A 57,187-nucleotide genomic window follows, 5' to 3' on the forward strand; every position below is an offset into this window, starting at 1 on the left:
GTTAATAATTTGTAATGAGCATGTCAATACTACCTGAATGTTTGCGTCCATGAAAGGCATTCGTAATTAGGCTATAATGCGGCAATTGATAGAGCCTGAAAATACCATGCAGAAAACTTCATTTAGAAAACATCGCGTTGAGCGATTCAGCACACAACAAGTCACCAGACAACGTAAAGAACGCCAGCCAAAAACTGTGATCTTGTTCAATAAACCCTATGATGTGTTGCCGCAATTTACCGACGAAGCCGGACGCAGCACGCTGAAAGATTTTATTCCCGTGGCGGGCGTTTATGCCGCCGGTCGGCTTGACCGCGACAGCGAAGGCCTGCTGGTGCTGACCAACGACGGCGCGCTGCAGGCGAAGCTGACCCAGCCGGGTAAACGCACCGGCAAGATTTACTACGTCCAGGTGGAGGGGGAACCCACGCCCGAGGCGCTGGCCGCGCTACGCGATGGCGTCACCCTCAACGATGGCCCCACCCTGCCCGCCGGCGTCGAACTTGTCGACGAGCCCGGGTGGTTGTGGCCGCGCAACCCGCCTATTCGCGAGCGCAAATCGATCCCCACCCGCTGGCTGAAAATCACCCTCTATGAGGGACGTAACCGCCAGGTGCGGCGGATGACCGCCCACGTCGGCTTTCCCACCCTGCGCCTGATCCGCTACGCCATGGGCGGCTATACGCTGGACGGGCTGGTCAACGGCGAATGGCGCAAAGCCGAATAACTAACAAGGAAAAGCGATGTTTAAACCTCATGTCACCGTTGCCTGCGTGGTTCACGCCGAGGATAAATTTCTCATTGTCGAAGAGACCATTAACGGCAAGGCGCTGTGGAACCAGCCGGCGGGCCATCTGGAAGCCAATGAGACGCTGCTGCAGGCCGCCGAACGCGAACTGTGGGAAGAGACCGGCATTCGCGCCACGCCGCAGCACTTCATCCGCATGCACCAGTGGCTCGCTCCCGATAACACCCCGTTTCTGCGCTTCCTGTTCGCCATCGAACTTAGCGATCTGTGCGCCACCGAACCGCACGACAGCGATATCGATCGCTGCCTGTGGCTCAGTGCTGAGGAAATTCTTAACGCGCCGAACCTGCGCTCGCCGCTGGTTGCCGAAAGCATTCGCTGCTATCTGCAGGACCCGCGCCAGCCGCTGTCGCTGATTGGCGCATTTAACTGGCCGTTCACAGGGGGTGAATGAACGGTGAGCGCGTGCTAGAATACGCCGCCTCGAAGTTCAATGTAGCGAGTATTTCCATGTCAGAAAGCCAGAAAAAAGTGATCGTCGGCATGTCCGGCGGCGTCGACTCCTCGGTCTCCGCGTACCTGTTGCTGCAGCAAGGGTATAAGGTGGAAGGCCTGTTCATGAAGAACTGGGAGGAAGACGACGGCGAGGAATACTGCACCGCCGCCGCCGACCTTGCCGATGCGCAAGCGGTCTGCGATAAGCTGGGCATTGAACTGCACACCGTTAACTTTGCCGCCGAATATTGGGATAACGTCTTTGAGCTCTTCCTGGAAGAGTACAAAGCTGGCCGCACGCCGAACCCGGATATTCTGTGCAATAAAGAGATCAAGTTTAAAGCCTTCCTCGAGTTTGCCGCCGAAGACCTCGGCGCCGACTACATCGCCACCGGGCACTATGTGCGCCGCGCCGATGTCGACGGCAAAAGCCAGCTGCTGCGCGGCCTCGACGGTAACAAAGATCAGAGCTACTTCCTCTATACCCTTAGCCACGAGCAGATTGCCCAGAGCCTGTTCCCGGTGGGTGAGCTGGAAAAACCGCAGGTACGTAAGATCGCCGAAGAGCTGGATCTGATCACCGCGAAGAAAAAAGATTCCACCGGCATCTGCTTTATCGGCGAACGTAAATTCCGCGATTTCCTTGGCCGCTATCTGCCGGCGCAGCCGGGCAAAATTCTCACCGTCGACGGCGAGGAGATCGGTACCCATCAGGGGCTGATGTACCATACGCTGGGCCAGCGTAAAGGGCTGGGCATCGGCGGCACCAAAGAGGGTAGCGAAGATCCGTGGTACGTGGTCGATAAAGACGTTGAGAATAATATTCTTATCGTCGCCCAGGGCCATGACCACCCGCGCCTGATGTCCGTCGGCCTGATTGCCCAACAGCTGCACTGGGTTGACCGTGAACCGCTGCAGGGCACCCTGCGCTGCACGGTGAAAACCCGCTATCGCCAGACCGATATCCCCTGCACCGTCACCGCGCTGGATGAAGACCGTATCGAAGTTCGCTTTGATGAGCCGGTCGCGGCGGTCACCCCGGGCCAGTCCGCAGTGTTCTATCTGGGTGAAGTGTGCCTCGGCGGCGGAATTATTGAACAACGACTGCCTCTGCAGTCCTGAACGCGCGTTATTTCCGTCGGGACGAACCGCCCCGACGGCTGACAAGGAGTATGTGTGGCGAAGAATTACTATGACATCACGCTGGCGCTGGCTGGCGTTTGCCAAGCGGCACGACTGGTTCAGCAACTGGCGCATCAGGGACATTGCGACAGCGATGCCCTGCATGTGTCGCTGAACAGCATCATCGACCTCGATCCCGAGTCGACGCTGGCGGTGTTCGGTGGCAGTGAAGCCAATCTTCGCCTCGGCCTTGAAACGCTGCTCGGGGTGCTCAATACCAGCAGCCGTCAGGGCCTCAATGCAGAACTGACGCGCTATACCCTGAGCCTGATGGTGCTGGAGCGCAAGCTCGCTGCCAGTAAAGGGGCGATGGACACGCTCGGCAACCGCATCGCCGGCCTGCACCGTCAACTGGAACACTTTGACCTGCAGTCCGAAACGCTGCTCAGCGCCATGGCAGGCATCTATGTTGACGTGATAAGCCCGCTGGGGCCGCGTATTCAGGTGACCGGCTCGCCGGCCGTGCTGCAAAGCCCGCAGGTGCAGGCGAAAGTTCGCTCAGCGCTGCTGGCGGGTATTCGCGCCGCGGTGCTCTGGCATCAGGTGGGCGGCGGACGTCTGCAGCTTATGTTTTCCCGTAATCGTCTGGTTAACCAGGCAAAGCAAATTCTTGCTCATTTAACCCCGGAGTTGTGATCTATGGAATTATCCTCACTGACCGCCGTTTCCCCTGTAGACGGCCGCTACGGCGATAAAGTCAGCGCGCTGCGCGGTATCTTCAGCGAATTCGGTTTGCTGAAATTCCGCGTTCAGGTGGAAGTACGTTGGCTGCAAAAACTGGCCGCCCACGCAGCGATCAAGGAAGTTCCTGCTTTTGCTGCCGACGCAAACGGTTTCCTTGACAAAATCGTCGCCGATTTCAGCGTCGAAGACGCGGAGCGTATCAAAACCATCGAGCGCACCACCAACCACGACGTGAAAGCGGTCGAGTATTTCCTGAAAGAGAAAGTCGCTGACGTCGCCGAGCTGCACGCGGTATCAGAGTTTATTCACTTCGCCTGTACGTCTGAAGACATCAATAACCTCTCCCACGCGCTGATGCTGAAAACCGCCCGCGACGAAGTGGTTCTGCCTTACTGGCGCAAGCTGATTGACGCGGTAAAAGATCTGGCGACCCAGTACCGCGATGTGCCGCTACTCTCCCGTACCCACGGTCAGCCGGCAACGCCATCCACCATGGGTAAAGAGATGGCGAACGTCGCCTACCGTATGGAGCGCCAGTACCGTCAGCTGAACCAGGTGGAAATCCTCGGTAAAATCAACGGCGCGGTGGGTAACTACAACGCCCACATCGCGGCCTACCCGGAAGTCGACTGGCATCAGTTCAGCGAAGAGTTCGTCACCTCCCTGGGCATTCAGTGGAACCCGTACACCACCCAGATTGAACCGCACGACTACATCGCCGAACTGTTTGACTGCATCGCGCGCTTCAACACCATTCTGATCGACTTCGATCGCGATGTGTGGGGCTACATTGCGCTCAACCACTTCAAACAGAAGACCATCGCCGGAGAGATCGGCTCCTCCACCATGCCGCACAAGGTGAACCCGATTGACTTCGAAAACTCCGAAGGCAACCTCGGCCTGGCCAATGCGGTCATGCAGCACCTGGCCAGCAAACTGCCGGTTTCCCGCTGGCAGCGCGACCTGACCGACTCCACCGTCCTGCGTAACCTCGGCGTGGGCATCGGCTATGCGCTGATCGCCTATCAGTCCACCCTCAAAGGGATCAGCAAGCTGGAGCTGAACCAGGATCGCCTGCTGGACGAACTGGATCACAACTGGGAAGTACTGGCCGAGCCGATCCAGACCGTGATGCGCCGTTACGGTATCGAAAAACCGTACGAGAAGCTGAAAGAGCTGACCCGCGGCAAACGCGTTGACGCGGAAGGGATGAAGCAGTTTATTGACAGCCTCGCCCTGCCGGAAGACGAAAAAGTGCGCCTCAAAGCGATGACCCCGGCCAACTATATTGGTCGCGCAACCACCATGGTTGACGAACTGAAGTAATCGCCCTGCCCCTCTTTCCGCCGGAAAGAGGGGCGTTGTGTCGCCGGAAAGCCATCAGATCCAGACGTCGTTCACCGCCGTCCGCTCGCCGCCTTCGTGGCCGGTATTCAGCACGCCGCGCGGCTCAATCAGCATGAGCTTCGCTTCCGTCTCCGCCGAAGTCTTATGTTCCACACCTCGCGGCACGACGATCATCTCCCCGGCCTTCACCAGCACATGTCCGTCGCGGAAGTCCACGCGTAATACCCCCTCCACCACCATCAATGTCTCATCGGTTTCCGGGTGGCTGTGCCAGATAAAATCGCCGGCGATGCGCGCGATCTTGAACTGATAGTCGTTCATCTCAGCCACCACTTTGGGCTGCCATTGTTCGCTGAACAGGGAAAATTTGTGAGCAAGATTAACGCGTTGATACATGGGCTGTCTCCTTGTGATAAAGGCAGTCAGCATAGTTCGCCTCGCCGCGCTAACGCTTGAACGATTGTGCAACCTGCGCCGCGCTAACCGTGGATCGCCCGCAGCCAGCGGCCCGGAGAGAGACCAAAGCGGCTGATAAACTGGCGCGTCATGTGGCTCTGATCGGCAAAGCCCGCGTCGGCGGCAATATCCACCAGACGCTCCCCGGCGCGCATCCGCTGGCGGCAATAATCGAGCCGGCGCATCATGACGTAACGCCACGGGCTGGTGCCGTACAGCGTTCTGAAATCCCGGCTCAGGCTCCAGCGGTCCCGGCCGCTGACCTGCGATAAGGTGTCGAGGGTCATATCCTGCATAAAACAGGCATGGATATACTCCCGGGCCTTCTCCGCCGCCCGATAGTCAAACGCCTGGCGGCGGGAACGCTGCCCGCCGACCACAGCCAGGGTCTGCGCCAGGTCATACAGGGCATCCTCTTCCTCCAGCGGCTCGAAGGTGTCAGTGACCGCTTTTAATAACGGCAGCGCGGCGCACCGCAGGCGCGGATCCGCCGACAGGCCGCCGGGGATAAACGGCAGTGGCCTGCCGCCGAGTATCTTCTGGATCAGCGCCGGTTCGATATAGACCATGCGGTAGTGAAACCCCGCCTCGGTGCCCGCCTCGCCGTCGTGTATTTCGTCCGGATGAAGCACCATCGTTCCACCGGGCAGGCTGTGCTGGAGTCCACCGCGATAGTGAAAGCTCTGCACGCCGGCGATCGTCTGGCCGATGGCGTAGGTGTCATGCCGGTGCGGCTCGTAGCCGTGGCCGCCGAAGAAGGCTTCGATGCGCTCCGTCCGGCTGGGCGATTGCGCCAGCCTGACCCAGTCCGCGCTCTGCTGCTGAGACATAATGAAAAACCTGCGGCGTTCCAGAGGGATGATTCCAGCACTATTACACAAAAAATTAACATCACCAACCCGCTCACTGCCGCGCCCTGCCGCTGGGCGTTTGCTGAAATTACGCATAGAATGAAGGAGTTCCATGCAACATGCGCAAAGGGCATCGCCGAAGGCTGGCCTGCCTGGCGGTGCTATGCGCCGTTTTTATAAAAAGCTTTATTTAACAGCCGTTTATATTTTGCGTATATAATGAGCGTCAGATTACTATCAACACAGGAAGGGAGAACAGTCATGCGCGTACTCGTGGTTGAGGATAACGCCCTGCTGCGTCACCACCTCAAAGTTCAGCTGCAGGAGCTGGGCCATCAGGTCGATGCGGCGGAAGATGCCAGGGAAGCGGACTACTATCTGGGCGAGCATCTCCCGGACATCGCCATCGTCGATCTCGGCCTGCCGGATGAGGATGGATTATCGCTGATCCGTCGCTGGCGCAGTCACGATGTGTCGCTGCCGGTGCTGGTGCTAACCGCCCGCGAGGGGTGGCAGGATAAAGTGGAAGTGCTGAGCGCCGGGGCGGATGATTACGTCACCAAGCCTTTTCACATTGAAGAAGTTGCCGCCCGTATGCAGGCGCTGCTGCGCCGCAACAGCGGCCTGGCCTCGCAGGTGATCTCCCTGCCGCCGTTCCAGGTCGACCTCTCCCGGCGCGAGCTGTCGGTGAACGACCAGCCGATCAAGCTGACCGCCTTTGAGTACACCATTATGGAAACCCTGATCCGCAACCGCGGCAAAGTGGTCAGCAAAGATTCTCTGATGCTGCAGCTTTATCCGGATGCCGAACTGCGCGAAAGCCATACCATCGACGTGCTGATGGGTCGGCTGCGCAAAAAAATTCAGGCTGAATACCCGCAGGACGTCATCACCACGGTGCGCGGCCAGGGCTACCTGTTCGAACTGCGCTGATGAAGGGATTGTTGCGGCATATCTTCCCGCTGTCATTACGGGTTCGCTTCCTGCTGGCGACCGCCGGGGTGGTGCTGGTGCTGTCTCTGGCCTATGGCATGGTGGCGCTGGTGGGCTACAGCGTCAGCTTCGATAAAACCACCTTTCGCCTGCTGCGCGGCGAGAGCAATCTCTTTTATATGCTGGCGAGATGGGAAAACGGCGCCATTGACGTCGACATCCCGGAAAATCTGAATATGGAAAGCCCAACGGTCACCCTTATCTACGATGAGAAGGGCAAACTGCTGTGGGCGCAGCGCGATGTGCCCTGGCTGGCGAAACGCATTCAACCGGAATGGCTGAAACGCAATGGTTTCCACGAGATAGAAGCCGATGTCGACAGCAGCAGTATGCTGCTGCGCAATAACCATGAGGTTCAGGAGCAGCTGGACGCTATCCGCGAACAGGGCGACGACTCGGAGATGACCCACTCGGTGGCCATCAATCTCTACCCGGCTACCAGTAAAATGCCCGAGCTCAGCATTGTGGTGGTCGATACCATTCCGGTGGAGCTTAAGCGCAGCTATATGGTGTGGAGCTGGTTTATCTACGTGCTGGCCGCCAACCTGCTGCTGGTGATCCCCCTGCTGTGGGTCGCCGCCTGGTGGAGCCTGCGGCCTATCGAGTCGCTGGCAAAAGAGGTGCGCGAACTGGAAGAGCATCACCGCGAAAAACTCAACCCCAACACCACCCGCGAGCTGACCCGGCTGGTCAGCAACCTTAACCGCCTGGTTCGCAGCGAGCGCGAACGCTATGACAAATACCGCACCACCCTCACCGATCTCACCCATAGCCTGAAAACGCCGCTGGCGGTGATGCAAAGCACCCTGCGCTCGCTGCGCGGTGAAAAGATCAGCGTCGACGAGGCGGAACCGGTGATGCTGGAGCAGATAAGCCGAATCTCGCAGCAGATTGGCTACTATTTGCATCGCGCCAGCATGCGCAGCGGCGGTACCCTGTTGAGCCGGGAGCTGCACCCAATTGCTCCCCTGCTCGACAGCCTGACCTCCGCCCTGAATAAGGTGTACCAGCGCAAAGGGGTCAATATTTCGCTCGATATTTCGCCGGAGATCAGCTTTGTCGGCGAGCAGAACGATTTTATGGAAGTGATGGGTAACGTTCTCGATAACGCCTGTAAGTACTGTCTGGAGTTCGTGGAAGTTTCCGTGCGCCAGACCACCGACAGCCATCTGCACATTCTGGTGGAAGACGATGGCCCGGGTATCCCGCAGAGCCAGCGTCGGGCCGTTTTCGACCGCGGCCAGCGGGCAGATACGCTGCGTCCCGGCCAGGGGGTGGGGCTCTCCGTCGCCCGCGAAATCGTCGAACAGTACGATGGGGAGATTATCGCCGGCGAAAGCCTGCTCGGCGGCGCCTGCATGGAGGTGGTGTTTGGCCGCCAGCAGCTGGAAGATAAGCGGGTTGATCATTGAGTTTTTTAACGGCGCCTGCATCGCCGGGGCGCCGCATCCGTTATAATCCCTGTCAGACACCTGCAGTGGAATATCAATATGGATTATCAATTAACGCTTAACTGGCCCGACTTTATCGAACGCTACTGGCAGAAACGGCCGGTGGTACTGAAGCGCGGCTTCGCCAATTTTATCGACCCCCTAAGCCCGGACGAACTGGCTGGACTGGCCATGGAGAGCGAGGTCGATAGCCGCCTTGTCAGCCATCAGGATGGAAAATGGCAGGTCAGTCACGGTCCTTTCGAAAGCTACGATCACCTGAGTGAAAACAACTGGTCCCTGCTGGTGCAGGCGGTTAACCACTGGCATGAGCCATCGGCGGCGCTGATGCATCCGTTCCGCGCCCTGCCGGACTGGCGTATTGACGATCTGATGATCTCCTTCTCAGTACCCGGGGGCGGCGTCGGTCCACATCTGGATCAGTATGATGTGTTTATCATTCAGGGCACTGGCCGTCGGCGCTGGCGCGTTGGGGAAAAGGTGCCGATGAAACAGCACTGCCCGCATCCGGATCTGCTGCAGGTTGACCCCTTCGAGGCGATCATCGATGAAGAGATGGAGCCGGGCGATATTCTCTATATTCCGCCAGGATTCCCGCATGAGGGATATTCGCTGGAAAACTCGCTTAACTATTCGGTCGGCTATCGTGCGCCGAATGCCCGCGAGCTGTTCAGCGGCTTTGCCGACTATGTCCTTCAGCGCGAACTGGGCAGCCAGCGCTACGCCGATCCGGATGTGCCGTCCCGCGACCATCCGGCCGATATTTTACCGGTCGAACTCGACCGCCTGCGCGAGATGATGCTGGGGCTGATTAACCAACCGGAGCACTTTAAGCAGTGGTTCGGCGAGTTTATCACCCAGTCGCGTCACGAGCTCGACGTCGCGCCGCCGGAGCCGCCGTATCAGCCAGATGAAATTTACGATGCCCTGCAGCAGGGCGACACGCTGGAACGGCTGGGCGGCCTGCGCGTGCTGCGCATTGACGGTGAGGTGTTCGTCAACGGTGAGAAGATCAACTCCCCGCACCGCCCGGCGCTGGACGCCTTAGCCACCCATCTGACGCTGCGCGCCGACCATTTTGGCGATGCACTGGAAGATCCGTCGTTCCTCGCCATGCTGGCGGCGCTGGTCAACAGCGGCTACTGGTTCTTTGGCGACTGAGCCAGCATCCTGCCCGGCGGCGCTGCGCTTGCCGGGCCTACGGGTTTTGTGGTCACCGGCTGGACCGTAGGCCGGATAAGGCGAAGCCGCCATCCGGCACTTTGTGGTTTCGATGGCGGTAATGTCTTACCCGAGCATTATCGCCTCTCGCCTGCATCAAATTCGCTTACCTCACCCGCCCAATTCGGCGGATACCATCCCCGGCGCACATCGCGATGAAAGGTCGAATATGGCCAATCCTGCACCCGACGGACATGACCGTGCTTAACGGGATTGATATAAACGTAATCCATATGCCGCCGGTAATCTTCTTCATTACGGATGGCATGTTCCCAGAATCGCGGCTGCCAGATATGGCGCTGCGCCAGCGCTCAGGTAAACGTTTTTTTTATGTCCCGCCAGCGACCGGAATAATCGGTATCCCCCTCAGGCAGGGTCCAGATGCAGTGCATATGCTCGGGTAAAAACCACCCAGGCGTTAATCAGAAAAGGTTTTTTGCTTTTAACAGACGCTGTAGCGGCACGCAGATGAACAATATGCCGCGTCAGGAGATCGCTGCGCCGATTTTGCAGGTTAACGGTGAAGAACCAGCAGCCGCCAGGGATATAACTGCGACGATAATCAGACATGTGAGGTTCCCTCCTCAGTATTAGCCTTATCGCTTTTGCCCGGCGGCGCTGCGCTTGCCGGGCCTACGGGTCTCACGGTCATCTGTTGGACCCCAGGCCGGATAAGGCGAAGCCGTCATCCGGCATAAAGACAGGCACCCGCTCTGCTGTTCACCGCCCGGCGGCGCTGCGCTTGCCGGGCCTACGGGGTCCGCGCTCACCGGCTGGACCGTAGGCCGGATAAGGCGAAGCCGCCATCCGGCATAAAGACAGGCACCCGCTCTGCTGTTCACCGCCCGGCGGCGCTGCGCTTGCCGGGCCTACGGGTCTCACGATCATCGGCTGGACCCCAGGCCGGATAGGGCGAAGCCGCCATCCGGCATCTTGTCCGACACGGTCCGTTTGAGGAGGCTATTTCCCTTTTCTGGTTGCCGTCAGCTCGGCGATACGCACGATCACCTGCACCGCCTTCTCCATCCCTTCCAGAGTGACAAATTCATGCTTGCCGTGATAGTTATAGCCGCCGGTAAACAGATTCGGGCACGGTAATCCCATAAACGAGAGCTGCGCGCCGTCGGTGCCGCCGCGGATTGGCTTCATCTGCGGTTCGATATCGCAGTCCACCATCGCCTGGCGGGCAATATCGACCACGTGCGGATGGGCGATCACCTGCTCATGCATGTTGTAATAACTGTCCTCAATCACCAGCTCGATATAGCAGTCCGGGTGCAGCCCCTTGCCGACCTTTTTGGCGATCTCCATCATCTTGCGTTTACGCGCTTCAAAGTGCTTACGGTCAAAATCGCGGATGATGTAATGCATCTCGGCTCGATCGACGCTGCCTTTCATGCTGGTGAGGTGATAAAACCCTTCGTAGCCTTCGGTAGTCTCCGGCGCCTCGTCGGCCGGTACCTCGGCGTGGATGCGCGCGGCCAGCGACAGCGCGTTGACCATCACCCCTTTGGCGGTGCCGGGATGCACGTTATTGCCGACAATCTTAATGGTCACCGAGGCGGCGTTGAAGTTTTCAAACTCCAGCTCACCCACGCCGCCGCCGTCAACGGTATAGGCCCAGCGGGCATCAAAGGCCTCAACGTCGAAGTGCTTCGCCCCTTTCCCCACCTCTTCGTCAGGAGTGAAGGCCACGCGGATATCGCCATGGGGAATATTTTTCGCCTGCAGGGTCGCCAGCGCGGTCATGATTTCGGCGATGCCCGCCTTGTCGTCCGCCCCGAGCAGCGTTTTCCCGTCGGTGGTGATCAACGTCTGGCCCAAAAGCTGATGCAGCACCGGGAACATCACCGGGGAGAGCACCTCATCGCCGATACCGAGGGCAATGTCCCCCCCGCGATAATTTTCAACAATCTGCGGGTTAACATTTTTGCCACTAAAATCCGGGGAGGTGTCGACGTGAGAGATAAAGCCGATGGCCGGGATATTGCCCTCAACGTTAGCGGGCAAGGTTCCCATCACCGTTCCCTTTTCACTCAGCGTTACCTTGACCAGTCCCATTTCTTCCAGCTGCGCCTGCAACAGGCGTAACAGCTTCCACTGCCCTTCCGTGCTGGGGACCTGACGAACGCCAGGCTTCGACTGCGTGTCCAAAGAAACGTACTGCAAAAAACGCTCAAGCAATTTATCCATGTAGCCACCCTCTTCTTTTGTGACAACATTATTCATAAGCCCGAAAAGACAAATATTGCGTCAGGTCATTCTTAGCCCGTAAAGCGAAATTTAATAACAGAACCGACGTTATGGTGTAAAGGTAGACCATCCGGGCGTATCAAGGATTGGCGATTACCCTCGTTTGCCGTAGAATGCTGGCCCTTATTAAAAACGTGCAACCCCAAAGGTGGTTAATCACAAACCCCGCAGCGGTCAGCGATTTTCCGTTGCGTCTACATGGGACAGAGTCAAAAATTGAATATACAACCGCGTTCGCGTTCGCCGCTGGTGCAACTGGCGGGAATTCGCAAGAGCTTTGATGGTAAAACGGTCATCGATAACCTTAACCTGACCATCAACAACGGTGAGTTTCTCACCCTGCTTGGCCCCTCTGGCTGCGGTAAAACCACCGTTCTGCGCCTTATCGCCGGCCTGGAAAACGTCGACAGCGGCCGGATCCATCTCGAAGATCACGATATCACCCATGTCCCGGCGGAGAACCGCCACGTTAATACCGTCTTTCAAAGCTACGCCCTGTTTCCGCATATGACGGTGTTTGAGAACGTTGCCTTCGGTCTGCGGATGCAAAAAACCCCGTCAGCGGAAATCACTCCACGGGTGATGGATGCCTTAAAGATGGTGCAGCTGGAGACATTTGCCCAGCGCAAACCGCACCAGCTCTCCGGCGGCCAGCAGCAGCGCGTGGCCATCGCCCGCGCGGTGGTCAACAAACCGCGCCTGCTGCTGCTCGATGAGTCCCTTTCGGCGCTGGATTACAAACTGCGCAAGCAGATGCAGAACGAACTGAAAGCGCTGCAGCGTAAGCTCGGGATCACCTTCGTCTTCGTCACCCACGATCAGGAAGAGGCGCTGACCATGTCCGATCGCATCGTGGTGATGCGTGATGGCAAAATCGAGCAGGACGGCACTCCGCGTGAGATTTACGAAGAGCCGAAAAACCTGTTCGTCGCCAGCTTTATCGGCGAGATCAATATCTTCGACGCTACCGTGATTGAACGCCTCGACGATCAGCGCGTGCGCGCCAGTGTCGAAGGACGGGAGTGCAACATCACCGTCAACTTTGCGGTGGAGGCCGGCCAGCGTCTGCATGTCCTGCTGCGCCCGGAAGATCTGCGCGTCGATGAGATCCACCACAACAGCGATGCCGACGGCCTGATCGGCTATGTCCGCGAGCGCAACTATAAGGGCATGACCCTGGAGTCGGTGGTGGAGCTGGAAAACGGCAAAATGGTGATGGTCAGCGAATTCTTTAACGAAGACGATCCGGATTTCGACCACTCCCTCGACCAGAAAATGTCTATCAATTGGGTGGAGAGCTGGGAGGTGGTGCTGGCCGATGAAGAACACCAGTAAATTCCAGAATGTGGTGATTGCCACCATCGTCGGTTGGCTGGTGCTGTTTGTCTTTCTGCCCAACCTGATGATCATCGCCACCAGCTTCCTGACCCGCGACGACGCTAACTTCGTCAAGCTGGTCTTCACGCTGGACAACTACTCGCGGCTGTTGGATCCGCTCTACTACGATGTGCTGCTGCATTCGCTGAACATGGCGCTGCTGGCGACCCTTGCCTGCCTGGCGCTGGGCTACCCGTTTGCATGGTTCCTCGCCCGGCTGCCGCAGAAGGTACGGCCCCTGCTGCTGTTCCTGCTGATCGTTCCCTTCTGGACCAACTCGCTTATTCGCATCTACGGTCTGAAGATTTTCCTCAGCACCAAAGGCTATCTGAACGAGTTTCTGCTGTGGCTGGGGGTGATCGACACGCCAATACGCATAATGTTCACCCCCTCGGCGGTGATCATCGGCCTGGTGTATATCCTGCTGCCGTTTATGGTGATGCCGCTCTACTCCAGCATTGAGAAACTGGATCGCCCGCTGCTGGAAGCGGCGAAAGATCTCGGCGCCAGCAAGCTGCAGACCTTTATCCGCATTATCATTCCGCTGACCATGCCGGGGATCATCGCCGGTTGTCTGCTGGTGATGCTGCCGGCTATGGGGTTGTTTTACGTTTCCGACCTGATGGGCGGTGCCAAGAACCTGCTGATCGGCAACGTGATCAAAAGCCAGTTCCTGAATATCCGCGACTGGCCGTTCGGCGCGGCAACCAGCATTACCTTAACCCTGGTGATGGGGCTGATGCTGTTGATCTACTGGCGCGCGGCGCGCCTGCTGAATAAAAAGGTGGAACTGGAATGATCGGTCGACTGCTGCGCGGCGGCTTTATGACCGCCATCTACGCGTATCTCTACATCCCTATTATTATTCTGATCGTTAACTCGTTTAACCGGTCGCGCTTCGGTATCAACTGGCAGGGGTTCACCACCGACTGGTATAGCCTGTTGATGAACAACGATAGCCTGCTGCAGGCCGCCCAGCACTCGCTGACCATGGCGGTGCTGTCAGCGACTTTCGCCACCCTTATCGGCTCACTCACCGCCGTGGCGCTGTATCGCTATCGCTTTCGCGGCAAACCGTTCGTTAGCGGCATGCTGTTTGTGGTGATGATGTCGCCGGATATCGTGATGGCTATCTCCCTGCTGGTACTGTTTATGCTGATCGGCGTCCAGCTTGGTTTCTGGTCGCTGCTGTTTTCGCATATCACCTTCTGCCTGCCCTTCGTGGTGGTGACCGTCTACTCCCGGCTGAAAGGCTTCGATGTGCGGATGCTGGAGGCGGCGAAAGATCTGGGCGCCAGCGAGATGACTATCCTGCGCAAAATCATCCTGCCGCTGGCTCTGCCGGCGGTGGCGGCCGGGTGGCTGCTGAGCTTCACCCTGTCGATGGATGACGTGGTGGTCTCCTCGTTCGTGACCGGTCCGGGGTATGAAATCCTGCCGCTGAAGATCTATTCAATGGTCAAGGTCGGCGTTTCGCCAGAGGTGAACGCCCTGGCCACGATTCTGTTGGTTCTGTCGCTGGTGATGGTCATCGCCAGTCAGTTAATTGCACGTGATAAAACTCAGGGGACGTTAAGATGAAAAAATGGTCACGCCACCTGCTCGCGGCGGGCACTCTGGCAATCGGCATGGGCGCTGCGCACGCGGACGACAGCAAAACGCTCTATTTCTATAACTGGACCGAATACGTACCGCCGGGCCTGCTGGAGCAGTTCACCAAAGAGACCGGCATCAAGGTTATCTATTCGACCTACGAGTCGAACGAAACCATGTACGCCAAGCTCAAGACCTATAAAGACGGCGCGTACGATCTGGTTGTCCCGTCGACCTACTTTGTCGACAAGATGCGCAAAGAAGGCATGCTGCAGAAGATCGATAAGAGCAAGCTGACTAACTTCAGCAACCTCGATCCGCAGATGCTGAACAAACCCTTCGATCCGAATAACGACTATTCCATTCCCTATATCTGGGGTGCGACGGCTATCGGCGTCAACAGTGACGCTATCGACCCGAAAACCATCACCAGCTGGGCCGATCTGTGGAAGCCGGAATACAAAAGCAGCCTGCTGCTGACCGACGACGCGCGCGAAGTGTTCCAGATGGCGCTGCGTAAGCTGGGCTATTCCGGCAACACCACCGACCCGAAAGAGATTGAAGCCGCCTATAACGAGCTGAAAAAGCTGATGCCCAACGTCGCGGCGTTTAACTCTGACAACCCGGCTAATCCGTATATGGAAGGCGAAGTGAACCTTGGCATGGTGTGGAACGGCTCGGCTTACGTCGCTCGCCAGGCCGGTACGCCGCTGGAAGTGATCTGGCCGAAAGAAGGCGGCATTTTCTGGATGGACAGTCTGTCGATTCCGGCGAACGCTAAAAACGTCGACGGCGCGCTGAAGCTGATTAACTTCCTGCTGCGCCCGGATGTCGCCAAACAGGTCGCGGAAACTATCGGTTATCCGACGCCGAACCTGGCGGCGCGCAAAATGCTCAGCCCGGCAGTGGCCAACGATAAATCGCTCTATCCGGATGCTGCGACCATTGAGAAAGGCGAATGGCAAAATGACGTGGGCAGCGCCAGCGCCATTTATGAAGAGTATTACCAGAAGCTGAAAGCGGGCCGCTAATCCCGCAGGGCGGAGCCGCGGTTCCGCCCTTTTTTTGCCCTCACCCTAGCCCCGCAGCGCGCGCCACAGGATCGCCGGCAATTTGCGCCAGCGCGGTCGATGGTAAAAATCCACCAGCCGCTGCGCCACCGCGTCCTGCTCCCGGTGGGTGATGAACCAGGGCGGCAGCGGCATCAGCGTCGGTTCGCCATGCCACAGACTACGTGGAAACGGCCGAAACGGCGCCTCAATCACCGTGCGCTCGGTTTTCTCCAGCATAAAGCTGTTATGCACCTTGCCCCGCCCGCTCTGAATATCGTCGAGCGTGTGGCCGGGAAATGCCCCCCACGGGCAGGGGGCTAACAGGAAGGCCACCCCGCTCCAGCAGTTGATCGCCACTGTGCCGTAGCGCAGCTCGGCGATCAGCGCGTTAAAACGCTTACGCCCGATCGCTTTGCGGGTGCGCGGGTGGATCACAATATTGGCCCCCAGCGAGCCCTGCAGCCGCTGATTGGCATAGCCGATCGCCTGGCGCAGGAAACTTTCCGCGCTGTCGGCCTCAAGACGGGTGACCGACAGCCCCGGGCCAAAGACCTCCTGCTGACAGAACGCCGGGTCATCCTCGGTGTTCGTCACAATTAACGGCAGCGCGTCGCCGCGCGCTATCTCCAGCGGCTGGCGGGCGCGCAGGCGAAAGTCGGTCAGCCGTTTTTCAGCGCCGGGGTAGTAGTCCGGGCGGGTATTCGCGGCGATCAGCCGGTACAGCTGGTTAAGCAAGGGCGTCGCTGGCTCCCAGCCCTGCTGCAGGATCAGCACCAGGCTGGCCACGCAGTTAAACCCGCCGTTGTTCATCTTCTGCGTCGCCAGCTGCTGCGCCTGAAATGCGATATCCGCCTCGCTCCACGGCCCGGGGACGATAATGGTGGGGCTGACGCCGCCCAGCTCCGAGGTCACCCGGCGCGGGTTCAGCGGCGTCCCGGCGGCCCGACGTTGACGAGCCGCCTCACCGTCGCCCCAGACGATGGCGTCATGGGTCTCACGGGAGCCGGTGATATGGATCTCATCGACAGCGGGATGGGTGGTCAGCCATGCTCCCGCCTGGGCGTCGCCGGTGACAATGCGGAGCGCATCCATGGCGATCAGCGGCGCCAGGGCCTGGGCCAGCAGATCGTGCAGATAATCATTCAGCGGATTGAGCTTCAGCAGGCAGACCTGATTTTCAATAAACAGCTTGTGTAGCACATCCAGTGGCGCAATCGAGGCCACATTGCCGGCGCCAAGCACCAGCGCCAGCTTGCCCTGCCGCGCGGCCGGCGGGATGTCGTATGCCCGCGCCGCATAACGGTCGAGATGGGCCCGGGTGACGCCTGGCTGCATCCATATCTCAGCGCGAACACCAGACAGCAACAGTCGATCCCATAGCGTGCCGGGCACCACCCGCAGCGCCAGGCGGCCGTCCGCCAGCGTCCGCAGCGGGATCCGCCGCAGAAAGGTCTTCTCCTCCAGCTGCTCCAGGGTGGCGATAAGCCCGTTGCAGCCGACCATTAGCGCGCAGGGGCCCGCCAGCCACTCCTCCCCCGCCAGCGGATCGCCCGCCGGCAGCCCTTTGGCCGCCGCCGCGGCGGCCACCCACGCCGGAGCAATACCGGCCAGGGCATCCTTGATCTGGCGCAACAGCGCCAGACGACGATTCACTGAGGTTTCCGCCCAGCGCTGGCGCGCCGCCGACAAGGCGTACAGGGCAGCATCATACTGAGAGCAGGTCGTCAGACCGGGCCGCGCATGGCTCATTTTCCCTCACTCATTAAAATCTCTCCGTAGGCCTGGCGCAGTTGATTTTTGAGCACCTTACCCGTGGCGCTGACCGGCAGCGCGTCGACAAATATCACCCGGTCCGGGATCTGCCACTTTGGCACCCGCTTCGCAAACCAGCTCAGCAGATCGGTCTCTTCCACTTCGCCCCCTTCCGCGCGAACGCACAGCAGCACCGGCCGCTCGTCCCAGCGCGGGTGGCGGGCGGCGATGGCCGCCGCGCTGCGCACCGCCGGATGCGCGATGGCGATATTCTCCAGCTCAACGGTGGAGATCCATTCCCCACCGGACTTGATAATATCCTTTGCCCGATCGCTGATCACCAGATAACCATTGGCGTCGAGCGTACCGATATCACCGGTATCAAACCAGCCTGCCGCGGTCAGGGCGCTCGCGTCCTGACCATAATACTGCTCCACCACCCAGTGCCCTCTGACCTGCAGATATCCCTGGCTTTGCCCATCCCGGGGCAACGGTTCGCCATCCACGCCCACCACCTGCAGTTCGATGCCGAAAATGGGCCGCCCCTGACCGGCGCGCTGTTTTTGCTGCTCCTGTGCCGGGAGCCCGTCATGTTTGCTCAACGGCGTGTTGATGGTGCCGATAGGCGATGTTTCGGTCATTCCCCAGGCGTGGGTCAGCGCAATGCCGTAATCACGCTGAAAGGCCTCGGCCATCGACGGCGGCAGCGCGGAGCCGCCGACCAGCGCCCGTTTAAATTCAGGCACTCTGACGTCTGTCTGGCGCATCGCCGCCAGCAAGCCGGCCCTGATCACCGGCACACCAAACCCCACCGTCACCTTCTCGGCGGCCAGCAGCTGCAGCAGGCTGTCGCCATCGAGGTGCGGCCCCGGCAGCACCAGCCGCGCGCCGACCATCGCGGCGATAAACGGCGTTCCCCACGCATTGACATGGAACATCGGCACCACCGGCAACAGGCTGTCCTTCGCCGATATGCCGGCGGCGTCAGGCTGGTTGCCGCTCAGGGCGTGCAGGACCAGCGAACGATGGGTATTCAACACCCCTTTCGGCCGGCCGGTGGTTCCCGAGGTGTAGCAGAGCGAAGCCGGGGTCAGTTCATTGAGCGGCGGCCAGCGATAGTCTATGGTCCCCTGCTGCAACAGATCGTCATAAAACAGCAGCGAGGGCAGCTGGCTGAGCGCGGCTTCGCTGCGGGGTTCCATCAGCACGATGTGTTTTACCGTCGGCAGGTGCGGCAGCAGCTGCGCAACCAGTGGCAGAAAGGTCTGGTCAAAAAACAGCACTTCGTCGGCAGCGTCGTTGAGGATATACCGCAGATGGTCCACCGACAGCCGTGGGTTAACGGTGTGCGTCACCCAGCAGCCGGAGGCGACGGCAAAATAGATTTCCAGGTGGCGGCGGTTGTTCCATGCCAGGGTAGCGCAGCGGGCGCCCGGCGGCAGCCCCAGCGACGCCAGCGCCGATGCCAGCCGCTGAGCATGGCGGGCCACCTCCCCCCAGCTGCTGCGCTCCTTCTCGCCGCCGGCACCCACCGAGACAATCTCGGTCTCGCTGTGATACTGCGCCGCATGGCCGAGCAGCGCGGCAGTGGTGAGATCCTGATAAATCATCGGTGACGGCATGGCGGGTCTCCTTTACAGACGTCCGGCGGAATAGAGGGGCGCGGCGCGATCGCGCGGGCGCCTATTGAATCTGGTCTACATTTGCCGGTCTGCACAAAAAAACGTACAGAAATCAGCGGTCACGCACAAAATAGAGTGGGAAATGATTCAGGAAGGAGAAGACGAACTCATGACCGGAAGATCATTACTCAGAGAGCGTATCGCCCGACACCGGGCCGGGCGATAGCGGTGGCGATTTACAGCAGCGCTTTCGCTTTAGCGACCACGTTGTCGACGGTGAAGCCGAACTCCTCGAACAGCTGCTCAGCCGGCGCAGACTCACCGAAGGTGGTCATGCCAACGATGGCGCCATTCAGGCCAACGTATTTGAACCAGTAGTCCGCAATACCGGCTTCCACAGCAACGCGCGCAGAAACGGCTTTCGGCAGTACGGATTCACGGTAGGCCGCATCCTGCTTGTCGAATGCGTCGGTAGACGGCATGGAAACCACGCGCGCCTTCACGCCTTCGGCAGTCAGTTTGTCCCACGCGGCCACTGCCAGCTCAACTTCAGAACCGGTGGCGATGAAGATCAGTTCCGGCTGCGAGCCGGCGCAATCTTTCAGCACATACCCGCCGCGGGCCACGTTTGCCAGCTGCTCTGCGGTACGCTCCTGCTGCGCCAGGTTCTGACGGGAGAGGATCAGCGCGGTCGGGCCGTCCTGACGCTCCACGCCATATTTCCACGCAATCGCGGATTCCACCTGGTCACACGGACGCCAGGTGGACATGTTCGGGGTCACACGCAGGGAAGCCACCTGCTCTACCGGCTGGTGAGTCGGGCCGTCTTCGCCCAGACCGATGGAGTCGTGGGTGTAGACCATCACCTGACGCTGTTTCATCAGCGCCGCCATACGTACCGCGTTACGCGCATATTCCACAAACATCAGGAAGGTGGAGGTGTACGGCAGGAAACCACCGTGCAGCGCAATACCGTTGGCAATCGCGGTCATACCGAATTCACGCACGCCGTAATGGATGTAGTTCCCGGCGGTGTCTTCGTTGATCGGCTTAGAACCGGACCACAGGGTCAGGTTGGACGGCGCCAGGTCGGCAGAACCGCCGAGGAATTCCGGCAGCAGCGGGCCAAACGCTTCGATGGCGTTCTGCGAGGCTTTACGGCTGGCGATTTTCGCCGGGTTGGCCTGCAGCTTCGCGATGAACTCGCTGGCTTTCGCGTCGAAGTCAGACGGCATCTCACCTTTCATACGACGGGTGAATTCGGCCGCTTCCTGCGGGAAGGCTTTGGCGTAAGCCGCAAACTTCTCGTTCCATGCGGCTTCTTTCGCCTGGCCTGCCTCTTTCGCATCCCACTGGGCATAGATCTCAGACGGGATTTCAAACGGCGCGTATTTCCAGCCCAGCGCTTCGCGGGTCAGCGCGATTTCCGCGTCGCCCAGCGGCGCGCCGTGGGAATCATGGGTGCCTGCCTTGTTCGGCGAACCGAAGCCGATGATGGTTTTGCACATCAGCAGGGACGGTTTGTCGGTGACCGCACGCGCTTCTTCTACCGCGCGTTTGATGGCGTCAGCGTCGTGACCGTCCACGCCGCGCACCACGTGCCAGCCGTAGGCTTCAAAGCGTTTCGCGGTATCGTCTGTGAACCAGCCTTCAACGTGGCCGTCGATAGAGATGCCGTTGTCATCATAGAAGGCCACCAGTTTGCCCAGTTTCAGGGTCCCGGCCAGGGAGCACACTTCGTGAGAAATGCCTTCCATCATGCAGCCGTCGCCCATAAAGGCGTAGGTGTAGTGGTCAACGATGTCGTGGCCCGGACGGTTAAACTGCGCCGCCAGGGTTTTCTCGGCGATAGCCATCCCGACCGCGTTAGCGATACCCTGACCCAGCGGACCGGTGGTGGTTTCCACGCCCGCGGTGTAGCCGACTTCCGGGTGACCCGGGGTTTTGGCGTGCAGCTGGCGGAAGTTTTTCAGCTCGGATATCGGCAGATCGTAGCCAGTGAGGTGCAGCAGGCTGTAAATCAGCATCGAACCATGGCCATTGGACAGGACAAAACGGTCACGGTCAGCCCACGCCGGATTGTTCGGGTTATGGTTCAGGAAATCACGCCACAGCACTTCGGCAATGTCAGCCATACCCATCGGGGCACCCGGGTGGCCGGATTTGGCTTTCTGTACAGCGTCCATGCTCAGGGCGCGCAGCGCATTGGCGCACTGGCGGCGAGTGGTATTTGTCGTCTTCATCGGTCTGTTTCCCCTGCGGCCTACAGCATCTGCTGAATCTGTTGTTCCAGTTTCACCTGATCGACAGCAAACAGGCGGATCCCTTCCGCCAGTTTTTCCACTGCCATAGGATCCTGATGATGCTGCCAGAGAAACTCCGCCTGTGTCATCGGGCTGGGACGGGTTTCCGTCACGCAGCCGGGAGCCAGCTGACGGGTCAGCGCGCCTTCGCTGGCCGCCAGCTCGTCCAGCAGCGCCGGAGAGATGGTCAGGCGATCGCAGCCCGCCAGCGCCTGGATCTGCTCAATACGACGGAAGCTGGCGCCCATTACCACCGTGTCATAGCCATGGGATTTGTAATACTGATAAATCTGGCGCACGGAGACCACGCCCGGGTCGCTGTCCACCTGATAGGCTGACTGCGGCTGGTGCTTCTGATACCAGTCGTAGATGCGCCCCACAAAGGGCGAGATGAGAAAGACGCCCGCTTCGGCGCACGCCCGGGCCTGAGCGAAAGAAAACAGCAGCGTCAGGTTGCAGTTTATACCGCTCTGCTCCAGCTCTTCGGCAGCGCGAATGCCCTCCCAGGTGGCGGCGAGCTTAATTAAAATCCGCTCGGGACCAATGCCATTTTTTTCATATAACTGGATAAGCTTGCGCGCCTTCGCGACGCACATTCCGCGATCCCAGGCAAAGCGGGCATCCACTTCGGTGGAGATACGCCCGGGCACATGGCGCAGCACCTCGCTGCCGATATCCACTGCCACCTGATCGCAGGCGTTAATCAACTGCGTTTCTGCGCTGCCCCCCTGGCGGCGTGCCTTGCCAATCGCATCGGCAATCAGCGGCTGATACTGCGGCAACTGCGCGGCCTTCAGCACCAGCGAAGGGTTGGTGGTCGCATCCTGTGGAGCAAACTTTTTAATCGATTCAATATCGCCGGTATCAGCAACAACCGTGGTGTATTTTTTCAGTTCGTCTAACTGGCTCATCATCTGTTCCTTATCTTACGACTGCGGAGGTTAATCTCTGGCATGCTGGTGTTCGTAATAATCAATACGTTCCACTTTGGGCGCGGAGCCGCCGCCTTCATATTCGGACTCAAGCCATGCCTGAATAATTTTTTTGCCCAGCTCAGTGCCAATCACCCGCGCGCCGAGGGTAATAATCTGCGCGTTGTTACTTTTACGCGCTCGCTCAGCAGAGAAGGTATCGTGACACTGGGCGGCGCGGACCCCGGGGACTTTATTGGCCACAATACTCATCCCAATGCCGGTACCGCAGATCAGGATGCCGCGATCGTGTTCGCCCTGTTTAATCGACATCGCCACCGCATGGGCAACATCCGGATAAACGGTACTCCCCTGGCGTTTATCGCTGCTGTAATCCGCGACGTTAATTCCCAGCCCATTCAAATAAGCGACGATAGTATCGCGAAAAGCATAGGCGGCATCATCCGCACCAATAGCGATTGTTTTCATGGTTATTTCCTTAATTTAACAGTACGTCTTAATGACAATTCGGGTAAAACGAAATTTGATCGCCAGGCTGAATAATTTGTGGTGGTTCGCCGTAAAGGTGTACCGTCCCGGGTAATTCAGCGATATCTGCGCCATCAAAATTTAGCGTGATATGGCCAAGCTGTCGTAAATTTGCCGTTGCCACACTGCCTACCGCGGTCACCCGATAATTTTTATCATTTAATTTCATTCGCTGACCGGGCGATAACTCGGCGGTCAGTTCGCTGGCCTGGTGTACGGCGCAATAACTCGCAATATCGTCGGGAACGGCATCGGAGAATAAAATAAGCCGCTGCTCCCGCAGAGAGCACTCAACATATTCCCCGACGGCGGTAATTCGTAATGAATACAACGGCACGCTCATACTATTTGTGTCCTTTGGCGGCAGGGGAAGATAATGTCACGCTCTCTTCACTTTTCGCGTCTTGCAAAGGTTCAGCGGCTGGCGCCCGCTTTTTCAGCCGTTTATCAAACCAGGCGACCAGTATCGGCGCGGTGATCATGGTGATAATGCTCGCCGTCGCCAGCTGCGCGGTGGCAGCATCCACGTACATCGCCAGCGAAGGATCCGCCTGGGCAACCATCGCCGGCGTCAGCGCTGAGCTGGCGGCGGTGGTTCCCAGCGCGGCGCCCAGCGCGCTTTTCTTCTTCAAAAACAGGTTGTAGATAAAGTAGAACACAATCCCGGTGAGCGCGGAGATAATCCCCAACAGGATCCCGGACAGGCCGGCGGTAAACACTGTATTGATGCTGGAGTTGGCGCCGATGGCGAACGACATAATAATGATCACCAGCGGCTGCGCCGCGGCGCATAACTGTTTAAAACGTTCGTCCAGATTGCCCCACAGCATGCCAATCAGCAGCGGGATAAGCATCGACAGCAGCGCGGCGAAGGGAATATTGGCCAGGCCGCTGACGCCCAGCACCATCATGGTGACAAACGGACCATCCTTGATGCAGAACACGGAGATCGCCCCGGCATCACTGGCATCGCCATAGTTGCTGCACAATGCGATATAGAGGGAGCTGTTCGAGCTGGTCAGGCAGGCAATCAGCGCCAGGGTCGATATCCCGAGAAATCCGCTCGGGCCAAACAACGTTCCCGCGGCCCATACCGCCAGGGCCCCGGCCAGACATTTGAGAAACAGCAGCACCGCGCCTTTATAGAGCGGCAACCCGGCCTGACGGATATTGATCGAGGTTCCGCAAATGAGTAAAAATATGCCCATCATGGCGCTGGAACCGACTTTAAATAAAGCGGTGGTCGGGCCGCCAATACTGAGCACCTGGGGAGCAAAGGTATTAATCAATATTGCCACCAGCAGTGGAATAATGATTAGCCCACCGGGCACCTTATTCATTTTCTCAAGTATATTAATATTCATAGGGTGACTCTTAAATTAAGATTTAACAGAGATAACGACGCAATACTACCCTGACGACCATTACGTCGTTTATTAGTTATTAGATGACTGGGTTATTGCTGTGCTTCTTGATAAATTCGATCAACAATGGTGCTAATAATATCCTCCGGTCCGGTTAACCCTCCTTTTCCGACACAAATTAAGCCGGCATAATCGCCACCAATAATTCGCACCATATCGGTTTGTGGGATGACATAATCAATCATTTCTATTCCGGTGGCACCCAGCTCTTTTAGTACATTAACCATAGTGTCGCCGCCGGTCATATACAGTCCTTTAATTTCACCGGAGGCGCAGTTAAGCACCTCGCGCACAATACTGCCCAGCCCCTGGTTAATATTTTGCGCAGCCTCACCGTGGGCCAGAGCAAATCTCTGTTCCTCCTCCTGAAGGTTCAGCAACCGCCCGGTCAACGCGGACTCAAAAACAAAGAGCGCGTTGTGCTGCGCCGGAACGCACTGCCGGGCATGCTGTACCACGCGATTGACTTCAATTTCAGCGGCGTTTTTCCGGTCAACCAACAGCTCGGCATCCACCGGGATATGGCAGACCCGGGCATCCCTGGCGATTAAATACTGGAGCTGCTTTTTGGTTACGGGCGTAGCGCTGCCAGCGACGATCAGAATCGAGCCGCGCTGGCTGTCCGCTGTCAGGCTCGCGGGCGCACTGCTCCGCGCTTCGCGCATCAGACCGCGACGAACCGCCAGCCGTTCGGTAAAGGGCCCCGGATCGACGGCCAGTACGTTCCAGTTCAGGGCCACGACCGCCCCGGCGATGGCATCAACATCGTCGACGGTAATCGCATCGACCACTATCACCCGCACGCCGCGCTGCTGCTGTTCCTGTAAATCCTGCTGGATTTGCCCTTCGCCTTTCATCACCGACGTCAGCGCGATATGCCCGACCTGATGATGGGTCTGCGCCGCCAACAGTCCCGGCACCCACGACTCGGTGACAGGGGTACGTACATCACGAGCCACATCGGTCCGCGACAGGGCTACCGAATCAATCACCGAATAACCGCCGACGAGAATACGCCGTGACTGCGGCATCGCCGGCACCACAACCGCCACCGTCTCCTGCGGCAGTTGTTCCAGCATGGCATCGATTTCAAATCCGATGCCGCCGCGCAGCGTGGTATCAATCCGCTTGGTGAAGTAGTGCGCGCCGCGAGCCTGCAGCTGTTTCACCGCAGCGCTCACTTTGTGCTGGGCCTCCGCTTTCGGCAATGGGCGGCTGTCGCTGCTGACCACCATCGCCGGATACTCTACCTCATTGCGGGCGAAGGATTCGGTATCGAAAAACGCGGCGGTTTTTAAACCGCTGCGCGCCAGCAGCACCCCGACGGTGGTCGCCCCGGTCAGATCGTCAGCCACGATCCCAAGCTTTCCACCCTCCCCTTGCGGCCAGACCATTTCAATACAGGCAGGCGTTACCCCGGAGACGTAGATCCCTTCGTGTATAAATTCCGCCAGCGGGCCGCTTTTACCGGTGGGGTGCAGGTTAATGGTGGGAATTCTCCGCTTCGGATAGAGTCCGCAGCGCAACGTGCCGCCGCAGTCGATGACCATTAAACCAATCTCTTCCGCCGGCGGTTCGCCATTTTTGAATACATCAATGGAGGGCCAGCCGGTCAGTTCGCTCAGGCGGTCAACGACCGGAGGGCGGATGCCCCCGGTGATGTACGCAATCTTTTTCCCCTGACCCAGCGTGATAGTCAGTGGCCCGCCCCAGCCCTTACAGCCCTTGCTAATCAACAGATGTTTTTCCATTTCTCTGTCCTCGTGATTCGCATGAACCTCAGCGATTATTGATGCTTCATTTTCCAGTAACGGGCCGCCACCAGCGTCGACTCCAGCATACTGACGGTACCTGCCTTACCGGTACCGGCAATATCAAACGCCGTTCCATGGTCAACGGAGCTGCGCATAAACGGCAGACCGAAGGTAATGGTGATCGACCGTTCAAAGTCGAGGGTTTTGCAGGCGATATGCCCCTGATCGTGATACAGCGAGAGAATGGCGTCGTAGCGCCCCTGTTTGCCGAGATGGAACACGGAATCGGCCGGAACCGGCCCGATAGCGTTGATCCCCATCTCCTGAGCGGCTTTCACTGCCGGGATCAGATTGTCAGCCTCTTCGTGACCAAACAGACCGTTGTCGGAACCATGCGGGTTCAGCGCGGCCACGGCAATGCGCGGATTGTTGATGTTCAGGGCGGTAAATTCATGGTGGATCTGCTGAACGCAGGCCAGCACCCGCGCTTTGTTGGCATAGTCACAGGCTGCTTTTAGCGCCATATGACGACTCACGAAGAAGACGCGCAGGTTGTGGACGTGGAACATGGTCAGACCGTAATCAGATTGGGTTTCCACCTGATAGATTTCGGTATGGCCCGGGAGCTTACATCCTGCCAGCTTGATGGCTTCCTTATGAATTGGTGCAGTCGAGACCACGTCGATCAGTCCCGCTTTGCCCAGCTCGATCGACTTCATCACATAGTCCAGCGACATTTGCCCCGCCAGCTTCTGCACCTTGCCCCATTCGATGCTGTCGCAATCGTAGTCGCCGGTTTCCAGAACATCCAGCGTCCCCCAGCTGAAACGGGCCTCCTGCGGATGGGCAATTTTATGGATAGCAAAATCGCAGCCCATGATTTTCATTGCCCGGGAGATAATCGGTACCGAGCCGATCAGGAACGGTTTGCACTCGTCATACACGCTTTTGTCCATCATGGTGGCCACGGTGATCTCGGGGCCGATCCCTGCCGGATCGCCGATGGTAATCGCCACAACGGGTTTTTTCTCTGCTGACATCATGCGCCTCTCATTGTCTCAGTTGATTGATCATATGTTCATTGCTAAATCATATGCACAAAACATTACCTGATTAATAACGCTTCATTGGTGATGGAGATCACATAAAAAAATTCATAGATTTTTTTTATCGAAAAATGTGATCTAACATATGTTCACTACGTGATAAAAAGTTCAACCTCAATACAGGGTATGGCACCCACATTTGGCAAGCGTTTGATTTTATTAACAGGAGAAGCAACGATGACCCCGATATGGTTAGGAACCAGCTGGAAAATGAATAAGCCGCTGTCGCAGGCCATGGCCTGGTGCGAAACGCTGGCAGCGCGGATGCCTGAGGGCTGTCACCCCGCTATTCAGCCCTTCGTCATTCCCCCCTTCACCGCGATCCAACCCGTCAGCCATTTTCTGCAAACGCATCAGTTACCGCTTCTGACCGGCGCGCAGAATATGCATGAAGCGGATCAGGGCGCCTGGACCGGGGAAATCTCGGCGGCCATGTTGGCAGAAACCGGCGCCACGCTTGTTGAGCTGGGACATTCAGAACGACGCGCCGCCTTTAATGAAAGCGATGCCGCGATTAATCGAAAAGTGCATAGCGCCTTAGGTCATGGCCTGCGCCCGCTGATCTGTATTGGCGATAGCGCCGAGGAGAAACGCTGGCAGGTGTCGCGTGAAAGCGTGGTGCGGCAGATGAAGATCGCCCTGTATGGCCTGAGCCACCAGCAGGCGCTGCGGACCCTGATTGCGTATGAACCGGTGTGGGCCATTGGCGAACATGGTACGCCCGCCTCACCGCAGGAGGCGGGTGTCATTCATCAGGCGCTACGTCAGGCGCTTTGCGAGCTGTTTGGTCACGACACGGGAACCCGTATCCCGCTGCTCTATGGCGGCAGCGTTACGCTGCAAAATGCGGTGGAACTGCTGCGCCAGCAGGAGATCAATGGGTTGTTTATCGGCCGCGCGGCCTGGGACGCGCAAGGATATTGCGACATTGTTCAACGCGTTACACAGGAATTTATTTCACAGGCGCAGTAATATAAAAGGGACATCAGAGATGGAAATGCCAGGCCATGATTGAACAAGACTCAGATTACGCCCTGCTCACTGAAATTGCGGTGGCTTATTACGACCAGGAACAAACGCAGGAAGAGATTGCCAGGCGATTTGGCATTTCACGTATCAAAGTCGGGCGCCTGCTGAAAAAAGCGCGTCAGGAAGGGATTGTTGAGATCAGCGTCAAATACCATCCGGTCTTCAGCTCCCAGATTGAGCAGCAGTTTATTTCGCACTTTGGCATTAAGCGCGCGCTGATTGCCCTGGATCACCATGATGAAGATGAGCAGCGCCAGCAGGTGGCGGCCCTGGTCAGTAACTATCTGGCTGGCGTGTTAAAAAACGATATGACCGTCACCGTTGGTCAGGGGCGCAATGTGGCCGCGGTGGCGAATCACGTCGGCGTATTTCCGGAGCGCCACTGCCGCTTTATCTGCGGCATCGGCGGAACCAAGCGCGACAATCAGCTGATTGACGCCGACCACATCAGCCGGAACCTGGCGCGCAAATTTAACGGCTTCAGCGAAACGCTTTACGCCCCGGCCTATGTGGAAACCCCGGAGCTGCGCGCCGCCTTTATGCAAAACCGCCTGATTAAGGCCACGCTCGAACAGGCCAGCAAAGCTGACGTGGCGATCATTGGCCTCGGCGATATGAATGAAAACAGCTTTATGGTCCAGCTCGGCTGGTTTACGCCGCAGGAAATTGCCACCGCGCGTCAGGAGCAGGGGGTGGTGGGCGATCTGGCGGGATACAGCTTTTTCAATATTCAGGGCAAACCCGTCGATACGGTGATGAATGACCGGGTCATTGGCTTAAGTCTCGAACAGCTGCGGGCCATTCCCTGCGTGATCGCTATCGCCTCGGAAAGCACGAAAGCGACGGCGATCCTGGGAGCATTACGCACCGGGGTTATCGATGTGCTGGCTACCAGCGCCTCGAACGCCCGTTCGGTCATTAATATGCAAAAGGCGCTATAGATAAGCCACGGCGCAGGCGGCGGCTCAGCGTCGACCGCCGTCGCGCTGGCCTTTGCCCTTCCCTTTTTCGGCTCGCCGCTGCATAAAATCTTCAATGATGCCGACGATCCCGTTGAGAGGTTTCCACAGTACCACCAGCAGCAGCATGGGGCCGTATATCCGCACACCCCCTGTCGCGACCTGACCGATGCACAGCAGGGCTAAGATATCCAGCAGCAGGCACAATGCGCTGCCAGTGCCGACGAACAGACACAGCAGGAAGAGGATCGGCCGGCTATCGGCGTGTAACGGTAAAGCGCGCTGGCTCCAGACGCCGACGATAATGGCCGCGATCAACATGATCGCTTCGATAACCAGCGGATTATGCATGGTCTGACTCCTGTCATGACGTATCATCCTTGTCAGCAGCGCGGCCGGCGGCGCTGGGCTACGCCCTGGCTACCGGCAGGCTGCTGCCGTTTACTGCGCATTTTCCTGCAACAGCTTATCGATAAAGGCGGGCACCACTTCGCTTGCCAGCCCGTAGTGCTTTTCGGCAAACTCGCTGCCCACCTGGCTGGGTTCCAGGTTCAGCTCAACGGTATGGGCGCCGTGCAGCCGCGCCTCGTGCACAAAGCCGGCCGCCGGATAGACATGGCCGGAGGTGCCGATGGCGATAAAAATATCCGCGTCGGCCAGCGCGCTGTAGATCTCATCCATCCCCAGCGGCATCTCGCCAAACCAGACCACGTGCGGACGCAGCGCCGCCGGGAACTGGCAGCAGTGGCATTTGTCCTCAGCGGTGACGTCGCCGGTCCACTCCAGCACCTGGCCGCTCCACGAACAGCGCACCTTCAGCAGTTCGCCGTGCATATGGATCACCCGGCGGTTGCCGGCGCGCTCGTGCAGATTATCAATATTCTGGGTGACCAGCAGAAAATGGTCGCCCAGCAGATCCTCCAGACGCGCCAGCGCCAGATGCGCCGCGTTCGGCGCGATCTCCGGGCTCTGCAGCTGGCGACGACGGGCGTTGTAGAACGCCTGCACCAGCGCCGGATCGCGGGCGAAGCCTTCCGGCGTCGCCACATCTTCTACCCGATGCTCTTCCCACAGGCCATCGGCCGCGCGGAAGGTTTTGATCCCCGACTCTGCCGAGATGCCCGCGCCGGTTAACACCACCACTCTCGGTTTTGCCATCGCTTCAGGTTTCATCCTGTCCTCCCTAAAGAAAATCCGCTGACGCAGACGGTCACGCAACCGACGTTTATTGCGACGAAAACGGCTCAATCGATGTAAACGGCGCGACTGCATAGCTACCTCTGTGGTTAATGGGTCAGATGAAGGAAAGCCGCACCGCGCATTCCCCCGGCATCGCCGTGGCGCGCGCGCTCAATGCGCGGTACCCTGGCGACCGGCAGAAGATGGCGCGGCAATCGCTGTGCCAGCCCTTCGCTAATGGCCGTAAAGTTAGATAATCCACCGCCGAGCACCAGCAAATCCGGGTCGACAATGGTCAGTATATTCCCCAGACACACCGCCAGCAGATCGAGATAGCGCTCAACGTGCGCCTGGGCGCGCGGATCGTGCTGCTGCCACTGCGCCACAATCTCCGGTGAGGAGAGCGATTGCTGATAAAAATGTTCGTACAGCCAGGCGAAACCGCGACCGGAGAGATAATTTTCAATGCAGCCCAGCTGGCCACAGCCGCAGCGCAGCAGCGGAAAATCGCGCCCGACCACCTCCAGGGCATCGACCGGCAGACGAATATGACCAAACTCGCCGGTGATATAGCTATGTCCGGTAATCGATTTACCGTCCAACACCAGGCCGCCGCCCACGCCGGTGCCGAGGATCAGCCCCATCACCAGCGGGTATTGCGTAAACTCATCGTCCCACGCTTCTGACAGCGCGAAACAGTTGGCGTCATTATCGAGGCGCACATCGCGCCCCAGCCGCGCGCTGAGGTCGGCGCGCAGCGGCCGGCCGCTGGCGGCTGGCACGTTAGCGGCATACAGCGTGCCGTCTGCGGTTTCCGGCATCCCCGGAATACCGATCCCGACCGACCCCTGCTGGTCGAAGCGCTCATCGGCCTCGCGCACCAGCGCCTCTACCGCCTGGAGAAAATCCTCATAACTGCTTTTCGGCGTGGCGACGCGTTTTTCCCACTGCAGCCGCCGCTCCTGATTAAATACGCCCAGCGCTATCTTGCTGCCGCCAATGTCAAATCCATAATACATTTCAGCAATTCCTCTTGTGTCGTCAGCAAAGCCGACGATGACGATAAATTACTGGCCACTCAGCACCCTCGCCGGGTCGATACGGCTGGCGCGGCGGGCGGGATACCAGCTGGCCAGCAAACTCAGCAACAGTGCCGTCACCAGCACATAAAAGACGTCCAGCCAGTGCAGTTCTGACGGCAGGAAGTCAATAAAATAGATGTCGCCGGAGAGGAATTTATGCCCAATCAGGTATTCGATGCCGTTAATGATTGACGTCAGATTCAACGCGCAGATCACGCCGATCACCACCCCGAACAGGCTGCCTACCGATCCGGCTAATAAACCATACCACACGAAAATCGCGCGAATTAAGCCGTCTTTTGCGCCAAGCGTGCGCAGCACCGCAATATCACCGCTTTTGTCTTTGACCGCCATCACCAGCGTCGAGACGATGTTAAAACAGGCCACGCCGATCACCAGCACCATCGCCAGGTACATAATGGCGCGGATCATCTGGATGTCGCGATACATATAGCCATAGGTGCCGATCCAGCTCTTGATGTAGACGTAGCTGTTGGTCACCTCGCCGGCGTCGCGCACCAGCTTGTTCGCGTGAAAAACGTCGGTGACCTTGATGGCGATGCCGGTCACGCTGCCGCCCATCTCCAGATACTGCTGCGCATCCTGCATTGGGATCATGGCAAAACTATGATCGAGCTGGCCGCTCAGCTGTAAAATTCCGGTCACATGCAGCCTGACGCGTTTTGGCTGCAGCAGCTGATGGTCGGCGTCGGCGTTAGGGATCATGATCGACACCCAGTCCCCCTGCTTCACGTGCAGCGCATCGGCGACCCCTTTCCCCAGAATCACCTGCTGTTCGCCAGCCTTGAAGCCGGCCCACGCGTTGTTCTGAACGAAGGTAGGCAGCGCGCTGAGCCGGGTTTCCTGCTGCGGGTCGACGCCTTTCACCTGGATGGCGCGCATATTACTGCCGCTCTCCACCAGGCCGGTGAAGTTAATATAGGGCGCTGCCGCGACAATTCCCTTCACCTTCTGCACCTTCGCCAGCGCTTCCTGCCAGTTATTCCACGGCTGATTCACGGGTTCGATTTCACCGTGCGGCACCACCGCCAGCACGCGGTTGTTCAGCTCGCGCTCAAAGCCGTTCATCGCGCTGAGGCCGACGATCAGCACCGCCACTCCCAGCGCAATGCCGATGGTGGAGATCACCGAGATCAGCGACACCATGCCGCCGCGCCGCCGTCCGCGGCTGAAACGCAATGCAATCAGTAACGATAACGGAGACGCCATTACTCGGCCCCCATCAGGGTCAGGTCGGCGGTCAGGCGGCCATCGCGCATCTCCAGCTGGCGGCTCATGCGCTTCGCCAGCTGCAGGTCGTGGGTCACCACCAGAAACGCGGTGCGCTGCGCGACGTTCAGTTCGCCCAGCAGCTGGAAGATGCTGTCGGCGTTGCGGGCATCAAGGTTACCGGTCGGTTCATCCGCCAGCACCAGCCGCGGTTTATTCACCAGCGCGCGGGCAATCGCCACCCGCTGGCGTTCGCCGCCGGAGAGCTCCGACGGACGGTGATGGCTGCGGTGTTCAAGCCCGACCGCCTGCAGCATCGCTTTCGCCTGGCGTTCAATGTCCGCCGGCTTCTTTTTGCCAATCAGCAGCGGCATCGCCACGTTTTCCAGCGCGCTAAAGTCCGGCAGCAGATGGTGGAACTGATAGATAAAGCCCAGCTCGCGGTTACGCAGGTCGGCGCGCGCGGCGGTGGAGAGCTTACTCATCGGCTGGCCGGAGAAAATCACATCGCCAGAGGTGGGCGTATCCAGGCCGCCGAGCAGATGCAGCAGCGTACTTTTACCGGAGCCGGAGGTGCCGACAATGGCCATCATCTCGCCTTCGCCAATGCTGAAGCTGACATTGTGCAGGACATCGGTTTGCACATTGCCTTCCTGATAGCGTTTGCACAGGTTGTCGCATTGCAGCAGGATCTTATTCATAACGTAAAGCCTCAGCGGGTTGGGTGGCGGCAGCGCGCCAGGAAGGGTACAACGTAGACAACAGGGCCAGCACCATCGCCACCAGGGCGATAACAATGACCTGCAGCGGCTCAATAGCCACCGGCAGCGCCGCGCCGTCAAGGAAGGCGCCGATGATCGGCATTAAATTATTCAGCTGGCTGGCCAGCAGGGCGCCAAGCACCGCTCCCAGCAGCGCGCCGACGATCCCGGCGCTGGCACCCTGCACCATAAAGACGGCCATAATCTGCCGCGGCGTCAGCCCCTGAGTCTGCAGGATCGCCACTTCGCCCTGCTTCTCCATCACCATCATCCCCAGCGAGGTAATAATGTTGAAGGCCGCGACGGCGACGATCAGGCTCAGCAGCAGGCCCATCATGTTTTTCTCCATGCGCACAGCCTGGAACAGTTCGCCCTTGCGCTCGCGCCAGTCCTGCCACTGGGTACCTGGCGGCAGCGTCTGCTGGCTCAGGGTGTCGACCTGCAGCGGTTTATCCAGCCACAGGCGCCAGCCGGTGATATTGCCCAGCGGGTAGCGCATCAGACGGGAGGCGTCGTCGATATTGGTCAGCATCTGATAGCCATCGACTTCGCTGTTGGCGGCGAAGGTGCCGATGACCGTGAACAGACGCTGGCTCGGCACGCGGCCCATCGGCGTAAACTGACTGGCGGAAGGAACCATCACGCGGATTTTATCGCCGCGATTAACCCCCAGCTGGCCCGCCAGCTGCTCACCGAGAATAACGTTATATTTGCCCGCCTGCAGATCGCTCTGTTTGACGTTCACCAGGTACGGAGTCAGGGGATCGTTCTGCGCCGGATCAATGCCCAGCATCACCCCAACCGCCACGCTGCGCGCGCTCTGCAGCACCACGTCGCCGGTGGTGATCGGCGCTACGCGGGTCACGCCCTGGAGTTTCGCCTCGCGCTCCGGCAGTTGCTGAGGGTTCACCGAGCCTTGTTTAGCGCTAAGAATGGCCTGCGGCATCAGCCCCAGGATGTTGTTTTGCAGCTCGCGTTCAAAGCCGTTCATCACCGACAGGACCGTCACCAGCGCCATTACGCCAAGCGTAATACCGATAGTTGAGAGCCAGGAGACGAAACGACCGAAGCGGTCGGCTGCGCGCCCGCGCATATAGCGCAGGCCGATAAAGAGTGCGGCAGGTTGGTACATGTCATCCATCTGGTTGCTGATAGCCGATGCCCGAGTATATAAGCGATTAGGGGCAGCGTAAATGACTGATACCTGACGACTTTATTAGCAATAATCCTAAAAACCAAGCAAATACAAACGGATAGATAAGTACTTACTTATTTATCTTTACGCTTATCAACCGCGCTGACCTTTCTTCACCCAATACCTGATGGCAATTCGGGTTGGCGAATCCAGGCCAATCGCGGATAATCTCACTATTGAATATCAGCGAGTTGCCCTCCATATCGGCAGAGCGAATCCCCAAGAGATCATGAAACCGTCTATGCCTGAACAATATCGATACTCATTGCCGGTCAAAGCCGGCGATCAGCGCCAGCTTGGCGAGTTGACCGGCGCAGCCTGCGCCACCCTGGTGGCGGAGATGGCCGAACGCCACAACGGCCCGGTGGTGCTGGTGGCGCCTGACATGCAAAACGCGCTGCGTCTGAACGACGAAATCAGGCAGTTTACCGACAGCATGGTGATGGGGCTGGCGGACTGGGAAACGCTCCCTTACGACAGCTTCTCGCCGCATCAGGACATCATCTCCTCCCGTCTTGCCACCCTTTACCAGTTACCCACTATGCAGCGCGGCGTGCTGATCGTCCCGGTCAGCACCCTGATGCAGCGCGTCTGTCCGCACAGTTTCCTTCACGGCCACGCGCTGGTGATGAAAAAGGGCCAGCGCCTGTCGCGCGATGCGCTGCGCGCTCAGCTGGAGGGCGCCGGCTACCGCCATGTCGATCAGGTGATGGAGCACGGCGAATATGCCACTCGCGGCGCGCTGCTCGACCTGTTCCCGATGGGCAGCGATCAGCCCTACCGCCTCGATTTCTTTGACGATGAAATCGACAGCCTGCGCCTGTTCGACGTCGACAGCCAGCGTACGCTGGAGGAAGTGGCGGCCATTAACCTGCTGCCGGCACACGAATTTCCCACCGACCAGACCGCCATCGAGCTGTTCCGCAGCCAGTGGCGCGATCGCTTTGAGGTGAAGCGCGATGCCGAACATATCTATCAGCAGGTCAGTAAAGGAACGCTACCTGCCGGTATCGAATACTGGCAGCCGCTGTTCTTCAGCGAGCCGCTGCCGCCGTTATTTAGCTATTTCCCGGCCAGCACGCTGATCGTCAACACTGGCGATCTGGAAGCCAGCGCGGAGCGATTCCAGAATGAAGCCCGGGCCCGTTTTGAAAACCGCGGCGTCGACCCGATGCGCCCGCTCCTGCCGCCTGAGCTGCTGTGGCTACGCAGCGATGAGCTGTTCAGCGAACTGAAAAAATGGCCGCGCGTGCAGCTGAAAACCGAGCGTCTGGCGGACAAAGCGGCGAATACCAATCTGGGCTACCAGACGCTGCCGGACCTCGCGGTGCAGGCACAAAACAAAGCGCCGCTGGATAATCTGCGTCGCTTCCTCGAAGCGTTTACCGGCCCGGTGATCTTCTCGGTGGAAAGCGAGGGTCGCCGTGAAGCGCTGAGCGAAATGCTGGCGCGGATCAAAGTTGCGCCAAAACACGTGCGGCGGCTGGAGGAAGCCACCGGCAGCGGCCGCTATCTGATGATTGGCGCCGCCGAGCACGGGTTTATCGACAGCCAGCGCGATCTGGCGCTGATTTGCGAGAGCGACCTGCTCGGCGAGCGGGTGGCGCGCCGTCGTCAGGATTCCCGTCGCACCATCAACCCTGACACCCTGATTCGCAACCTCGCCGAACTGCATATCGGCCAACCCGTGGTTCACCTTGAGCACGGCGTGGGCCGTTACGCGGGGATGACCACTCTGGAAGCGGGCGGCATCACCGGCGAATACCTGATGTTGACCTACGCCAACGATGCCAAATTGTACGTTCCGGTATCGTCCCTGCATCTTATCAGCCGCTACGCCGGCGGAGCGGAAGAGAACGCGCCGCTGCACAAGCTGGGCGGCGATGCCTGGACCCGGGCGCGACAAAAAGCGGCTGAGAAAGTACGCGACGTGGCGGCCGAGCTGCTGGATATCTACGCCCAGCGCGCGGCGAAAGCCGGCTTTGCCTTTAAGCATGACCGCGAACAATATCAGCTGTTCTGCGACGGCTTCCCGTTTGAAACCACGCCGGACCAGGCGCAGGCGATTAACGCCGTCCTCAGCGATATGTGCCAGCCGCTGGCCATGGACCGCCTGGTGTGCGGCGATGTGGGCTTCGGCAAGACCGAAGTGGCCATGCGCGCCGCCTTCCTCGCCGTGGAGAACCACAAGCAGGTGGCGGTGCTGGTGCCGACCACCCTGCTGGCTCAGCAGCACTATGACAACTTCCGCGATCGTTTCGCCAACTGGCCAGTACGCATCGAAATGCTCTCCCGTTTCCGCAGCGCTAAAGAGCAGGCGCAGATCCTTGAGCAGGCTGCGGAAGGCAAAATCGATATCTTAATCGGCACGCACAAGCTGTTGCAGAGCGAAGTGAAGCTGCGCGATCTCGGGCTGCTGATCGTCGACGAAGAGCACCGGTTTGGCGTTCGTCACAAAGAGCGCATCAAAGCGATGCGCGCCGATGTCGATATCCTGACCCTCACCGCCACACCGATCCCGCGAACGCTGAACATGGCGATGAGCGGGATGCGCGATCTGTCGATCATCGCCACGCCGCCGGCGCGCCGCCTGGCGGTGAAGACCTTTGTTCGCGAATACGACGCCCTGGTGGTGCGCGAGGCGATCCTGCGCGAAACGCTACGCGGAGGCCAGGTCTACTATCTGTTTAATGACGTTGAGAACATCCAGAAAGCCGCCGACAAGCTGGCGGAGCTGGTGCCTGAGGCGCGGATCGCCATCGGTCATGGTCAGATGCGGGAGCGCGAACTGGAGCGGGTGATGAATGACTTCCATCACCAGCGCTTCAATGTGCTGGTGTGCACCACTATCATCGAAACCGGGATCGACATTCCCACCGCCAACACCATCATCATTGAACGCGCCGACCATTTTGGCCTCGCCCAGCTGCACCAGCTGCGCGGCCGCGTTGGCCGTTCGCATCACCAGGCCTATGCCTGGTTGCTGACGCCGCATCCGAAAGCGATGACTACCGATGCGCAGAAGCGCCTTGAAGCCATTGCCTCTCTGGAAGATCTCGGCGCCGGCTTTGCGCTGGCGACCCACGATCTGGAGATTCGCGGCGCCGGTGAACTGCTTGGCGAAGATCAGAGCGGTCAGATGGAAACCATCGGTTTCTCTCTGTATATGGAGCTGCTGGAAAACGCGGTAGATGCGCTGAAAGCCGGTCGCGAGCCGTCGCTGGAGGATCTCACCAGCCAGCAGACGGAGGTTGAACTGCGCATGCCTTCCCTGCTGCCTGACGATTTCATCCCCGACGTCAATACGCGACTGTCATTCTATAAGCGCATTGCCAGCGCCAAAAACGAACAGGATCTGGAGGAGATCAAAGTCGAGCTGATCGACCGTTTTGGCCGCTTGCCCGATGCCGCCCGCAATCTGCTGGATATCGCCCGTCTGCGTCAGCAGGCGCAGAAGCTGGGGATCCGTAAGCTGGAAAGCAACGAAAAAGGCGGTGTGATCGAATTTAACGAGAAAAACAACGTCAATCCGGTGTGGTTGATCGGCCTGCTGCAGAAGCAGCCGCAGCACTTCCGGCTTGACGGGCCGACGCGCCTGAAATTCATGCAGGATCTGGAAGAACGTAAGACGCGGATGGACTGGGTTCGTCAGTTTATGCGTCAGCTGGAAGAGAACGCCGTCGCCTGATTGACGGGAGATACGGCCCTCTGGCCGTATCTCTCTTCCTACATACCTGGCAATCTTTACAAACATTTTGCAATCCACCTGGATTTCCCCACACAGACTCACGCCATAATCTCATTTGCTTTTCGTATAAAAATAACCAGTTATATATTTTGGAGTTATGGTAATGAAAAACCGTTTCCCCGTGACGCTCTGGCTGACGCTGATCGCGCTGGTCGCCGCGCTGGCCCTCCCCGCGCGCGCTAATACCTGGCCCCTTCCCCCGCCGGGCAGCCGGCTGGTGGGTCAGAACCAGTTCCATGTGGTGCAGGATAACGGCGGTTCGCTGGAGGCGATTGCCAAAAAGTACAATGTCGGCTTTCTGGCCCTGCTGCAGGCCAATCCCGGGGTGGACCCTTATGTTCCGCGCGCCGGCAGCGTGCTGACCATCCCCCTGCAGACGCTGCTGCCCGATGCGCCGCGCGAAGGGCTGGTGATTAACCTCGCCGAACTGCGCCTCTACTATTACCCACCGGGCAAGAATGAAGTGACCGTCTACCCGATCGGCATCGGCCAGTTGGGCGGAACCACCATCACGCCGACGATGGTCACGACCGTGTCCGACAAGCGGGCCAATCCGACCTGGACGCCAACCGCCAACATTCGCGCCCGCTACAAGGCGATGGGGATTGAGCTGCCGGCGGTGGTGCCTGCCGGTCCTGACAACCCGATGGGCCATCACGCCATCCGCCTCGCCGCCTATGGCGGAGTCTATCTCCTGCACGGCACCAATGCCGATTTCGGCATTGGCATGCGCGTCAGCTCCGGCTGCATTCGTCTGCGCGACAACGATATTAAGGCGCTGTACAACACCATCTCACCGGGCACTAAGGTGAATATTATCAACACGCCGATCAAAGTGTCGGAGGAGCCGGATGGCCGCCGTCTGGTCGAGGTTCACCAGCCGCTGTCAGAGCATATTGATGACGACCCGCAGACCCTGCCCATTACGCTTAACGCGGCCATAACCGCGTTCAAACAGGCGCCGCAGACCGACAGCACGGTGATGGAGCGCGCAATGAATTACCGCTCAGGTATGCCCATTGACGTCACTCGTCATGCCGCGCCCGGCCCGCAGTCGCTGTAAGCTCACGCAGCAGAAAGCAAAAAACCCGCCTGATGGCGGGTTTTTTGTTGGCAAGGGTCAAACAGGGGTACAACAGGGTCTTACTCATCGCTGACCGGTGAAGGGGGCCGGACAACGACGTTTCGGGCTTACTTATAGATAACAGCAGTACCGTGAAGGGTATTCGGACCGGTTACCGAAGTAATACGATATGAGGTGGCGCCCATCTCATCCGCTTTCTGCGCCAGCTGATCTTCCAGCGAGCCCAGGTTAGTCCCGGCAGAGGCAGAAATGGTGCCCACTTTATGCTGCCCGGCAGGGGTGGACTGCACTTCTACAGCGGCAAAGCTGGCGAAAGAGAGAGAGCTAAGAACGGCGGCAATAGCCAGAGTGTTAACGGTTTTCATGATTGTTATACCTGTGCAGATGAATTTTATAGTAGGGTCGCAAGCATTAACTTAACGATCGATAGGTAAATCATAATGTGATCCACATCACACGTCAACGCATTTTTATAACGATCGTTTAACTATTTATAAAATGCTTAAATTTCATACGCATATGAATTATTTATTTTTAAACCCACAGCGCTGGCTCCGGGGATCGTTTATTTTTATAATGGCCTTTCACCAAACCAACATAGGTACAACGGCATCATGACAACTGACGTTCAAAGTTGCGCCAAAAAAAGCCGTGGCCGACCGAAGGTGTTCGACAGGGATGCGGCGCTGGACAAAGCCATGACACTCTTCTGGCAGCACGGCTATGAGGCGACCTCGCTCGCCGATCTGGTCGAGGCGACAGGAGCAAAAGCCCCCACCCTGTATGCGGAATTTGTGAATAAAGAAGGACTATTCCGCGCAGTGTTGGATCGTTATATTTCGCGCTTTGCCGCGAAGCACGAAGCCGTGCTGTATGCCGAAGGGAAATCCGTCGATCGGGCGCTGCGGGAATACTTCACGGCCGTCGCTACCTGCTTCACCAGCAAAGACACGCCGGCCGGCTGCTTTATCATTAATACCTCCGCCGCCCTGGCCGCCTCCTCGACGGATATCGCCAATACCATCAAATCCCGCCATGCGATGCAGGAGCAGGCGCTAACCCAGTTTCTGCAGCAGCGGCAGGCGCAAGGCGAACTGCCCGCGGGCCGCGATGTCGCGCAGCTGGCGCAGTTTCTTAACTGTGTCCTGCAGGGGATGTCGATTAGCGCACGGGAAGGCGCGGATTTCGACAAGCTGATGCAAATCACCGACACCACTCTCCGTCTCTGGCCGCAGGTTCTCGAGCCCTGATGCGCCCCGCTTCCGGCGGTGTTCTGCCGCCGGATCCGCTCTCCCTCTCACGTTATCCCCACAAAATAGATTGATTTTTATTACCTTTTCTCGCGAAAGATAAACGCAAATGATATTGATTGCGATATTCATTATGTGCAAAATCCTTTTTTGAGTTTTTCAAGATGTTTCGCATTGTAACTAACGCCGGCCAGACATCGGCCTATAACAACGACAAAGCAACTCGCTCATAAAAGGAATGGATATGAAAAAGCGCCTCTGGGTGCTCCACTCTCTGCTGCTGGTCAGCACGCTGCCCGCGCTGGCGGCTCAGTCTGATGAAGACAGCATTATCGTTAGCGCAAACCGCACCCATCGCACCGTGGCCGAAATGGCCCAAACCACCTGGGTCATCGAGGGCCAGGAGATTGAGCAGCAGGTCCAGGGCGGAAAAGAGTTCAAAGACGTGCTGGCGCAGCTGATCCCCGGCATCGACGTCAGCAGCCAGGGGCGCACCAACTACGGGATGAACATGCGCGGACGCGCCATCGTGGTGCTGATCGACGGCGTCCGGCTCAATTCCTCACGCACCGACAGCCGCCAGCTCGACGCCATCGATCCGTTCAACATCGAACATATCGAAGTGATCTCCGGGGCCACCTCGCTGTACGGCGGCGGCAGTACCGGCGGGCTTATCAACATCGTCACCAAAAAAGGGCAGCAGGATCGCCAGGTCGATCTCGAGGTGGGCAGCAAGAGCGGTTTTGCCAACAGCAACGATCATGATGAGCGCGTCGCGGCGGCCGTCAGCGGCGGGACAGACCATGCGTCCGGGCGCTTATCGGTGGCCTATCAGCGTTTTGGCGGCTGGTACGATGGCAATAATGATGCGCTGATCCTCGATAATACCCAAACGGGGCTCCAGCATTCTGACCGCCTCGACGTGATGGGGACGGGGACGATTGAGATCGATGACAACCGCCAGCTGCAGCTGGTCACCCAGTACTATAAAAGCCAGGGCGATGATGACTACGGTCTGTGGCTCGGGAAGAACATGTCCGCGGTCACCAACGGCGGCAAAGCCTACACCACCGATGGGCTTAATTCCGACCGTATCCCCGGTACCGAGCGGCACTTAATCAGCCTCCAGTACTCCGATGCCGACTTCTTCGGTCAGAATCTGGTGAGCCAGGTGTACTATCGCGATGAGTCCCTCACCTTCTATCCGTTCCCGACGCTCACGAAAGGCCAGGTCAGTAGCTTCTCTTCGTCGCAGCAGGACACCGATCAGTATGGGGCAAAGCTGACCCTCAACAGCCAGCCGCTGGCGGGATGGGATCTCACCTGGGGTCTCGACGCCGATCATGAGACCTTCAATGCCAACCAGATGTTCTTCGATCTGCAGCAATCGCTGGCGTCCGGCGGGCTGCACAACGAATCGATCTACACCACCGGCCGCTATCCGGGGTACAGCATCTCCAACGTCGCGCCGTTCCTGCAGTCCAGCTACGATCTGAACGAGATCTTTACCGTCAGCGGCGGGGTACGCTACCAGTGGACCGAAAACCGGGTCGACGACTTTGTCGGCTACGCCCAGCAGCAGGATATCGCCAACGGCAAAGCGCGCTCCGCCGACGCCATCAAAGGCGGCAAAACCGATTACGATAACTTCCTGTTTAACGCCGGGATCGTGGCCCACCTGACCGAACGTCAGCAGACCTGGTTTAACTTCTCCCAGGGCGTCGAGCTGCCGGATCCCGGCAAATACTACGGCATCGGTAAATACGGCGCGGCGGTCAATGGCCATCTGCCGCTGATCTCCAGCGTCAACGTCGATGACTCGCCGCTGCAGGGGATCAAAGTTAACTCGTATGAGCTGGGCTGGCGCTATACCGGCGATAGCCTGCGCACCCAGCTGGCGGCGTATTACTCGACTTCAGATAAGACCATCGTCGTCAACCGCACAGACATGACCATTGACGTTCAGTCCGACAAACGGCGTATTTACGGCGTTGAGGGGGCGGTCGATTACTTTATTCCGGACAGCGACTGGAGCGTCGGCGGCAACTTCAACGTGCTGAAATCCCAGGTGCAGACCGATGGCCGCTGGCAAAAATGGGACGTTACCCTCGCCTCGCCGTCCAAAGCCACCGCCTGGGTGGGTTGGGCGCCGGATCCGTGGAGCCTGCGCGTGCAGAGCCAGCAGGTGTTTGACCTCAGCGACGCCGCCGGTAACAAGCTGGAAGGCTATAACACCGTTGATTTTATTGGCAGTTACGCGCTGCCGGTGGGGAAACTGACCTTCAGTATCGAAAACCTGCTTAATGAAGACTATGTCACCATCTGGGGCCAGCGGGCGCCGCTGCTCTACAGCCCGACCTACGGCAGTTCATCGCTGTACGAATACAAAGGCCGTGGCCGTACCTTCGGTCTGAACTACGCGTTAACTTTCTGATAAAAAAAGCCCCTCAGCCTGAGCGATTGAGGGGCTAATCACTACACAAATCTGTTTTTAGATTTTGTTGTTCAGGACCAGCTGGCCGTTGTTGTCCAACGGGATCTGGCTGCCAGGATCGTGATCCATGCGGATTTTCCCCTGCTGATCGCCTATCTTATAGGTCACATCATAGCCCAGCATTTTATCGGATTTGTCATACACCGTTTTACAGCGCTGCTGGGTGGTGGTGTAAGTATCGTTGTCCTGCATCGCGCCCTGGATCTGGTTACCGGCATAGCCGCCGCCCAGCGCACCCACGACAGTCGCCACGCTGCGTCCGTGACCGCCGCCAAACTGGTGGCCAATCACCCCGCCCGCCACCGCGCCCAGCACGGAGCCAGCGATGCGGTTTTCATCCTGTACCGGACGACGATGGGTCACCGTGACATTGCGGCATTCCTGCCGCGGCGTTTTCACGGTTTCTTTAATCGGTGTACTGGAGACCACTTGCGCATACTGCGGGCCGCGATCTAACACGTTGAGACCAGCGACAGCTGCAACGCCCAGCGCGGCAGCCACGCCTATCCCTATACCCGCCAACATAGATTTATTCACGGGAGATCCTCCTTTGTTGCTGTTGATACAATTTTGCAACCGGAGCCGGGAGGGCGCAAATCAGATAGTGGATGAAAAGTGCGAGAATTCGCTGCAAATCAAGGGGATTCAGAGGATTCCGAGCGGGATCGCCGCAGGTTTCAGCAGGTGAGCCCGGAGGCGCCGTCAGGGCGCGCTCCGGGTAGAGACAGCGATCAGTGCAGCTTCAGGCGCGGACGAATGATGCGGTTGATGCGTCCGACCAGCATCATCAGGCCGGTCTTGAAGTAACCGTGCAGGGCGATCTGGTGCATACGGTACAGGGAGATGTACACGAAGCGCGCAATGCGCCCTTCCACCATCATCGAGCCGCGCATCAGGTTACCCATCAGGCTGCCGACGGTGGAGTAATTGGACAGCGACACCAGCGAGCCATGGTCTTTATAGGTATACGCTTTCAGCGGTTTGCCTTTCATCTGCGCCAGGATGTTATTCAGCGCGCAGGTGGCCATCTGGTGCGCCGCCTGGGCACGCGGAGGAACAAACCCGCCTTCCGGACGCGCGCAGGAGGCGCAGTCGCCGATGGCAAAAATATCCGCATCGCGGGTGGTCTGCAGCGTCGGCTCGACTACCAGCTGATTGATACGGTTGGTTTCGAGGCCGCCGATCTCTTTCATGAAATCTGGCGCTTTGATCCCGGCCGCCCAGACCATCAGATCCGCTTCAATATATTCGCCATCTTTGGTATGCAGACCGCCTGCATCCGCGCTGGTGACCATGGTCTGCGTCAGCACCCGTACGCCCAGCTTGGTCAGCTCATTATGCGCCGCCCCGGAAATGCGCGGCGGCAGCGCCGGCAGAATACGCTCGCCCGCTTCGACCAGCGTGACGTTCAGCGCCTCGTTAGTCAGCCCTTTGTAGCCGTAGCTGTGCAGCTGTTTCACCGCATTATGCAGTTCAGCAGAGAGCTCCACGCCGGTGGCGCCGCCGCCGACGATGGCGATGTTCACTTTACCGTTGGCGCCGAGGTTGGCGGAGTATTTGAGGAACAGGTTGAGCATTTCCTGATGGAAACGACGCGCCTGATGCGGGTTGTCGAGGAAAATGCAGTTCTCTTTCACCCCAGGGGTGTTGAAGTCATTCGAGGTACTGCCCAGCGCCATCACCAGCGTGTCGTATGGCAGTTTACGCTCAGCCACCAGCAGCTCGCCTTTTTCATTGCGCAGCTCGCCGAGGGTAATGGTCTTCCCTTCGCGGTTGATATCGACGACTGACCCCAGCTGAAACTGGAAACCGTGGTTGCGGGCATGGGCCAGGTAGCTCAGCGCATCAACACCTTCATCCAGAGAACCGGTCGCCACTTCATGTAGCAGCGGCTTCCACAGATGGCTGTGGTTACGGTCCACCAGGGTGATTTTCGCTTTTTTATGGCGCCCTAACTTTTTCCCCAGCTGAGTGGCCAGTTCCAGTCCGCCAGCGCCACCACCCACAATTACGATTTTTTTCAATGGCGTAGTCATGTGTACCCCTAAAATTATTAACCAATTGTTAAATAAAAGTTATCTAAATAGCCTTTATTTAACAACAAGTTACGTCAATGAAACCATTCAGCACCGTCGAGAATACCATGAATGGTGCATTGGTCATACCAAAATTGATGTGCATCAAGTTTTGTCGCGTATTTTTTCAGCGAAAACCTATAAGTGTAGACATGAAAAAACCCGCGCGGAGAACCCGGCGCGGGTTTGGGAACAGGGGAAAAGGTTAACCGAGGGTTTTAAACGCTTTCAGCCGCTGCAGGTGCGGCGAGATATTTTTAAACTTATGGGTCTGCTCTTCATCCCAGATAATTTCATAATAATGGTGCAGAAGGTCAGCGGAACGCTGGCTGTCCAGCGCTTCGTCCTGCCGGGAAAGCACCACCAGGCAGCGATCGCGATTCTTCTCGCGGAAGTTAGTCACACACTTGGTGGCGATGTCAGCATACTCTTCCGGGCGGTCGATTTTGCCTTCCATGTTCTCGTGCGGAAACAGGTTAGGATTGAACACCGCCTGGCGAATATCACACAAAAAACCAATCCGCTCCGCCCAGTATCCGCCAAGCCCGACACCGCAGATCAGCGGCCGGTCATCAGCGGTAAGCTGCAGCATTTTATCGACCTCTTTCAGCAAATGCTGCATGTCGTGCTTGGGATGCCGCGTGCTGTAGCTTATCAACCGCACGTCCGGGTCGATAAACTGCAGTTGCATCACCTTCTCATGGTTACCGGGGCTGTTCGAGTCAAAACCGTGTAAATAGATAATCATCGCATCCTCACCATACAACAACGCCCCGCAGAGCGTTACGCGGACTTCGCCTCTTGCCAGCGCGCATGGAGCTGCTCCAGCTGGGCACTCACCGTTTTCCAACGGGCTGAATCCCTTAACTCCTGACGGGAAAAGGAACCTTTATGATACAATTTCGTAACACGCTCTGCTTTGATCGGCGACAGGTTATCCAGCACACTGACCGCGCCTTTACGATTATTGCAGACCAGTATCATATCGCAACCGGCGTCGAGCGACGCCTGTCCGCGTTCGGCATAGCTGCCCATGATCGCTGCCCCCTCCATCGACAGGTCGTCGGAGAAAATCACCCCGTCGAAGCCCAGCTCGCCGCGCAGCACCGTTTTTAACCAGTACGCTGAGCCGCTGGCCGGACGCGGGTCGAGCTCCGGGTAAATCACATGCGCCGGCATAATGGCATCCAGACGCTGCTCGGCGATAAGGCTTTTGAACACTGCCATATCGTGGTCGCGAATAACCGATGCCGGCCGCGAATCGAACGGAGTCTCTTTGTGTGAATCGGCGTTCACCGCCCCGTGACCCGGGAAGTGTTTGCCGGTGGTTTTCATGCCCGCGGCGTGCATACCGTCAATAAAGTGACGCGCCATCGCCAGCGCTTTTTGCGGATCTTCGTGATAAGAACGTTCGCCGATCGCGGCGCTAATGTGACCCACGTCCAGCACCGGCGCAAAGCTGATATCGATATCCATGGCGATCATTTCGCTGGCCATCAGCCAGCCGGCCTCGGCCGCCAGCTTGCCCCCTTCTTCCATTCCCAGCAGGGCGGCAAAAGACTGAGCCGCCGGTAAACGGGTAAAGCCTTCACGGAAACGCTGAACACGCCCCCCTTCCTGATCGACCGCCACCACCAGATGGTTCCGGGACGCGTCGCGGATCTGGCGCACCAGCTCCCGCAGCTGCGCCGGATCGTGATAATTCCGGGTAAAGAGGATCAACCCTCCCACCAGCGGATGCGCCAGAATCTCTCGCTCTTCCGCATCCAGTTCATACCCTTCGACATCCAACATCACTGGGCCCACACTGACCTCTCTTATCCTTTGCGTTCGTTGTCTAACTGACACCATGTTTCATCTGCCAGCGTGATAAATTGCCGCTCCCCGCTCTGCCGCCAGCGCATTTCATACCAGCCTGCCATCAACAGCAGTACCCACGGACGCCAGCGCGCAACCTGTCGCCAGAGCAGCTGCGCGTCGATGGCGGCCCGCCGGGCATACGCTGCCACCAGCTGACGGCGCTCGTCAGGGGTGACCCACACCGCGGCCAGCTCCAGCGCGATATCGCCATCACCGGCATATTCCCAGTCGATCAGCCTCAGGCCGGACTCGCTATGGATAATATTGCCGGCATGGATGTCCATATGCAGCGGCGCCAGCCGCAGAGGACGCGGTTCTCCCCGACGGCGCAGCCGCTGATGCCAGCGCAGCCACCGCGGCGTACGCCGTGCCGGATCGCACCTCTGCCAGTACTGGAGCAGCAGCGGCATGAGGCTAACACGCCAGCCAAACCGTGGTTGCTGATGCAAATCATACAATAAGCCTGACAGCTGCGGGGAGGCCGGTAACGCGCTTTTCACCTCACCCGCGCAATACTCCACCACCATCCAGCAGGGTGAATAAAACAACGGGGCTGGCGCCAGCCTGGCGGGCAGTTGGCGCAGCACATGATACTGGCGGCGAAAATAACAGGAAGCGGCAGACGGATCGTGCGGCTGGCGCAGCACGTGCCGACAGTCGCCGTCGCTGATAATCATACTGCCGCCGCTGAGGCCATGGTGGCTCAGCGAGGCGACAGGATGATAGCGGGGAAAGAAGCGCGACAAGAGTTCGTCGCGCGTCAGCTTATTGTTGCTGAACAGCACCTTTACCTGACCAGATAATCTCGCCGGTTTGCACCAGCATCAGCTGCATCTTCAGCTCGGGCGCGTTGACGTTGCCGGTAGCATTAGAGTAAAGCACATACTGCGCGCCTACGTTGCGGGCGATGCCCATGGCTTTGCTGCGGCTGCCAAGGCTATCCTGCGGCGACAGGCCCAGCTGTTGCTTGGCGACCGACAGCTGCTGCGCTGACACCAGGGTAAATTTGCCGTTACCGGCCAGCGCACTTCGTAGCGCGGTGGTGGCCTCTCCGGCGTTCAGCGAACCGTTGGTGCGGTTGTTTACGCTGTCAACCAGCAGAATACTGCCCGCATTGACCCCACCCGCCTGCAGCATCTGCCCGACCAGCGGCTGGACCGCGCCGTTCCAGTCATAATGACGCACGCGCGGCGCTGGCTGACCCGACTGCTGATCCTGATGCTCAATCGGCCCCGGCTGCGACGGTACGGATGGCACCGCCGGTACGGTCGGCACCGTTGGCTGCGGCTGCGCAGGCTGCTGCGGCTGTGGTTTGGCCTCTTCGACCGGCGCCGGCTGCTCACGTAACCCCGCACAGCCTGCGAGGAATATCGCCAGTGCTGTGATTAACGCATAGCGACACATTTTCATCATTATAATTACCCCTTACAGATAAAGATAAAGGCGGGCCTTATGCGCCCCCAGGATATTGGCGCTGCCGTACAACGTCACGGAAGAGCGAGCCGGAACCACAATGGTGCGCGGCGCCTCCAGAGGATGCATTTCGAGTCCGCGGGCGTCATACCAGAAAAAACGATAATGCACGGTGATCGGCTGCTGGCGCTCGTTGTACAGCGTTGAGGAGGCGGTGGCCTGGATCTCCGTCGCGACGACCGCGGGCTCGCTCGCGCTTATCCCGGCGGCCAGTACGCTCGATTCCATCACCAGCGCCTGCTGCTCAGACACAGGAATCTCCGGATGTGAACTACATCCGACCAGCAGCCCCGCCGCCAGACACGCGCCCAAGAGGGTCCTGAGCATGGCGTTAGCCTTTGTGCGCCAGCATCGGGCCCAGCGGACGGCCGCCCAGCAGATGCATATGGATGTGGTAAACTTCCTGGCCGCCGTGGCGGTTGCAGTTGACGATCAACCGGTAGCCATCGTCGGCGAGACCTTCATCGCGGGCAATCTTCGCCGCGACGGTCATCATCCGGCCCAGGGCCAGTTCATGTTCGGTGGTGACGTCATTTACGGTAGGAATCAGAACATTCGGGACAATCAGAATGTGGGTAGGTGCCTGCGGAGAGATATCGCGAAAAGCGGTCACCAGATCGTCCTGATAAACAATATCCGACGGGATTTCCCGGCGAATGATTTTGCTGAAAATCGTTTCTTCTGCCATGACTAATTCCTTATTAGTTTAATCCCATACGCTGGCCTGCTTCTGCAGATAAACGCGGACGCACAGGTTCAGATAAGAGTATGAGCGACATTCTCCCCCTCTTTCAACCTGAAAGCACTTTTTCTTATTCAACTATAGACTTAGCTGATGAGGGAATAAGCATTTGCCGGATAATTTTCAGGGTTATCGCCTGGAAAAGCCCCGACTGTAGACGTAAAAAAGGCAGCCATTTGGCTGCCTTAGTCTCCCCGATACTACGTCTTAACTGTTACGGATGTACTCATCCATTTCAGTTTTCAGGTTATCGGACTTGGTACCGAAGATGGCCTGTACGCCAGAACCTGCCACTACCACGCCAGCGGCGCCCAGTTTTTTCAGGCCAGCCTGGTCAACTTTCGCTACATCCGCCACGCTAACACGCAGACGAGTAATACATGCGTCGAGGTTGGTGATGTTCTCTTTACCGCCGAAAGCGGCAATCAGCGCCGGAGCCATCTCGCTGGTTGCGCCAGCTTTGCTCTCTTCGGTGGTATCTTCACGACCCGGTGTTTTCAGATCCAGAGCTTTAATCAGCACGCGGAAAATGACGTAGTACACGATCGCATAGCAGATACCGACAATCGGGAACAGCCACAGCTTGCTGCTGTTACCGGACAGCACGATAAAGTCGATCAGGCCGTGAGAGAACGATGTACCGTCACGCATACCCAGCAGGATACAGATCGGGAACGCCAGACCCGCCAGGATGGCGTGGATAACGTACAGGATCGGCGCCACGAACATGAACGAGAACTCGATCGGTTCGGTGATACCGGTCAGGAACGAGGTCAGCGCAGCAGAGATCATGATACCGCCCACTTTGGCGCGGTTTTCCGGTTTAGCAGAGTGCCAAATCGCAATAGCCGCCGCCGGCAGACCGTACATTTTGAACAGGAAGCCGCCAGACAGTTTGCCCGCGGTCGGGTCGCCTGCCATGTAACGCGGGATATCGCCGTGGAACACCTGACCAGCCGCGTTGGTGTATTCGCCGATCTGCATCTGGAAAGGAACGTTCCAGATATGATGCAGACCAAACGGCACCAGGCAACGCTCGATGAAACCGTAGATACCAAACGCCACTACCGGGTTCTGATAAGCAGCCCACTGGGAGAAGGTCTGGATCGCGGAACCGATCGGCGGCCAAATGAAGGAGAGGATCACGCCGGTAAAGATAGCGGCCAGACCGGAGATAATCGGCACAAAACGCTTGCCCGCAAAGAAGCCGAGATATTCTGGCAACTTAATGCGATAGAAGCGGTTAAACATGTACGCGGCGATAGCACCGGAGATAATACCGCCAAGCACGCCGGTATCAGCGAGGTGTTTTGCCGCAATCTCTTCAGCAGGTAAATGCAGCACCAGCGGCGCAACAACCGCCATGGTTTTCACCATGATGCCGTAAGCTACGACTGCAGCCAGTGCGGATACACCGTCGTTATTGGTGAAGCCGAGGGCGACACCGATAGCGAAGATCAGCGGCATGTTGGCGAAAACTGAACCGCCTGCTTCTGCCATAACGTGGGAGACCACGGCTGGCAGCCAGCTGAAGTTTGCGGAACCGACGCCCAGCAGGATACCTGCGATAGGCAGTACGGATACCGGCAGCATCAGCGATTTACCGACCTTCTGCAGGTTAGCAAATGCATTCTTAAACATAATTGAGAGTGCTCCTGAGTATTTGGTACTTTTTTACGTTTTCACGCATTGGCCCGGGGGGAGAACCGCGCCGTGGACAGGACATCTAAGCGCCCTTTATTTATTACACAGAGTAAAATAATTAACAGGATGATTGTTTGACGGCTATCACGTTTCAATCAGCCTTACGGTAAAAATTTACATCACCTTACATAAACTGTATCTGGATGTTGCAAAAAAACTTTCACCGCCACTTTTGTGGCGGTGAACTTTACTCGCTTTGACTATTAATTACGAGCCTTAAAATAATAAGCAGATCAAGCAGGTTGCAAGCGGGCGGGGTCAATGTGGAACAAAGTGGCAAAATTGTCGGTGGTCTGCCGGGCCAGCTGTTCCAGCGACACGCCTTTCAGCACCGCCATGTATTCCGCAACGTCACGCACCAGCGCCGGCTGGTTCTCTTTACCGCGATGGGGGACTGGCGCCAGGTACGGCGAGTCTGTCTCCACCAGCAGGCGATCCAGCGGAACATAGCGCGCCGCATCGCGCAGCTGCTCGGCGTTGCGGAACGTGACGATACCTGAAAACGAAATATAGAACCCCATGTCGAGCAATTTACCCGCGGTCTCCCTGTCTTCAGTGAAACAGTGTAGTACGCCACCGCAATCCGTCACCTTTTCTTCGCGCAAAATCGCCAGGGTGTCGGCGCGCGCGTCGCGAGTGTGGACGATCACCGGCTTATTCAGCTCACGGCCGATGCGAATGTGGTCGCGAAACGAGGTTTGCTGCTGGGCTTTGGTTTCCGGGGTATAAAAATAATCCAGACCGGTCTCCCCCATCGCTACAACGCCCTCTTCTGCCGCCAGCGCGCGAAGGGTCTCCACTTCGTAGGGTTCATCCTGGTTTAACGGGTGCACGCCGCAAGAGAAGACGACGTTGTCACGCGTCCTCACCAGCTCACGCATACTGCGGTAGCCAGGCAATGTTGTGGCGACCGCCAGGCAGAATTTCACATCGCGCGCGGCCGCTTTTGCCAGCACGTCGTCGACGTTTTTGTGCAGAGTTTGATAATCCAGACCATCAAGATGGCAGTGGGAGTCGACTAAAAACATAATGTCTCACTCAGAGATGCGAGACGGGTAAAACCGTCCCGGGTTGCAGGTAATGTTCCCAGCGCAGCAGGCGCTCGGTGAGCAACAGTTCGCGGTTGACGCCGACGACGTTTAGCAATTGCTCGCGGCAGGTACAGACGTCATGGGCGATCGCCTGCAGCCGGGGGGCCGGCAGGCTGTGCGCCAGCTGCTCCAGCAGCGGCCAGACGTCCGGGTTACTTACCAGGGCAATCCCCTGCTGTCGTTTTTGCGCATCGACCAGCAGCGATGCCAGCCAGTGCTGGCGAACTGCCGCCTGTTCATGATTAAGTATCGCCAGCAGCGCCAGCCAGTCACCGCTCGCCAGAGTAGCCGACAGCGCCTGACACAGCTGCTGTCGCGCCGTCCACTGCGGCACCTGTAGTAGTTCGAGCGCCGCGGCCGGCGCGCCAGCGCACAAACGTAACGCCGTGAGCAACGCCTCCTGCGGCTGGTTCACTTCCCGCTCCAGCCAGGCCAGCGCATAAGATTCTGCCGGCGGCGCCAGATGGTACAGTCGACAGCGGCTGCGCAGGGTAGTCAGCAGACGCGCCGGCTCCTCGCAGGCGAGGAAGAACCAGGTATTCTCCGGCGGTTCTTCCAGGGTTTTCAGTAATGCGTTGGCGGCAGCATCGGTCAACAAGGCGGCATCGCTAATCCAGACCACTTTCGCTCCGCCGAGGCGCGCGCGCTCATAGAGTTTTTCGTTGACACCGCGCACCGCGTCAATACCCAGCGCACTCTTGCCTTTTTCGGGACTCAGCGAATAGTAATCCGGATGCGTGCCGGCCTGCATCAGCTGGCAGCTGTGGCAGTGACCACAGCTTTTATGCCCTTCGGGCTGACGGCACATCAGGAAGCGGCACAGCGCGTAAATTAACGCCTCGCCGCCCATCCCGCTCAGGGACTGTAACAGTAAGGCGTGGTGGCCTCGTCCGGCCTGATAGCTACCGACCAGTTGCTCGAACGACGGGCGCAGCCACGGATACCATTTCATGCTGGTTGCTCCGCCATCCACTGGGCGATCGTGGCGCGAATGTCGCGAGCGACGGCGTCGAGCGGCTGGGTCGCGTCAACCGTGCGGATCGACGGGTCTGCAGCGGCCAGCTCAAGGTAGCGCGCGCGGGTGCGATTGAAGAAGTTCATGGACTCCTGCTCAATGCGATCAAGCTCTCCGCGCGCCCGGGCGCGCTGCAGCCCCACTTCCGGCGTGACGTCGAGGTACAGCGTCAGATTGGGGCGGAAATTGCCGAGTACCGCGTCGCGCAGCGTCGCCAGCATCGTACGGTCGATTCCCCGGCCGCCGCCCTGATAAGCCTGAGTCGACAGATCGTGACGATCGCCGATCACCCACTGGCCGCGGGCCAGCGCGGGCTTAATCACGGTCTCCACCAGCTGGACGCGCGCCGCGTAAAACATCAGCACTTCCGCTTTATCATTAATGACCTCATCACCCGTGGACTGGATATCCAGCACCAGGCTACGCAGTTTTTCGGCAAGGACAGTGCCCCCCGGCTCGCGGGTAAACACCATATCGTGAATACCTGCCGACTGCAGCGTCTCCACCACCAGCTGACGTGCGGTGGTCTTCCCGGCGCCCTCCAGCCCCTCGATGACGATATAGTTACTGCGCATTTTTTTCCTTAAGTACTTTCAGATAGTCCTGCACCGCACGGTTATGACTGACCAGGTTTGTGGTAAACGTATGGCCCCCTTTCCCGTCGGCGACAAAATAGAGGTATGACGTTTTCGCCGGATGGGCGGCCGCCTTCAGCGACGCCTCGCCCGGCACTGCGATAGGACCAGGCGGCAGGCCGCTGATGGTATAGGTATTGTATGCGGTCGGCGTCTCGAGATCCTTACGCGTTAACTTACCAGTATACCCCTCGCCCATCCCGTAAATCACGGTCGGATCGGTCTGTAAGCGCATACCGATGCGCAGGCGATTGATAAATACCGACGCGACGCGGTCGCGCTCTTCCGCCACCGCGGTCTCTTTCTCAATAATCGAGGCCATGGTCAACAGCTGGTTCTGATCGGCATAGGGCAGATTGTCCATCCGTCCTTCCCAGATCTTCGCCACTTCGGCGACCATTTTCTGATGCGCGCGCTTGAGGATGGCGATATCGCTGGTATTGGCGGTGTACATCCAGGTATCCGGCCAGAACCAGCCCTCCACCCAGTCGGCATGCTCAAGACCTAACGCCTTAGCCACCGTCGCATAGCTATCATCATCGAGAGTGTGCTTCACGTACGGGGCATCGCGCAGTTGGCGCAGGTAGTCGCTAACGCGCATACCTTCGACAAAGCGCAGCGGAAACTGCGCCTCTTTACCGCTGGCCAGCAGCTGCAGCATCTCGCGCACCGTCATCTGCGGCGTGAAGCGATAGGTCCCGGCTTTGAAGTGAGACAGCTCAGGTTCCACCCGCAGCAGCCACTGGAAAACGCGCGGGCGGTTGATCACCTTCTCGCGATAAAGATCCTGGCCCAGCGCCAGACGGCCGGTACCGGGCTCCAGGGTGAAGATGGTCTCTTCTTTAATCAGCAGCTTGCTGTCCGCCAGCTGGCGTACTTTCCACATGCCTGCCGCCGCGGCGATGCCCAGCACCACCACTAACAGCAGAATAAAACGTAACATTTTCTTCATACTAACCAGACAGCTCACACAAAGGGGCTAAAAAATGGTAAAGCTCGCGCGAGGACCAGACGGTCTCGTCCCAGCGACGAACCGGCACCAGCGGCATCAGCGCATTGCAGATCAGCACTTCATCGGCTTCCCGCAATGCTTCAGGACGCGCTGTCACTTCGACAACGCGAAACGTCGATGGTGCCAGCTGCGCGATACAGCGCTGGCGCATAATACCGTTGACCCCGGCGTAATCGAGTCGCGGAGTAAACACAACCTGTCCCTGACGCCAGAATAAATTCGCGGCACAGCATTCCGTAAGCCACCCGTCACTGTCAAGAACCAGCGCCTCATCGGCGTCCGTCTGTTCAAGATGAGAGCGGATCAGCACCTGCTCAAGGCGATTAAGATGCTTCAGCCCAGCCAGCCAGGGGTTGCGGCCCAGAGGCACCGGGCTCTGGGTCAGGGTAATACCCTCTTCCCGCCAGCGCGCATAATGTGCCGGGAACGGAGAGACGCTGAGAATACGCGTCGGCGACAGGCAGCCTGCCGTGCTGTATCCCCTCCCCCCGACGCCGCGAGTGAGGGTCACTTTCAACACACCCTGCGCATGCGGCCGCGCCAGACGCTGCATCTCATCGCTCAACGTCAGCCAGTCATCAAACGGGATGCGTAATTTTTCGCAGGTCGTCTGCAAACGCTGCAGATGGGCATCCAGTAGCACAACCAGCCCGTGCTGGATGCGGGCGGTGGTAAAACAGCCGTCGCCAAACTGGGTGGCGCGATCGTTCGCCGCCAGCGTGTCCTGTTCAACGCCATTTATCAACAACATAAAGGACTCCTTTTCACTGGTCAGTGAGTGTCTCAGGACCCAGGGCAGAGGACAAGCGGAGAAAACTGAATAAAAAAGGCCCGACAAACGGGCCTTTTGTTAAAGCAGTACCGGGGCAAGCCCTGTCACACTTTTTTGAAGATCAACGAACCGTTAGTGCCGCCAAAGCCGAAGGAGTTGCACAGAGTGTACTCCATACCGGAAACCTGACGCGCTTCGTGCGGAACGAAGTCGAGATCGCAGCCCTCATCCGGGTTGTCGAGGTTGATCGTCGGCGGAACCGCCTGATCGCGCAGCGCCAGGATAGAGTAGATCGATTCTACCGCCCCTGCCGCGCCCAGCAGATGCCCGGTCATGGATTTGGTGGAGCTCACCATGACGCGGCTCGCCGCATCACCGAAGACTGACTTAACGGCCTGCGCTTCTGCTTTATCGCCAGCCGGCGTCGAGGTGCCGTGGGCGTTGACGTAGCCGATCTGGCCCGGTTCGATGCCCGCATCGCGAATGGCATTCACCATCGCCAGCGCGGCGCCAGCGCCATCTTCCGGCGGAGACGTCATATGGTAAGCATCGCTGCTCATACCAAAGCCGACGATCTCAGCGTAAATTTTCGCGCCGCGTTTTTTCGCATGCTCGTACTCTTCCAGCACCACCATGCCCGCGCCGTCGCCCAGCACAAAGCCATCGCGATCTTTATCCCACGGACGGCTCGCCGCCTGCGGGTTGTCATTGCGCGTGGAGAGCGCACGTGCTGCGCCAAAGCCGCCCACGCCAAGCGGGGTACTGGCTTTCTCCGCACCGCCTGCCACCATCGCATCGGCATCGCCATAGGCGATGATGCGCGCGGCCTGGCCGATGTTGTGCACACCAGAAGTACATGCGGTCGCGATAGAGATACTTGGCCCACGCAGACCAAACATGATGGTCAGATGCCCGGCCACCATGTTAACAATTGTGGAGGGAACGAAGAATGGGCTGATCTTACGCGGTCCGCCGTTGACCAGCGAACTGTGGTTTTCTTCGATCAAGCCGAGGCCGCCAATACCAGAGCCGATAGCGGCGCCAATACGGGTTGCATTCTCTTCCGTCACTTCAAGGCCAGAATCCTGCATGGCCTGAACGCCAGCGACAATTCCATATTGAATGAAGGCATCCATCTTGCGCTGCTCTTTGCGCGAGATAATGTCATCACAGTTAAAATCCTTTACTAAGCCAGCAAATTTCGTTGCATAGGCGCTAGTATCGAAATGGTCGATCAGGCTGATGCCACTCTGACCGGCAAGGAGAGCTTTCCAGGTAGACTCTACGGTATTGCCGACAGGAGACAACATGCCCAGTCCGGTCACAACTACACGACGCTTAGACACGTTTGTCCTCCAGGGAGGGAAAATAGATTCTTGTGGGACAAAAAAAAGATAAAACTCAGGCGGTCGAATGACCGCCTGGAGATGTTCACTTACGCCTGGTGGCCGTTGATGTAATCAATGGCAGCCTGAACGGTGGTGATTTTCTCAGCTTCTTCGTCCGGAATCTCAGTATCAAACTCTTCTTCCAGAGCCATTACCAGCTCAACGGTGTCAAGAGAATCAGCGCCCAGGTCTTCAACGAAGGAAGCATTGTTGGTAACTTCTTCCTGCTTAACGCCCAGCTGCTCGCCGATAATTTTCTTAACGCGTTCTTCGATAGTGCTCATA

At 58.3% G+C, this 57,187-nt stretch carries 56 protein-coding genes and 1 pseudogene; 19 read left to right on the forward strand and 38 right to left on the reverse strand.

The annotated features are described in order from the left end of the window. Positions 1 to 76: 76 nt before the first annotated feature. The 5 genes from rluE to purB are packed head-to-tail and all read left to right on the forward strand — an operon-like array spanning position 77 to position 4,435. The gene (rluE, locus tag B8P98_RS17510; protein ID WP_080924350.1) at positions 77 to 727 is read left to right on the forward strand and encodes a 23S rRNA pseudouridine(2457) synthase RluE; all 651 of its coding nucleotides are present in this window, start codon (positions 77 to 79) and stop codon (positions 725 to 727) included. 16 nt (positions 728 to 743) lie between these two features. Next, positions 744 to 1,202, forward strand: coding sequence for an NUDIX hydrolase (locus tag B8P98_RS17515; protein ID WP_064323396.1), 459 nt, complete (start codon positions 744 to 746; stop codon positions 1,200 to 1,202). Positions 1,203 to 1,258: 56 nt separating this feature from the next. Further along, positions 1,259 to 2,365: a tRNA 2-thiouridine(34) synthase MnmA gene (mnmA, locus tag B8P98_RS17520; protein ID WP_012542211.1), complete on the forward strand. Its 1,107-nt coding sequence runs from the start codon at positions 1,259 to 1,261 to the stop codon at positions 2,363 to 2,365. Positions 2,366 to 2,419: 54 nt separating this feature from the next. Then, positions 2,420 to 3,061, forward strand: coding sequence for a high frequency lysogenization protein HflD (gene hflD, locus B8P98_RS17525; RefSeq protein ID WP_004140557.1), 642 nt, complete (start codon positions 2,420 to 2,422; stop codon positions 3,059 to 3,061). A 3-nt stretch (positions 3,062 to 3,064) separates the two neighbouring features. Continuing rightward, entirely contained in the window at positions 3,065 to 4,435 is a 1,371-nt protein-coding gene (gene purB / locus B8P98_RS17530; protein WP_012968556.1) for an adenylosuccinate lyase, read from the forward strand. Positions 4,436 to 4,489: 54 nt separating this feature from the next. On the opposite strand, the gene B8P98_RS17535 is transcribed toward purB, so the two are convergent. Both B8P98_RS17535 and B8P98_RS17540 read right to left on the reverse strand, forming a co-directional pair. Beyond that, positions 4,490 to 4,852: a cupin domain-containing protein gene (locus B8P98_RS17535; RefSeq protein ID WP_080924349.1), complete on the reverse strand. Its 363-nt coding sequence runs from the start codon at positions 4,850 to 4,852 to the stop codon at positions 4,490 to 4,492. A gap of 83 nt (positions 4,853 to 4,935) precedes the next feature. Then, the gene (locus tag B8P98_RS17540; protein ID WP_080924348.1) at positions 4,936 to 5,742 is read right to left on the reverse strand and encodes an AraC family transcriptional regulator; all 807 of its coding nucleotides are present in this window, start codon (positions 5,740 to 5,742) and stop codon (positions 4,936 to 4,938) included. Positions 5,743 to 6,024: 282 nt separating this feature from the next. Here B8P98_RS17540 and phoP point away from each other — a divergent pair, with 282 nt between their 5' ends. From phoP to B8P98_RS17555, 3 genes are all read left to right on the forward strand, one after another. Further along, positions 6,025 to 6,696 (forward strand): two-component system response regulator PhoP, encoded by a 672-nt coding sequence (gene phoP, locus B8P98_RS17545; RefSeq protein ID WP_004150807.1) that lies wholly within the window; start codon positions 6,025 to 6,027, stop codon positions 6,694 to 6,696. Beyond that, entirely contained in the window at positions 6,696 to 8,168 is a 1,473-nt protein-coding gene (gene phoQ, locus B8P98_RS17550) for a two-component system sensor histidine kinase PhoQ (protein WP_025714404.1), read from the forward strand. Before phoP ends, phoQ begins: the two co-directional genes overlap by 1 nt. Before the next feature lie 78 nt (positions 8,169 to 8,246). Beyond that, a complete protein-coding gene (locus B8P98_RS17555) occupies positions 8,247 to 9,368 on the forward strand; it encodes a ribosomal protein uL16 3-hydroxylase (protein WP_012542214.1) in 1,122 nt (373 codons plus the stop codon). 137 nt (positions 9,369 to 9,505) lie between these two features. On the opposite strand, the pseudogene B8P98_RS17560 reads toward B8P98_RS17555, so the two are convergent. Both B8P98_RS17560 and pepT read right to left on the reverse strand, forming a co-directional pair. Further along, positions 9,506 to 9,998, reverse strand: a pseudogene (locus B8P98_RS17560) (REP-associated tyrosine transposase). Between the two features lie 390 nt (positions 9,999 to 10,388). Next, positions 10,389 to 11,621 carry a peptidase T gene (gene pepT / locus B8P98_RS17565; RefSeq protein WP_025714407.1) on the reverse strand — a complete coding sequence of 411 codons (1,233 nt, stop codon included), beginning with the start codon at positions 11,619 to 11,621 and terminating at the stop codon, positions 10,389 to 10,391. Positions 11,622 to 11,879: 258 nt separating this feature from the next. Between pepT and potA the strand changes: the two genes are divergently transcribed. The 4 genes from potA to potD are packed head-to-tail and all read left to right on the forward strand — an operon-like array spanning position 11,880 to position 15,682. Beyond that, positions 11,880 to 13,016: a spermidine/putrescine ABC transporter ATP-binding protein PotA gene (gene potA, locus B8P98_RS17570; protein WP_025714408.1), complete on the forward strand. Its 1,137-nt coding sequence runs from the start codon at positions 11,880 to 11,882 to the stop codon at positions 13,014 to 13,016. After that, positions 13,000 to 13,857: a spermidine/putrescine ABC transporter permease PotB gene (gene potB / locus B8P98_RS17575; protein ID WP_004150812.1), complete on the forward strand. Its 858-nt coding sequence runs from the start codon at positions 13,000 to 13,002 to the stop codon at positions 13,855 to 13,857. Before potA ends, potB begins: the two co-directional genes overlap by 17 nt. Then, positions 13,854 to 14,639: a spermidine/putrescine ABC transporter permease PotC gene (gene potC, locus B8P98_RS17580; protein ID WP_025714409.1), complete on the forward strand. Its 786-nt coding sequence runs from the start codon at positions 13,854 to 13,856 to the stop codon at positions 14,637 to 14,639. The genes potB and potC overlap by 4 nt, the downstream gene beginning before the upstream one ends. After that, positions 14,636 to 15,682, forward strand: a complete 1,047-nt coding sequence (gene potD / locus B8P98_RS17585; protein WP_087805923.1) for a spermidine/putrescine ABC transporter substrate-binding protein PotD — start codon at positions 14,636 to 14,638, stop codon at positions 15,680 to 15,682. Before potC ends, potD begins: the two co-directional genes overlap by 4 nt. Before the next feature lie 45 nt (positions 15,683 to 15,727). Here potD and B8P98_RS17590 read toward each other — a convergent pair whose 3' ends face one another. The 9 genes from B8P98_RS17590 to pdxA form a co-directional block, all read right to left on the reverse strand. Continuing rightward, entirely contained in the window at positions 15,728 to 17,452 is a 1,725-nt protein-coding gene (locus B8P98_RS17590; RefSeq protein ID WP_095033270.1) for an aldehyde dehydrogenase family protein, read from the reverse strand. Continuing rightward, positions 17,449 to 19,077, reverse strand: coding sequence for a long-chain fatty acid--CoA ligase (locus tag B8P98_RS17595; RefSeq protein WP_095033271.1), 1,629 nt, complete (start codon positions 19,075 to 19,077; stop codon positions 17,449 to 17,451). The genes B8P98_RS17590 and B8P98_RS17595 overlap by 4 nt, the downstream gene beginning before the upstream one ends. 236 nt (positions 19,078 to 19,313) lie before the next feature. Beyond that, complete coding sequence (gene tkt, locus B8P98_RS17600) at positions 19,314 to 21,320, reverse strand: transketolase (protein WP_095033272.1); 2,007 nt, start codon at positions 21,318 to 21,320, stop codon at positions 19,314 to 19,316. 20 nt (positions 21,321 to 21,340) lie between these two features. Beyond that, positions 21,341 to 22,291, reverse strand: coding sequence for a transaldolase (tal, locus tag B8P98_RS17605; protein ID WP_060656446.1), 951 nt, complete (start codon positions 22,289 to 22,291; stop codon positions 21,341 to 21,343). A gap of 30 nt (positions 22,292 to 22,321) precedes the next feature. Further along, complete coding sequence (gene rpiB / locus B8P98_RS17610) at positions 22,322 to 22,780, reverse strand: ribose 5-phosphate isomerase B (protein ID WP_025712368.1); 459 nt, start codon at positions 22,778 to 22,780, stop codon at positions 22,322 to 22,324. A gap of 28 nt (positions 22,781 to 22,808) precedes the next feature. Then, positions 22,809 to 23,183, reverse strand: coding sequence for a PTS glucitol/sorbitol transporter subunit IIA (locus B8P98_RS17615; protein ID WP_023297368.1), 375 nt, complete (start codon positions 23,181 to 23,183; stop codon positions 22,809 to 22,811). Between the two features lies 1 nt (position 23,184). Further along, positions 23,185 to 24,204, reverse strand: coding sequence for a 2-keto-3-deoxygluconate permease (locus tag B8P98_RS17620; protein WP_025712370.1), 1,020 nt, complete (start codon positions 24,202 to 24,204; stop codon positions 23,185 to 23,187). A gap of 92 nt (positions 24,205 to 24,296) precedes the next feature. After that, positions 24,297 to 26,015, reverse strand: coding sequence for a four-carbon acid sugar kinase family protein (locus tag B8P98_RS17625; protein ID WP_025712371.1), 1,719 nt, complete (start codon positions 26,013 to 26,015; stop codon positions 24,297 to 24,299). Positions 26,016 to 26,050: 35 nt separating this feature from the next. Then, positions 26,051 to 27,058: a 4-hydroxythreonine-4-phosphate dehydrogenase PdxA gene (pdxA, locus tag B8P98_RS17630; protein ID WP_008806010.1), complete on the reverse strand. Its 1,008-nt coding sequence runs from the start codon at positions 27,056 to 27,058 to the stop codon at positions 26,051 to 26,053. 243 nt (positions 27,059 to 27,301) lie between these two features. On the opposite strand from pdxA, the gene B8P98_RS17635 reads away from it, so the two are divergent. Together B8P98_RS17635 and B8P98_RS17640 are read left to right on the forward strand one after the other, a co-directional pair. Continuing rightward, positions 27,302 to 28,096 (forward strand): triose-phosphate isomerase, encoded by a 795-nt coding sequence (locus tag B8P98_RS17635; RefSeq protein ID WP_080897945.1) that lies wholly within the window; start codon positions 27,302 to 27,304, stop codon positions 28,094 to 28,096. Between the two features lie 35 nt (positions 28,097 to 28,131). After that, positions 28,132 to 29,094 carry a sugar-binding transcriptional regulator gene (locus B8P98_RS17640; protein ID WP_004204597.1) on the forward strand — a complete coding sequence of 321 codons (963 nt, stop codon included), beginning with the start codon at positions 28,132 to 28,134 and terminating at the stop codon, positions 29,092 to 29,094. Positions 29,095 to 29,118: 24 nt separating this feature from the next. Here the strand turns inward: B8P98_RS17640 and B8P98_RS17645 are convergent, their stop codons facing one another. The 7 genes from B8P98_RS17645 to B8P98_RS31050 form a co-directional block, all read right to left on the reverse strand. Next, complete coding sequence (locus B8P98_RS17645) at positions 29,119 to 29,463, reverse strand: hypothetical protein (RefSeq protein WP_080897946.1); 345 nt, start codon at positions 29,461 to 29,463, stop codon at positions 29,119 to 29,121. Between the two features lie 90 nt (positions 29,464 to 29,553). Then, the gene (cobB, locus tag B8P98_RS17650; protein ID WP_080897947.1) at positions 29,554 to 30,384 is read right to left on the reverse strand and encodes a Sir2 family NAD+-dependent deacetylase; all 831 of its coding nucleotides are present in this window, start codon (positions 30,382 to 30,384) and stop codon (positions 29,554 to 29,556) included. Between the two features lie 14 nt (positions 30,385 to 30,398). Beyond that, complete coding sequence (gene nagK / locus B8P98_RS17655; RefSeq protein ID WP_095033273.1) at positions 30,399 to 31,310, reverse strand: N-acetylglucosamine kinase; 912 nt, start codon at positions 31,308 to 31,310, stop codon at positions 30,399 to 30,401. Positions 31,311 to 31,358: 48 nt separating this feature from the next. Then, complete coding sequence (lolE, locus tag B8P98_RS17660; protein WP_008806005.1) at positions 31,359 to 32,603, reverse strand: lipoprotein-releasing ABC transporter permease subunit LolE; 1,245 nt, start codon at positions 32,601 to 32,603, stop codon at positions 31,359 to 31,361. After that, positions 32,603 to 33,304: a lipoprotein-releasing ABC transporter ATP-binding protein LolD gene (lolD, locus tag B8P98_RS17665; RefSeq protein ID WP_002900798.1), complete on the reverse strand. Its 702-nt coding sequence runs from the start codon at positions 33,302 to 33,304 to the stop codon at positions 32,603 to 32,605. The genes lolE and lolD overlap by 1 nt, the downstream gene beginning before the upstream one ends. After that, entirely contained in the window at positions 33,297 to 34,496 is a 1,200-nt protein-coding gene (lolC, locus tag B8P98_RS17670; protein ID WP_042929337.1) for a lipoprotein-releasing ABC transporter permease subunit LolC, read from the reverse strand. The genes lolD and lolC overlap by 8 nt, the downstream gene beginning before the upstream one ends. A gap of 133 nt (positions 34,497 to 34,629) precedes the next feature. After that, entirely contained in the window at positions 34,630 to 34,761 is a 132-nt protein-coding gene (locus B8P98_RS31050; RefSeq protein WP_165931812.1) for a hypothetical protein, read from the reverse strand. 39 nt (positions 34,762 to 34,800) lie between these two features. On the opposite strand from B8P98_RS31050, the gene mfd reads away from it, so the two are divergent. Both mfd and ldtC read left to right on the forward strand, forming a co-directional pair. Then, a complete protein-coding gene (mfd, locus tag B8P98_RS17680) occupies positions 34,801 to 38,247 on the forward strand; it encodes a transcription-repair coupling factor (protein WP_095033274.1) in 3,447 nt (1,148 codons plus the stop codon). Positions 38,248 to 38,410: 163 nt separating this feature from the next. Then, a complete protein-coding gene (ldtC, locus tag B8P98_RS17685; RefSeq protein WP_095033275.1) occupies positions 38,411 to 39,370 on the forward strand; it encodes a L,D-transpeptidase LdtC in 960 nt (319 codons plus the stop codon). 128 nt (positions 39,371 to 39,498) lie between these two features. On the opposite strand, the gene bhsA is transcribed toward ldtC, so the two are convergent. Beyond that, positions 39,499 to 39,756 carry a multiple stress resistance protein BhsA gene (gene bhsA / locus B8P98_RS17690; protein WP_002900788.1) on the reverse strand — a complete coding sequence of 86 codons (258 nt, stop codon included), beginning with the start codon at positions 39,754 to 39,756 and terminating at the stop codon, positions 39,499 to 39,501. 133 nt (positions 39,757 to 39,889) lie between these two features. Between bhsA and B8P98_RS31055 the strand changes: the two genes are divergently transcribed. Next, positions 39,890 to 40,009 carry a hypothetical protein gene (locus tag B8P98_RS31055; protein WP_167382673.1) on the forward strand — a complete coding sequence of 40 codons (120 nt, stop codon included), beginning with the start codon at positions 39,890 to 39,892 and terminating at the stop codon, positions 40,007 to 40,009. Beyond that, positions 40,006 to 40,641: a TetR/AcrR family transcriptional regulator gene (locus B8P98_RS17695; protein ID WP_080897951.1), complete on the forward strand. Its 636-nt coding sequence runs from the start codon at positions 40,006 to 40,008 to the stop codon at positions 40,639 to 40,641. Before B8P98_RS31055 ends, B8P98_RS17695 begins: the two co-directional genes overlap by 4 nt. A gap of 52 nt (positions 40,642 to 40,693) precedes the next feature. On the opposite strand, the gene B8P98_RS31060 is transcribed toward B8P98_RS17695, so the two are convergent. Continuing rightward, entirely contained in the window at positions 40,694 to 40,816 is a 123-nt protein-coding gene (locus B8P98_RS31060) for a hypothetical protein (RefSeq protein WP_167382674.1), read from the reverse strand. A 69-nt stretch (positions 40,817 to 40,885) separates the two neighbouring features. Here B8P98_RS31060 and B8P98_RS17700 point away from each other — a divergent pair, with 69 nt between their 5' ends. Beyond that, entirely contained in the window at positions 40,886 to 43,075 is a 2,190-nt protein-coding gene (locus B8P98_RS17700; RefSeq protein WP_080897952.1) for a TonB-dependent siderophore receptor, read from the forward strand. Positions 43,076 to 43,132: 57 nt separating this feature from the next. On the opposite strand, the gene B8P98_RS17705 is transcribed toward B8P98_RS17700, so the two are convergent. The 16 genes from B8P98_RS17705 to acpP form a co-directional block, all read right to left on the reverse strand. After that, complete coding sequence (locus tag B8P98_RS17705; protein WP_002900781.1) at positions 43,133 to 43,672, reverse strand: glycine zipper 2TM domain-containing protein; 540 nt, start codon at positions 43,670 to 43,672, stop codon at positions 43,133 to 43,135. Positions 43,673 to 43,866: 194 nt separating this feature from the next. Next, complete coding sequence (locus B8P98_RS17710) at positions 43,867 to 45,171, reverse strand: NAD(P)/FAD-dependent oxidoreductase (RefSeq protein ID WP_008805997.1); 1,305 nt, start codon at positions 45,169 to 45,171, stop codon at positions 43,867 to 43,869. A gap of 244 nt (positions 45,172 to 45,415) precedes the next feature. Beyond that, positions 45,416 to 45,958, reverse strand: coding sequence for an alpha/beta hydrolase YcfP (ycfP, locus tag B8P98_RS17720; RefSeq protein ID WP_002900775.1), 543 nt, complete (start codon positions 45,956 to 45,958; stop codon positions 45,416 to 45,418). Positions 45,959 to 45,993: 35 nt separating this feature from the next. Further along, a complete protein-coding gene (gene nagZ / locus B8P98_RS17725) occupies positions 45,994 to 47,004 on the reverse strand; it encodes a beta-N-acetylhexosaminidase (protein ID WP_167382675.1) in 1,011 nt (336 codons plus the stop codon). A 23-nt stretch (positions 47,005 to 47,027) separates the two neighbouring features. Then, entirely contained in the window at positions 47,028 to 47,855 is an 828-nt protein-coding gene (gene thiK, locus B8P98_RS17730) for a thiamine kinase (protein WP_025712383.1), read from the reverse strand. Beyond that, a complete protein-coding gene (gene lpoB, locus B8P98_RS17735) occupies positions 47,836 to 48,474 on the reverse strand; it encodes a penicillin-binding protein activator LpoB (RefSeq protein WP_165931877.1) in 639 nt (212 codons plus the stop codon). Before lpoB ends, thiK begins: the two co-directional genes overlap by 20 nt. A 21-nt stretch (positions 48,475 to 48,495) precedes the next feature. Beyond that, positions 48,496 to 48,870: a YcfL family protein gene (locus tag B8P98_RS17740; RefSeq protein WP_025712385.1), complete on the reverse strand. Its 375-nt coding sequence runs from the start codon at positions 48,868 to 48,870 to the stop codon at positions 48,496 to 48,498. 4 nt (positions 48,871 to 48,874) lie between these two features. Beyond that, a complete protein-coding gene (gene hinT, locus B8P98_RS17745; RefSeq protein WP_025712386.1) occupies positions 48,875 to 49,231 on the reverse strand; it encodes a purine nucleoside phosphoramidase in 357 nt (118 codons plus the stop codon). A gap of 261 nt (positions 49,232 to 49,492) precedes the next feature. After that, the gene (ptsG, locus tag B8P98_RS17750; protein ID WP_008805993.1) at positions 49,493 to 50,926 is read right to left on the reverse strand and encodes a PTS glucose transporter subunit IIBC; all 1,434 of its coding nucleotides are present in this window, start codon (positions 50,924 to 50,926) and stop codon (positions 49,493 to 49,495) included. Positions 50,927 to 51,222: 296 nt separating this feature from the next. Continuing rightward, positions 51,223 to 52,017 (reverse strand): metal-dependent hydrolase, encoded by a 795-nt coding sequence (locus B8P98_RS17755; protein ID WP_095033277.1) that lies wholly within the window; start codon positions 52,015 to 52,017, stop codon positions 51,223 to 51,225. A 10-nt stretch (positions 52,018 to 52,027) separates the two neighbouring features. Continuing rightward, entirely contained in the window at positions 52,028 to 53,032 is a 1,005-nt protein-coding gene (gene holB / locus B8P98_RS17760) for a DNA polymerase III subunit delta' (RefSeq protein ID WP_095033278.1), read from the reverse strand. Next, the gene (gene tmk / locus B8P98_RS17765; RefSeq protein ID WP_023339888.1) at positions 53,029 to 53,670 is read right to left on the reverse strand and encodes a dTMP kinase; all 642 of its coding nucleotides are present in this window, start codon (positions 53,668 to 53,670) and stop codon (positions 53,029 to 53,031) included. The genes holB and tmk overlap by 4 nt, the downstream gene beginning before the upstream one ends. After that, positions 53,660 to 54,682: a cell division protein YceG gene (gene yceG, locus B8P98_RS17770; protein WP_008805989.1), complete on the reverse strand. Its 1,023-nt coding sequence runs from the start codon at positions 54,680 to 54,682 to the stop codon at positions 53,660 to 53,662. The genes tmk and yceG overlap by 11 nt, the downstream gene beginning before the upstream one ends. 1 nt (position 54,683) lies before the next feature. Then, positions 54,684 to 55,493: an aminodeoxychorismate lyase gene (pabC, locus tag B8P98_RS17775; RefSeq protein WP_025712389.1), complete on the reverse strand. Its 810-nt coding sequence runs from the start codon at positions 55,491 to 55,493 to the stop codon at positions 54,684 to 54,686. A 125-nt stretch (positions 55,494 to 55,618) separates the two neighbouring features. Then, positions 55,619 to 56,860: a beta-ketoacyl-ACP synthase II gene (gene fabF / locus B8P98_RS17780; protein ID WP_012542241.1), complete on the reverse strand. Its 1,242-nt coding sequence runs from the start codon at positions 56,858 to 56,860 to the stop codon at positions 55,619 to 55,621. A gap of 89 nt (positions 56,861 to 56,949) precedes the next feature. Next, positions 56,950 to 57,186, reverse strand: coding sequence for an acyl carrier protein (acpP, locus tag B8P98_RS17785; RefSeq protein ID WP_000103754.1), 237 nt, complete (start codon positions 57,184 to 57,186; stop codon positions 56,950 to 56,952). Between the last annotated feature and the right edge of the window lies 1 nt (position 57,187).

The sequence above is a fragment of the Klebsiella quasivariicola genome (genome assembly GCF_002269255.1).
GTDB classification, from domain to species: Bacteria; Pseudomonadota; Gammaproteobacteria; order Enterobacterales; family Enterobacteriaceae; genus Klebsiella; species Klebsiella quasivariicola.

Coding starts and splice junctions, on each gene's coding strand:
- rluE (WP_080924350.1), top strand. CDS start 77: ATGCGGCAATTGATAGAGCCTGAAAATACCATGCAGAAAACTTCATTT.
- B8P98_RS17515 (WP_064323396.1), top strand. CDS start 744: ATGTTTAAACCTCATGTCACCGTTGCCTGCGTGGTTCACGCCGAGGAT.
- mnmA (WP_012542211.1), top strand. CDS start 1,259: ATGTCAGAAAGCCAGAAAAAAGTGATCGTCGGCATGTCCGGCGGCGTC.
- purB (WP_012968556.1), top strand. CDS start 3,065: ATGGAATTATCCTCACTGACCGCCGTTTCCCCTGTAGACGGCCGCTAC.
- B8P98_RS17535 (WP_080924349.1), bottom strand. CDS start 4,852: ATGTATCAACGCGTTAATCTTGCTCACAAATTTTCCCTGTTCAGCGAA.
- B8P98_RS17540 (WP_080924348.1), bottom strand. CDS start 5,742: ATGTCTCAGCAGCAGAGCGCGGACTGGGTCAGGCTGGCGCAATCGCCC.
- phoP (WP_004150807.1), top strand. CDS start 6,025: ATGCGCGTACTCGTGGTTGAGGATAACGCCCTGCTGCGTCACCACCTC.
- phoQ (WP_025714404.1), top strand. CDS start 6,696: ATGAAGGGATTGTTGCGGCATATCTTCCCGCTGTCATTACGGGTTCGC.
- B8P98_RS17555 (WP_012542214.1), top strand. CDS start 8,247: ATGGATTATCAATTAACGCTTAACTGGCCCGACTTTATCGAACGCTAC.
- pepT (WP_025714407.1), bottom strand. CDS start 11,621: ATGGATAAATTGCTTGAGCGTTTTTTGCAGTACGTTTCTTTGGACACG.
- potA (WP_025714408.1), top strand. CDS start 11,880: ATGGGACAGAGTCAAAAATTGAATATACAACCGCGTTCGCGTTCGCCG.
- potB (WP_004150812.1), top strand. CDS start 13,000: ATGAAGAACACCAGTAAATTCCAGAATGTGGTGATTGCCACCATCGTC.
- potC (WP_025714409.1), top strand. CDS start 13,854: ATGATCGGTCGACTGCTGCGCGGCGGCTTTATGACCGCCATCTACGCG.
- potD (WP_087805923.1), top strand. CDS start 14,636: ATGAAAAAATGGTCACGCCACCTGCTCGCGGCGGGCACTCTGGCAATC.
- B8P98_RS17590 (WP_095033270.1), bottom strand. CDS start 17,452: ATGAGCCATGCGCGGCCCGGTCTGACGACCTGCTCTCAGTATGATGCT.
- B8P98_RS17595 (WP_095033271.1), bottom strand. CDS start 19,077: ATGCCGTCACCGATGATTTATCAGGATCTCACCACTGCCGCGCTGCTC.
- tkt (WP_095033272.1), bottom strand. CDS start 21,320: ATGAAGACGACAAATACCACTCGCCGCCAGTGCGCCAATGCGCTGCGC.
- tal (WP_060656446.1), bottom strand. CDS start 22,291: ATGAGCCAGTTAGACGAACTGAAAAAATACACCACGGTTGTTGCTGAT.
- rpiB (WP_025712368.1), bottom strand. CDS start 22,780: ATGAAAACAATCGCTATTGGTGCGGATGATGCCGCCTATGCTTTTCGC.
- B8P98_RS17615 (WP_023297368.1), bottom strand. CDS start 23,183: ATGAGCGTGCCGTTGTATTCATTACGAATTACCGCCGTCGGGGAATAT.
- B8P98_RS17620 (WP_025712370.1), bottom strand. CDS start 24,204: ATGAATATTAATATACTTGAGAAAATGAATAAGGTGCCCGGTGGGCTA.
- B8P98_RS17625 (WP_025712371.1), bottom strand. CDS start 26,015: ATGGAAAAACATCTGTTGATTAGCAAGGGCTGTAAGGGCTGGGGCGGG.
- pdxA (WP_008806010.1), bottom strand. CDS start 27,058: ATGTCAGCAGAGAAAAAACCCGTTGTGGCGATTACCATCGGCGATCCG.
- B8P98_RS17635 (WP_080897945.1), top strand. CDS start 27,302: ATGACCCCGATATGGTTAGGAACCAGCTGGAAAATGAATAAGCCGCTG.
- B8P98_RS17640 (WP_004204597.1), top strand. CDS start 28,132: ATGATTGAACAAGACTCAGATTACGCCCTGCTCACTGAAATTGCGGTG.
- B8P98_RS17645 (WP_080897946.1), bottom strand. CDS start 29,463: ATGCATAATCCGCTGGTTATCGAAGCGATCATGTTGATCGCGGCCATT.
- cobB (WP_080897947.1), bottom strand. CDS start 30,384: ATGCAGTCGCGCCGTTTACATCGATTGAGCCGTTTTCGTCGCAATAAA.
- nagK (WP_095033273.1), bottom strand. CDS start 31,310: ATGTATTATGGATTTGACATTGGCGGCAGCAAGATAGCGCTGGGCGTA.
- lolE (WP_008806005.1), bottom strand. CDS start 32,603: ATGGCGTCTCCGTTATCGTTACTGATTGCATTGCGTTTCAGCCGCGGA.
- lolD (WP_002900798.1), bottom strand. CDS start 33,304: ATGAATAAGATCCTGCTGCAATGCGACAACCTGTGCAAACGCTATCAG.
- lolC (WP_042929337.1), bottom strand. CDS start 34,496: ATGTACCAACCTGCCGCACTCTTTATCGGCCTGCGCTATATGCGCGGG.
- B8P98_RS31050 (WP_165931812.1), bottom strand. CDS start 34,761: ATGGAGGGCAACTCGCTGATATTCAATAGTGAGATTATCCGCGATTGG.
- mfd (WP_095033274.1), top strand. CDS start 34,801: ATGCCTGAACAATATCGATACTCATTGCCGGTCAAAGCCGGCGATCAG.
- ldtC (WP_095033275.1), top strand. CDS start 38,411: ATGAAAAACCGTTTCCCCGTGACGCTCTGGCTGACGCTGATCGCGCTG.
- bhsA (WP_002900788.1), bottom strand. CDS start 39,756: ATGAAAACCGTTAACACTCTGGCTATTGCCGCCGTTCTTAGCTCTCTC.
- B8P98_RS31055 (WP_167382673.1), top strand. CDS start 39,890: ATGCTTAAATTTCATACGCATATGAATTATTTATTTTTAAACCCACAG.
- B8P98_RS17695 (WP_080897951.1), top strand. CDS start 40,006: ATGACAACTGACGTTCAAAGTTGCGCCAAAAAAAGCCGTGGCCGACCG.
- B8P98_RS31060 (WP_167382674.1), bottom strand. CDS start 40,816: ATGCGAAACATCTTGAAAAACTCAAAAAAGGATTTTGCACATAATGAA.
- B8P98_RS17700 (WP_080897952.1), top strand. CDS start 40,886: ATGAAAAAGCGCCTCTGGGTGCTCCACTCTCTGCTGCTGGTCAGCACG.
- B8P98_RS17710 (WP_008805997.1), bottom strand. CDS start 45,171: ATGACTACGCCATTGAAAAAAATCGTAATTGTGGGTGGTGGCGCTGGC.
- ycfP (WP_002900775.1), bottom strand. CDS start 45,958: ATGATTATCTATTTACACGGTTTTGACTCGAACAGCCCCGGTAACCAT.
- nagZ (WP_167382675.1), bottom strand. CDS start 47,004: ATGTTGGATGTCGAAGGGTATGAACTGGATGCGGAAGAGCGAGAGATT.
- lpoB (WP_165931877.1), bottom strand. CDS start 48,474: ATGTGTCGCTATGCGTTAATCACAGCACTGGCGATATTCCTCGCAGGC.
- B8P98_RS17740 (WP_025712385.1), bottom strand. CDS start 48,870: ATGCTCAGGACCCTCTTGGGCGCGTGTCTGGCGGCGGGGCTGCTGGTC.
- hinT (WP_025712386.1), bottom strand. CDS start 49,231: ATGGCAGAAGAAACGATTTTCAGCAAAATCATTCGCCGGGAAATCCCG.
- ptsG (WP_008805993.1), bottom strand. CDS start 50,926: ATGTTTAAGAATGCATTTGCTAACCTGCAGAAGGTCGGTAAATCGCTG.
- B8P98_RS17755 (WP_095033277.1), bottom strand. CDS start 52,017: ATGTTTTTAGTCGACTCCCACTGCCATCTTGATGGTCTGGATTATCAA.
- holB (WP_095033278.1), bottom strand. CDS start 53,032: ATGAAATGGTATCCGTGGCTGCGCCCGTCGTTCGAGCAACTGGTCGGT.
- tmk (WP_023339888.1), bottom strand. CDS start 53,670: ATGCGCAGTAACTATATCGTCATCGAGGGGCTGGAGGGCGCCGGGAAG.
- yceG (WP_008805989.1), bottom strand. CDS start 54,682: ATGAAGAAAATGTTACGTTTTATTCTGCTGTTAGTGGTGGTGCTGGGC.
- pabC (WP_025712389.1), bottom strand. CDS start 55,493: ATGTTGTTGATAAATGGCGTTGAACAGGACACGCTGGCGGCGAACGAT.
- acpP (WP_000103754.1), bottom strand. CDS start 57,186: ATGAGCACTATCGAAGAACGCGTTAAGAAAATTATCGGCGAGCAGCTG.